At 41.6% G+C, this 57,671-nt stretch carries 51 protein-coding genes and 2 pseudogenes (1 of these 53 running past the window's edge); 21 read left to right on the forward strand and 32 right to left on the reverse strand.

Annotation, left to right across the window (positions count from 1 at the left end):
- Nucleotides 1-276: 276 nt before the first annotated feature.
- Entirely contained in the window at nt 277-843 is a 567-nt protein-coding gene (gene gmhB, locus HGO23_RS16515; protein ID WP_209027281.1) for a D-glycero-beta-D-manno-heptose 1,7-bisphosphate 7-phosphatase, read from the reverse strand.
- 184 nt (nt 844-1,027) lie between these two features.
- Between gmhB and metN the strand changes: the two genes are divergently transcribed.
- From metN to proS, 6 genes are all read left to right on the forward strand, one after another.
- Nucleotides 1,028-2,059 carry a methionine ABC transporter ATP-binding protein MetN gene (gene metN, locus HGO23_RS16520; protein WP_209027282.1) on the forward strand — a complete coding sequence of 344 codons (1,032 nt, stop codon included), beginning with the start codon at nt 1,028-1,030 and terminating at the stop codon, nt 2,057-2,059.
- On the forward strand, nt 2,052-2,705 hold the full coding sequence (locus tag HGO23_RS16525) for a methionine ABC transporter permease MetI (RefSeq protein ID WP_099134999.1): 654 nt from the start codon (nt 2,052-2,054) through the stop codon (nt 2,703-2,705). Before metN ends, HGO23_RS16525 begins: the two co-directional genes overlap by 8 nt.
- Nucleotides 2,706-2,884: 179 nt before the next feature.
- Nucleotides 2,885-3,700: a MetQ/NlpA family lipoprotein gene (locus HGO23_RS16530; RefSeq protein WP_099135000.1), complete on the forward strand. Its 816-nt coding sequence runs from the start codon at nt 2,885-2,887 to the stop codon at nt 3,698-3,700.
- A gap of 152 nt (nt 3,701-3,852) precedes the next feature.
- On the forward strand, nt 3,853-4,245 hold the full coding sequence (rcsF, locus tag HGO23_RS16535) for an Rcs stress response system protein RcsF (protein ID WP_209027283.1): 393 nt from the start codon (nt 3,853-3,855) through the stop codon (nt 4,243-4,245).
- A gap of 50 nt (nt 4,246-4,295) precedes the next feature.
- The gene (tsaA, locus tag HGO23_RS16540) at nt 4,296-5,012 is read left to right on the forward strand and encodes a tRNA (N6-threonylcarbamoyladenosine(37)-N6)-methyltransferase TrmO (RefSeq protein ID WP_209027284.1); all 717 of its coding nucleotides are present in this window, start codon (nt 4,296-4,298) and stop codon (nt 5,010-5,012) included.
- A gap of 164 nt (nt 5,013-5,176) precedes the next feature.
- Nucleotides 5,177-6,898 (forward strand): proline--tRNA ligase, encoded by a 1,722-nt coding sequence (gene proS, locus HGO23_RS16545; protein ID WP_209027285.1) that lies wholly within the window; start codon nt 5,177-5,179, stop codon nt 6,896-6,898.
- 101 nt (nt 6,899-6,999) lie between these two features.
- Here the strand turns inward: proS and nlpE are convergent, their stop codons facing one another.
- A complete protein-coding gene (nlpE, locus tag HGO23_RS16550; protein ID WP_209027286.1) occupies nt 7,000-7,698 on the reverse strand; it encodes an envelope stress response activation lipoprotein NlpE in 699 nt (232 codons plus the stop codon).
- A 325-nt stretch (nt 7,699-8,023) separates the two neighbouring features.
- Here nlpE and rof point away from each other — a divergent pair, with 325 nt between their 5' ends.
- Nucleotides 8,024-8,290, forward strand: a complete 267-nt coding sequence (gene rof / locus HGO23_RS16555) for a Rho-binding antiterminator (protein WP_209027287.1) — start codon at nt 8,024-8,026, stop codon at nt 8,288-8,290.
- A 218-nt stretch (nt 8,291-8,508) separates the two neighbouring features.
- On the opposite strand, the gene HGO23_RS16560 is transcribed toward rof, so the two are convergent.
- The 6 genes from HGO23_RS16560 to HGO23_RS16585 form a co-directional block, all read right to left on the reverse strand.
- A complete protein-coding gene (locus HGO23_RS16560; protein WP_209027288.1) occupies nt 8,509-8,970 on the reverse strand; it encodes a VapA/VapB family virulence-associated protein in 462 nt (153 codons plus the stop codon).
- Nucleotides 8,971-9,388: 418 nt separating this feature from the next.
- Nucleotides 9,389-10,774, reverse strand: coding sequence for a tRNA lysidine(34) synthetase TilS (tilS, locus tag HGO23_RS16565; RefSeq protein ID WP_209027289.1), 1,386 nt, complete (start codon nt 10,772-10,774; stop codon nt 9,389-9,391).
- Between the two features lie 32 nt (nt 10,775-10,806).
- Entirely contained in the window at nt 10,807-11,721 is a 915-nt protein-coding gene (locus HGO23_RS16570) for a DMT family transporter (RefSeq protein WP_209027290.1), read from the reverse strand.
- A gap of 622 nt (nt 11,722-12,343) precedes the next feature.
- Complete coding sequence (locus tag HGO23_RS16575; protein WP_209027291.1) at nt 12,344-12,889, reverse strand: biotin transporter BioY; 546 nt, start codon at nt 12,887-12,889, stop codon at nt 12,344-12,346.
- Between the two features lie 49 nt (nt 12,890-12,938).
- Nucleotides 12,939-13,538: an energy-coupling factor transporter transmembrane component T family protein gene (locus HGO23_RS16580; protein ID WP_209027292.1), complete on the reverse strand. Its 600-nt coding sequence runs from the start codon at nt 13,536-13,538 to the stop codon at nt 12,939-12,941.
- Nucleotides 13,535-14,209 (reverse strand): energy-coupling factor ABC transporter ATP-binding protein, encoded by a 675-nt coding sequence (locus tag HGO23_RS16585; protein WP_209027293.1) that lies wholly within the window; start codon nt 14,207-14,209, stop codon nt 13,535-13,537. Before HGO23_RS16585 ends, HGO23_RS16580 begins: the two co-directional genes overlap by 4 nt.
- 376 nt (nt 14,210-14,585) lie before the next feature.
- On the opposite strand from HGO23_RS16585, the gene HGO23_RS16590 reads away from it, so the two are divergent.
- Both HGO23_RS16590 and HGO23_RS16595 read left to right on the forward strand, forming a co-directional pair.
- Nucleotides 14,586-15,359, forward strand: a complete 774-nt coding sequence (locus HGO23_RS16590) for a 2OG-Fe(II)-dependent halogenase WelO5 family protein (RefSeq protein WP_209027294.1) — start codon at nt 14,586-14,588, stop codon at nt 15,357-15,359.
- 12 nt (nt 15,360-15,371) lie between these two features.
- On the forward strand, nt 15,372-16,274 hold the full coding sequence (locus HGO23_RS16595; protein WP_209027295.1) for a DMT family transporter: 903 nt from the start codon (nt 15,372-15,374) through the stop codon (nt 16,272-16,274).
- Between the two features lie 350 nt (nt 16,275-16,624).
- Here HGO23_RS16595 and accA read toward each other — a convergent pair whose 3' ends face one another.
- The 17 genes from accA to rpsB form a co-directional block, all read right to left on the reverse strand.
- Nucleotides 16,625-17,584, reverse strand: a complete 960-nt coding sequence (gene accA / locus HGO23_RS16600; RefSeq protein ID WP_099135011.1) for an acetyl-CoA carboxylase carboxyl transferase subunit alpha — start codon at nt 17,582-17,584, stop codon at nt 16,625-16,627.
- A gap of 12 nt (nt 17,585-17,596) precedes the next feature.
- Entirely contained in the window at nt 17,597-21,079 is a 3,483-nt protein-coding gene (gene dnaE, locus HGO23_RS16605) for a DNA polymerase III subunit alpha (protein WP_099135012.1), read from the reverse strand.
- Between the two features lie 28 nt (nt 21,080-21,107).
- Nucleotides 21,108-21,698, reverse strand: coding sequence for a ribonuclease HII (rnhB, locus tag HGO23_RS16610; RefSeq protein ID WP_209027296.1), 591 nt, complete (start codon nt 21,696-21,698; stop codon nt 21,108-21,110).
- Nucleotides 21,698-22,882, reverse strand: coding sequence for a lipid-A-disaccharide synthase (gene lpxB, locus HGO23_RS16615; protein WP_099135014.1), 1,185 nt, complete (start codon nt 22,880-22,882; stop codon nt 21,698-21,700). Before lpxB ends, rnhB begins: the two co-directional genes overlap by 1 nt.
- Nucleotides 22,883-22,886: 4 nt before the next feature.
- Complete coding sequence (gene lpxA, locus HGO23_RS16620; RefSeq protein ID WP_209027297.1) at nt 22,887-23,684, reverse strand: acyl-ACP--UDP-N-acetylglucosamine O-acyltransferase; 798 nt, start codon at nt 23,682-23,684, stop codon at nt 22,887-22,889.
- A gap of 3 nt (nt 23,685-23,687) precedes the next feature.
- A complete protein-coding gene (gene fabZ, locus HGO23_RS16625) occupies nt 23,688-24,140 on the reverse strand; it encodes a 3-hydroxyacyl-ACP dehydratase FabZ (RefSeq protein WP_099135016.1) in 453 nt (150 codons plus the stop codon).
- Between the two features lie 162 nt (nt 24,141-24,302).
- Nucleotides 24,303-25,331, reverse strand: coding sequence for a UDP-3-O-(3-hydroxymyristoyl)glucosamine N-acyltransferase (gene lpxD, locus HGO23_RS16630; protein ID WP_099135017.1), 1,029 nt, complete (start codon nt 25,329-25,331; stop codon nt 24,303-24,305).
- Nucleotides 25,332-25,335: 4 nt separating this feature from the next.
- Nucleotides 25,336-25,833 (reverse strand): molecular chaperone Skp, encoded by a 498-nt coding sequence (skp, locus tag HGO23_RS16635; RefSeq protein WP_209027298.1) that lies wholly within the window; start codon nt 25,831-25,833, stop codon nt 25,336-25,338.
- A 96-nt stretch (nt 25,834-25,929) separates the two neighbouring features.
- Nucleotides 25,930-28,395: an outer membrane protein assembly factor BamA gene (bamA, locus tag HGO23_RS16640; RefSeq protein ID WP_209027299.1), complete on the reverse strand. Its 2,466-nt coding sequence runs from the start codon at nt 28,393-28,395 to the stop codon at nt 25,930-25,932.
- 34 nt (nt 28,396-28,429) lie between these two features.
- Nucleotides 28,430-29,782 (reverse strand): sigma E protease regulator RseP, encoded by a 1,353-nt coding sequence (rseP, locus tag HGO23_RS16645; protein WP_099135019.1) that lies wholly within the window; start codon nt 29,780-29,782, stop codon nt 28,430-28,432.
- A gap of 10 nt (nt 29,783-29,792) precedes the next feature.
- Nucleotides 29,793-30,656, reverse strand: a complete 864-nt coding sequence (cdsA, locus tag HGO23_RS16650; RefSeq protein WP_209027300.1) for a phosphatidate cytidylyltransferase — start codon at nt 30,654-30,656, stop codon at nt 29,793-29,795.
- 9 nt (nt 30,657-30,665) lie between these two features.
- Nucleotides 30,666-31,385: a (2E,6E)-farnesyl-diphosphate-specific ditrans,polycis-undecaprenyl-diphosphate synthase gene (gene ispU / locus HGO23_RS16655; RefSeq protein WP_209028811.1), complete on the reverse strand. Its 720-nt coding sequence runs from the start codon at nt 31,383-31,385 to the stop codon at nt 30,666-30,668.
- Between the two features lie 349 nt (nt 31,386-31,734).
- The gene (ispC, locus tag HGO23_RS16660; protein WP_209027301.1) at nt 31,735-32,931 is read right to left on the reverse strand and encodes a 1-deoxy-D-xylulose-5-phosphate reductoisomerase; all 1,197 of its coding nucleotides are present in this window, start codon (nt 32,929-32,931) and stop codon (nt 31,735-31,737) included.
- 167 nt (nt 32,932-33,098) lie between these two features.
- Entirely contained in the window at nt 33,099-33,656 is a 558-nt protein-coding gene (gene frr, locus HGO23_RS16665) for a ribosome recycling factor (RefSeq protein WP_047679441.1), read from the reverse strand.
- A 146-nt stretch (nt 33,657-33,802) separates the two neighbouring features.
- Nucleotides 33,803-34,531, reverse strand: coding sequence for a UMP kinase (gene pyrH, locus HGO23_RS16670; protein WP_099135023.1), 729 nt, complete (start codon nt 34,529-34,531; stop codon nt 33,803-33,805).
- Between the two features lie 140 nt (nt 34,532-34,671).
- Nucleotides 34,672-35,529, reverse strand: coding sequence for a translation elongation factor Ts (gene tsf, locus HGO23_RS16675; RefSeq protein ID WP_099135024.1), 858 nt, complete (start codon nt 35,527-35,529; stop codon nt 34,672-34,674).
- Nucleotides 35,530-35,691: 162 nt separating this feature from the next.
- The gene (rpsB, locus tag HGO23_RS16680) at nt 35,692-36,417 is read right to left on the reverse strand and encodes a 30S ribosomal protein S2 (protein ID WP_099135025.1); all 726 of its coding nucleotides are present in this window, start codon (nt 36,415-36,417) and stop codon (nt 35,692-35,694) included.
- A gap of 398 nt (nt 36,418-36,815) precedes the next feature.
- Between rpsB and map the strand changes: the two genes are divergently transcribed.
- From map to dapD, 4 genes and pseudogenes are all read left to right on the forward strand, one after another.
- A complete protein-coding gene (gene map / locus HGO23_RS16685) occupies nt 36,816-37,619 on the forward strand; it encodes a type I methionyl aminopeptidase (protein ID WP_209027302.1) in 804 nt (267 codons plus the stop codon).
- 208 nt (nt 37,620-37,827) lie between these two features.
- Nucleotides 37,828-38,330 (forward strand): annotated as a pseudogene (locus tag HGO23_RS16690) (IS1 family transposase); the annotation flags it as partial.
- 178 nt (nt 38,331-38,508) lie between these two features.
- A complete protein-coding gene (glnD, locus tag HGO23_RS16695; RefSeq protein ID WP_209027303.1) occupies nt 38,509-41,163 on the forward strand; it encodes a bifunctional uridylyltransferase/uridylyl-removing protein GlnD in 2,655 nt (884 codons plus the stop codon).
- A 45-nt stretch (nt 41,164-41,208) separates the two neighbouring features.
- Nucleotides 41,209-42,051, forward strand: coding sequence for a 2,3,4,5-tetrahydropyridine-2,6-dicarboxylate N-succinyltransferase (gene dapD / locus HGO23_RS16700; RefSeq protein WP_099135028.1), 843 nt, complete (start codon nt 41,209-41,211; stop codon nt 42,049-42,051).
- Nucleotides 42,052-42,172: 121 nt separating this feature from the next.
- Here the strand turns inward: dapD and HGO23_RS16705 are convergent.
- A pseudogene (locus tag HGO23_RS16705) lies at nt 42,173-42,808 on the reverse strand (hypothetical protein).
- 236 nt (nt 42,809-43,044) lie between these two features.
- On the opposite strand from HGO23_RS16705, the gene HGO23_RS16710 reads away from it, so the two are divergent.
- A complete protein-coding gene (locus tag HGO23_RS16710; protein ID WP_099135029.1) occupies nt 43,045-43,431 on the forward strand; it encodes a DUF3461 family protein in 387 nt (128 codons plus the stop codon).
- A gap of 86 nt (nt 43,432-43,517) precedes the next feature.
- On the opposite strand, the gene HGO23_RS16715 is transcribed toward HGO23_RS16710, so the two are convergent.
- The 4 genes from HGO23_RS16715 to syd form a co-directional block, all read right to left on the reverse strand.
- Nucleotides 43,518-43,964 (reverse strand): flavodoxin, encoded by a 447-nt coding sequence (locus tag HGO23_RS16715; protein ID WP_099135030.1) that lies wholly within the window; start codon nt 43,962-43,964, stop codon nt 43,518-43,520.
- 81 nt (nt 43,965-44,045) lie between these two features.
- Nucleotides 44,046-44,807: a tRNA pseudouridine(65) synthase TruC gene (gene truC, locus HGO23_RS16720; RefSeq protein WP_209027304.1), complete on the reverse strand. Its 762-nt coding sequence runs from the start codon at nt 44,805-44,807 to the stop codon at nt 44,046-44,048.
- A 5-nt stretch (nt 44,808-44,812) separates the two neighbouring features.
- Nucleotides 44,813-45,163 carry a YqcC family protein gene (locus HGO23_RS16725; RefSeq protein ID WP_209027305.1) on the reverse strand — a complete coding sequence of 117 codons (351 nt, stop codon included), beginning with the start codon at nt 45,161-45,163 and terminating at the stop codon, nt 44,813-44,815.
- A 571-nt stretch (nt 45,164-45,734) separates the two neighbouring features.
- A complete protein-coding gene (gene syd, locus HGO23_RS16730) occupies nt 45,735-46,286 on the reverse strand; it encodes a SecY-interacting protein (protein WP_099135033.1) in 552 nt (183 codons plus the stop codon).
- 343 nt (nt 46,287-46,629) lie between these two features.
- Between syd and HGO23_RS16735 the strand changes: the two genes are divergently transcribed.
- The 7 genes from HGO23_RS16735 to xni all read left to right on the forward strand — a co-directional run bounded on the left by HGO23_RS16735 (nt 46,630) and on the right by xni (nt 56,132).
- A complete protein-coding gene (locus HGO23_RS16735; protein ID WP_209027306.1) occupies nt 46,630-48,324 on the forward strand; it encodes a cholesterol oxidase substrate-binding domain-containing protein in 1,695 nt (564 codons plus the stop codon).
- A gap of 565 nt (nt 48,325-48,889) precedes the next feature.
- Complete coding sequence (locus tag HGO23_RS16740) at nt 48,890-49,615, forward strand: phosphatidylserine decarboxylase (protein WP_099135035.1); 726 nt, start codon at nt 48,890-48,892, stop codon at nt 49,613-49,615.
- A 48-nt stretch (nt 49,616-49,663) separates the two neighbouring features.
- The gene (locus tag HGO23_RS16745; protein WP_099135036.1) at nt 49,664-50,590 is read left to right on the forward strand and encodes a dimethylarginine dimethylaminohydrolase family protein; all 927 of its coding nucleotides are present in this window, start codon (nt 49,664-49,666) and stop codon (nt 50,588-50,590) included.
- A gap of 322 nt (nt 50,591-50,912) precedes the next feature.
- Entirely contained in the window at nt 50,913-52,610 is a 1,698-nt protein-coding gene (locus tag HGO23_RS16750; protein ID WP_209027307.1) for an ABC transporter ATP-binding protein, read from the forward strand.
- Nucleotides 52,611-52,962: 352 nt separating this feature from the next.
- Nucleotides 52,963-53,808, forward strand: a complete 846-nt coding sequence (gene queF / locus HGO23_RS16755) for an NADPH-dependent 7-cyano-7-deazaguanine reductase QueF (protein ID WP_209027308.1) — start codon at nt 52,963-52,965, stop codon at nt 53,806-53,808.
- Between the two features lie 139 nt (nt 53,809-53,947).
- A complete protein-coding gene (gene ppnN, locus HGO23_RS16760) occupies nt 53,948-55,315 on the forward strand; it encodes a nucleotide 5'-monophosphate nucleosidase PpnN (protein WP_099135039.1) in 1,368 nt (455 codons plus the stop codon).
- Between the two features lie 61 nt (nt 55,316-55,376).
- Entirely contained in the window at nt 55,377-56,132 is a 756-nt protein-coding gene (gene xni / locus HGO23_RS16765) for a flap endonuclease Xni (RefSeq protein WP_099135040.1), read from the forward strand.
- A gap of 34 nt (nt 56,133-56,166) precedes the next feature.
- On the opposite strand, the gene HGO23_RS16770 is transcribed toward xni, so the two are convergent.
- On the reverse strand, nt 56,167-57,552 hold the full coding sequence (locus HGO23_RS16770; protein WP_099135041.1) for a TolC family outer membrane protein: 1,386 nt from the start codon (nt 57,550-57,552) through the stop codon (nt 56,167-56,169).
- A gap of 23 nt (nt 57,553-57,575) precedes the next feature.
- A protein-coding gene (locus tag HGO23_RS16775) for an HlyD family type I secretion periplasmic adaptor subunit (protein WP_099135042.1) crosses the window boundary here: on the reverse strand, nt 57,576-57,671 show its 3' end. 1,257 nt of this gene lie beyond the right edge of the window; 96 of the gene's 1,353 nt are visible here — the last part of the coding sequence; the start codon falls outside the window, past its right edge — the gene reads right to left on this strand; the stop codon is at nt 57,576-57,578.

A 57,671-nucleotide genomic window follows, 5' to 3' on the forward strand; every position in this document is an offset into this window, starting at 1 on the left:
GCTTTTCGATAGTGTCCTGCGAGTGCCCACACAGATTGTCTGATTAACTTGTTAAAGAGCGGTGCAACCGAACGTTCGTTCCGGGTTGCGAGGCTGCGTATCTTACGCTTTCCTCTCAGAGTGTCAAGCCTTTATTTTCGCGGCTTTTAACTCCTGTCATCCCGACCTGTTTGTGTGTTTGTCGTGACAACGGATGCGCATTATAGGGAGCCTTCGAATTTACGCAAGTGTTTTTTGTAATTCCTTTTTCAACCGGATAAAATTTAAGCAAAAAGGTTATTTTTGCCTATTTTTCATCACATTTGGCAGTTCTGCAAGGCTATTAATGACCAAATCAGCAGCCTGTTCTGCTTCTTGTGTTACAGGTTTCCCTGTACGTACGAGCACCTTAATCCCGACATTAGCGGCATTGGCTGCCAGCATATCTTCTATTTTGTCTCCCACCATATAAGAAGCCGCCATATTAATATGCAGTGCTTTTTGTGCATCAAGTAACATGCCTGGTTGTGGTTTACGACAATCACAGTTCTTTTTATAGTGTTCATCACTTGCTTCTGGATGATGTGGACAATAATAAATACCTTCAAGATCAACGCCCCGATCTGCAAGTGACCAATCCATCCATTCTGTTAATTGTAAGAACTGCTCCTCTGTGAACATTTCCCGGGCGATTCCCGATTGATTTGTTACTAATACCAATGCATAGCCCATTTTTTTCAATTCAAGCATGGCTTCAATTGTGCCATCAATAAATTGAAAATTATCTATTTCATGGACGTACCCATGATCAATGTTGATCGTGCCGTCACGATCTAAAAATACGGCGGGAATACCCTGAGTCACCTGATTGCTCCAAGAATGTACTGAACAGACAGTATCGCATGATTTGTTAATGAATGAGAATGCAGCATTTAATTTATTCCTAGTTGACTTAGACGTCTAGACGCCTTAACATCCACTTTAATTCATGACTTGTTGCAAATGCTTTCAAGTTACTCACTTTTATATCTCTAAGAAAAACATAAAAATGATAAAACTGACTCAGATAAATAAAGTATTTCAACAAGGAACGCGCAGTATAAAAGCACTTTCTGATATCAATCTGCATGTCCCGCAAGGGCAAATTTATGGTGTGATTGGTTCCTCTGGAGCCGGAAAGAGTACTTTGATTCGCTGTGTGAATATGCTTGAACGCCCCACTTCCGGTCAGGTACTCGTTAATGGGCAGGATTTAACTTCTCTTTCAGAACGTGAACTGACTCGTGCCCGTCGTCATATTGGAATGATTTTCCAGCATTTTAATCTGCTGTCATCCAGAACGGTATTTGACAATGTGGCACTACCTTTAGAATTGAACAACACCTCAAAAGCAGAAATAAAAACAAAAGTTGATGAATTACTGGAGTTAGTTGGTCTTTCTGAGAAACATGATGCTTACCCTGCCAACCTATCTGGTGGTCAGAAGCAACGTGTCGCCATTGCCCGTGCTCTGGCAAACTCTCCAAAAGTACTTTTATGTGATGAGGCTACCAGTGCGCTGGATCCAGCAACAACGCGCTCTATTCTGGAGTTATTGAAAGATATTAATCGTCGTTTAGGGTTAACCATTTTGTTGATTACCCATGAAATGGATGTTGTTAAACGTATTTGCGACCAAGTTGCAGTAATTAGCGGTGGGCAGTTGATTGAACAGGATGTGGTTAGCGAAATATTTTCTCATCCTAAAACGCCTGTTGCTCAAGAGTTTATTAAGTCCACACTACATTTGGATATTCCTGAGGACTATCAGCAAAGATTACAATCTGAATCAACTCCGGATAGCTGCCCATTATTGAAACTGGAATTTACGGGCAAATCCGTTGATGCTCCGCTAATTTCCATGGCAGTACGTCGTTTTAATATCGATATCAGTATATTGAGTTCTCAAATGGATTATGCCGGTGGTGTTAAATTTGGCGTTATGCTGGCTGAATTGGACGGCGAAAATAGCAGTATTGAATTAACAATTGCGTTCTTAAAAGAGCATCATGTGAAAGTAGAGGTTCTCGGTTATGTCTGAAGGAATGATTTTATTATTGGCTAAAGGAGTCTGGGAAACTCTGGTGATGACTTTTGTTTCCGGCTTTTTTGGCTTTGTGATTGGTTTACCTGCCGGAGTACTTTTGTATGTTACTCGCCCTGGGCAGATTATAGAAAACGGTACGCTATACCGCATACTTTCTGCCCTAGTAAACATAACTCGTTCAGTTCCATTCATTATTTTGCTGGTGTGGATGATCCCTTTCACGCGGCTGATTGTGGGAACTTCAATCGGGTTACAGGCAGCGATTGTTCCTTTAACTGTTGGTGCAGCACCTTTTATTGCTCGCATGGTAGAAAATGCGTTATTAGAAATTCCATCCGGGTTGATCGAAGCAGCGCGAGCAATGGGCGCAACGCCATTCCAGATTGTCAAAAAGATTCTGCTACCTGAAGCATTACCTGGTTTGATCAACGCAGCCACAATTACCTTAATTACATTGGTTGGGTACTCTGCTATGGGTGGTGCTGTTGGTGCCGGAGGCTTGGGTCAGATTGGTTATCAATATGGTTATATTGGCTACAATGCAACCGTGATGAATATCGTATTAGCATTATTAGTTGTCTTAGTATTCTTAATTCAATTAGGTGGCGACCATTTAGTTAAGGCCGTAAATCGTAAATAATTCAACAAGTGTGCCGATTAACGGCACCTATACCGATAGTTTTCAGGCGGCAGTAAACAAAGCTGCAACTTAAAATCTAAAAGGTATATTACCGGGCTTACATCCAAAAGCCTCATTATAGTAGTACGCAATAACTTGATAAGACAGGTTATAAATCAGTATTCAATAGGGGTAAAAATATGTCAGTGAAATTGAAATCCATTGCTGTAATTGGGGCATTATTGGGAACACTCGCACTTGCAGGCTGCGGTCAAGAACAGAGAGACCCAAACCACATTAAAGTGGGTGTCATTGCAGGGCCTGAATTACAAGTTGCTGAAGTTGCAAAACAAGTAGCGAAAGAGAAATACGGCCTTGATGTTGAACTGACAACATTCAATGACTATGTTCTACCGAATGAATCATTGAGCAAGGGGGATATAGACGTCAATGTTTTCCAGCACAAACCTTACTTAGATCAGCAAACAAAAGAGCGTAACTATAAACTGGCAATTGTTGGTAATTCTTTTATCTATCCAATGGCAGCTTACTCTAAGAAGATCAAATCACTGGACGAACTACAAGATGGTTCTCAGATTGCTATACCAAACGATCCAACCAACCAGGGACGTGCTCTGCTGTTATTGCAAAAACAAGGTTTAATCAAATTGAAAGATGGTGTCGGCTTGCTGCCAACAATTCTGGACATTACCAGCAATCCTAAGCAGTTGGATATTGTGCAACTGGAAGCACCACAATTACCACGTTCACTGGATGATCAGAAGATCGCTTTAGCACTTATCAATAATACCTATGCAGGACAGATTGGTTTAACACCAGAGCAAGACGGGATCTTTATTGAAGATAAAAATTCACCTTATGTAAATATCATCGTCAGTCGTGAAGACAATAAAGATGCTGAAAACGTTCAAAAATTTGTGAAAGCCTATCAATCACCTGAAGTCGATCAGGAAGCTCAGAAAGTTTTCAAAGGTGGCGCAATAAAAGGTTGGTAACCTTTCATATTTAGGCAATCAAGATTAAAATTCTGGGGCGGATATTTTTATCCGCCCATTTTTATTGGAGAAGGGAATGCTTTTTATCATCGTTTCACCAATACTCAATCATCCCACACACACTGATTCAATCAGAATAAGGATTCATTTCAATGCGTATGTTACCTGTCTGTTTCATAGCGCTTTTTATGGTTGGGTGTACTTCCCTGCCAACTCAGGTTGATAAAACTGATAGGCTGGATTCAGAGACAGAAAACTATTCAGCCAGAAAAAACCAAAGTGCAACTTATGTTCGGGTATATACAAAACCAGACGAACTATTAGGCTCGCCATTTAAAGATCTCGGTATCGTTGCAGGGGAATCCTGCCGCAATACACTACAAGATCCTCCGGCAAGTATTGCGGTTGCACGACAGAAGATGCTGGCAAAAGCCTCTGGCTTGAATTCCAATGCCGTTCTACTGCATCAATGTGCAATCCTGTCTGGTCAGGGGTGCTATCAGATTGCTATCTGTGAAGGCACAGCGGTGAGAACCACTCATTAGTCATTATCAAGTTATTTATTAATAAAAGTATTCGGTACTGAAAAAGGCTTATGACAGATTTTCATTTTACTCAAATAGGAACGATTCATTCTCCTTACAAAGAGAAGTTTGCCATTCCTCGTCAGCCAGGTTTGGTGGAAGATGGCATCGGTCAACTCGAATTACTCGCCCCTTATAATCAGGCAGATGCTGTGCGTGGATTGGAACAATTCAGCTATCTCTGGATTGTTTTCGTTTTTCATCAGACGATGAACGGTGGCTGGAATCCGTTAGTTCGTCCTCCCCGCTTAGGTGGCAATGCTAAAATGGGCGTATTTGCTACCCGCTCAACCTTCCGCCCCAATCCGATCGGCATGTCTTTAGTTGAGTTGAAAGGCATTGATTGTCAAAACAATCGTGTACTACTGCAACTGGGTAGTCTGGATTTAGTGGATGGAACACCAGTGCTCGATATCAAACCCTATCTACCTTTTGTTGAATCGCGCCCTGAAGCTAAAGCAGGATTTGCTCAAGATGCGCCAGATGCAGATATGGATGTTTGTTTTTCGCCAACCGCAGAACATCAACTTTTATGTCATCAGGTAAATTATTCTCAGTTACGGCGTTTTATCCGCCAGGTTTTAGCTCAAGACCCGCGTCCTGCCTACCGTCAGAAAGAGCAGGAAAAGCGAATATATGCAGCTCATATACTGGATTTCAACATACGCTGGCTGGTTAACGACACCATAACGGAAGTAGTTTCTATCGAACCACGCTATCCCCAATAGATTTCGAGTTGCATCGCGGCAGTACTTGAAAGATGAAAGGGATAAAACTCCTTTTGACATCGCAAACTCACTGGTAGACTAGCGGCTTACTTTATTTTCTGGGCTGGGTGGCCCTATCTTATTTCGCCATCCAGAAGCAGCTTGCTATCCAATGGAAACTTACTATGCGTACTAGCCAATATCTGCTCTCTACTTTAAAAGAGACGCCTGCTGATGCAGAAGTAGTCAGTCATAAACTGATGCTTCGTGCCGGAATGATCCGTAAACTCGCTTCTGGTCTTTACAACTGGATGCCGACTGGTGTCCGCGTGTTGAGAAAAGTTGAAAACATTGTTCGTGAAGAAATGAATAATGCTGGAGCGGTTGAGGTTTCCATGCCGGTAGTTCAGCCAGCGGATTTGTGGCAGGAAAGTGGCCGTTGGGTACAATATGGCCCGGAATTACTGCGCTTGGAAGATCGCGGTGCCCGTCCTTTTGTTCTGGGGCCAACCCATGAAGAAGTCATTACTGATCTGATCCGCAACGAAGTGACTTCCTATAAGCAACTTCCATTAAATTTGTTCCAGATCCAGACCAAATTCCGCGATGAAGTTCGTCCACGCTTTGGCGTAATGCGTTCACGGGAATTCATCATGAAAGATGCTTACTCTTTCCACACCAATCAAGCATCTCTGCAAGAAACTTACGACAAAATGTACGATGCCTACAGCAAGATCTTTACCCGCATCGGGCTGGATTTCCGCGCAGTTCAAGCAGACACGGGGTCTATCGGTGGTAATGCTTCCCATGAGTTTCAGGTTCTGGCCGCCAGCGGTGAAGACGATATCGTTTTCTCTACAGAATCTAACTATGCAGCAAATATCGAACTTGCTGAAGCGGTCATGCCATTTCAGGAACGTTCAGCACCAACAGAAGATATGCGTCTGGTGGATACACCAAATGCAAAAACCATCGCTGAATTAGTAGAACAATTCAATCTGCCGATTGAGAAGACGGTCAAAACACTGATCGTCCATGCCACAGAAGGAAGCGGGCACAAACTGGTGGCATTACTGGTTCGTGGTGACCATGAATTGAATGAGATCAAGGCTGAAAAACTGTCATTGGTGGCCAGCCCACTAGCGTTCGCTAGCGAAGAAGAAATTCGTGCTATTGTCAAAGCTGGCCCTGGCTCTTTAGGCCCGGTGAATCTGCCTATACCTGTTATCATTGACCGTAGTGTATCCGTTATGAGCGACTTCGGTGCAGGTGCCAACATTGATGATAAACACTATTTTGGCATTAACTGGGAGCGTGACCTGCCTCTGCCAGAAATCGCAGATATTCGTAACGTGGTTGACGGTGATGCCAGCCCAGACGGTCAAGGTATATTACAAATTAAACGTGGTATTGAAGTCGGTCATATCTTCCAACTCGGCACAAAATACTCGGCTGCCCTGAAAGCAACTGTACAGAACGAAGATGGTCATAACCAAGTTGTTACAATGGGATGTTACGGTATTGGCGTGACCCGCATTGTCGCGGCTGCCATTGAGCAGAATCACGATGATCGCGGTATTATTTGGCCGGATGCGATTGCGCCATTCCAGGTAGCAATTTTGCCAATGAACATGCACAAATCCTATCGTGTCAAAGAGGTTGCCGAAAAACTGTATGCTGACTTACGTGCCAGCGGTATTGATGTAATTTTCGATGACCGTAAAGAGCGTCCGGGCGTGATGTTTGCAGATATGGAATTGATTGGTGTACCACATGCTCTGGTTATTGGTGATCGCAATCTCGATAATGGCGAAATCGAATATAAATGCCGCCGTAATGGTGACAAACAGATGCTGAAACTGGAAAACGTAGTTAACTACCTCAAAAGTAACATTAAACAATCTTAATTCTGATTAAGCATCCAGCCTGCCGTCAGGCAGAAACAGTAACAAAAAAACCTGCGTACGCAATACGCAGGTTTTTTATATGTGGCAGAAGAGATCACTTCTTACTTTTTAGTCTGGCAAGAAGACGATTTATCAAAACGGATTTTACCTGCCTGAATCAGTGCATTATCAAACAATCCATCTTCCATTGAGGGGCGAAGAGTATAATATCCCTCCACTTCTACATAAACAGGCTCTCCGCCTTCCGCACCCATTGCGCTATAACCTCGTTCCAGCTCGATATTTTCCGATGCATCATAGAATTTTCTGCTGTGGCATTCGGTAAAAATAGCACTGTCAGCAAAATAACGATATTCACCTGCCAGTTTCTTGGGTGTCACCTTTGCCAACTTATAATTTAATTCCGACTGGATCGGTTCGCCTTTGATATCCAGCATAACCAGATCCTCTCCTGTCATCTGGTAATAGGCTTTTTCACCTTCATCACTGGTTAAAGTTATCTTTTTACCATTGACGACCCAATGCCCTGTTTCAAAAAAGGGTTTTTCTTGTCCGGATTTCAAATAAGTTTGTCCCAGAATATATGCGCCATCATTTGAAAGCTGTAAGGTAGTCTCAATACCGGCGCAATCGGCACAAGGTATCACACCGTTAAACACCTTCTCATCAATTCGGAACTGATTTTGAGGTGTCAAATCATTCTGATCGACAGCTCCATTCTGATGAGCAGGATTATTCTGACACCCAACCGCTGTCAGCACTCCTGACGCTACAAGAGCAAGTAATATGTTTTTATTCATCACAATTCTCATTCAATAAACCCAGCAGATATACCATCTTTATAACATCAGTCTTGTATAAGATATGAAGTTTTCTTAATCAGGCTGACATTACTTTACCGTATCTCAAAATACACAGTGAAAAACCAAGTAATAATGGCGTAATTTTGTTGCGTAATGGTAAAGTAAGGATTTAACCTACTGACTTTTTCAATGTAACTCAACAGACTTATCCAGTAATCTGAGGAAAAGTTACTGTGCTATAGTCGTAGGTAGCATTTTTGCATTTGAGTTTGGTCAATCACGGGCGGCACGATAACCGCCACTAACATAGTGGTGAGCAAATATGTCTATAGATACTGAATATCAACCAATTAACTGTGATGATTACGATAGCCTTGAACTAGCTTGCCAAAACCAGCTTCACTTACATATCCAGTTGCGGGGTGGTGAAATATTTGAGGGAAAAGCTAATAAATTGATTTTGAGAAAAAAAGTCGAATATATTCTCATAGAATCAAATGAAGAAACCCGTGAATTAAGATTAGATCACATTATCAGTTTCAGTAATCCAGAAATTGGAACAGTTGTTATTGAGCATTCTTCATTGTAAATAACACGTAAAACACGTTTACTACATAACAAAAGCTTACTACATAACAAAAAGTCCTCACTCAATGCGAGGACTTTTATCGTTGAAAAAATAAATTTACCCATGCAAATCAAACATAAAAAACATTCCTCTTGCCACGTTTTCATGGTACACGCAAGCTTCAACATAACCTAACGTGCCGCAACACAACTTGAAATCCATTGGGTATATAAAACGAGTTACTCAATAGCATCCCAGGCACCTTCTCCGGCACATCCAGATACAACGCTTGATACTCCACTGCCAATGAAAGAGCCTAATAATGAGTTATGCTCATCAAAAAATAATATGCCTGCAGTTGCAACAAATGTGTTGGCCCAATAATTAGTTGTATATCTCAAGAGTTTTCCATAATCACTGGTGTAACATGTCCCCCAATATTTCCCCTTCCCAGGTGTACCTAACGCATCACCCTTTCCGTTAAATGTCCGATCAGTGCTACTTAAATAGACAGTAATGTATGTTTTAAATATAAGACTAGAAATCTTAAAAGATGCTTTATAAAAACTGCCTGATTCAATTAGAACAAACGCTTTACATATTTCATCAATCTTATTTTGATCCAGTTTATCTTTCATTGCTGTAGAAAATGCCTGTACAATTTGAAGTTTAATTTCACTCTCATTAATTTCAGCACTCATAACAATAACCTTATTCAAAATGAAACACTAAATAAATTACAGTATTATTTTCATGACAGAGTTATATTTAAAATATTTTCCCAAAAAACTGTGACATCATCTGATTACCAGATGTTATTTATTATTCACTCATTTTAGAGTGAATTGGGTTAAATTTATAATCCAATTTATTTTTATAATAAATAACTCCACAAGATCAAACTTATTTGAATTTATAAGCGGATTTACCTCTAAAAAATCATCCTATATTTTAAAATTTAGTACACATTCGTATAATTTCAATAATAAATTATTTCTATTTTTCATTTTTTAACTTATAGTGTTAACAACTAAAAATTAATTCATTAAATAACAAGAGATTACATTAGGAGTAATGTAATCTCCTAAAACCGCAATCCAGGCTTCTACCGATGAGAAACTAAGTATGAGGTGAAATAGTACAAGGTAAAATTTTTTGCCACTGAACTGAAAAACCCATGTCTTCAGCCAAAAGTTGCCCCTCTTTCGTCACAAAAACCCCCAATGCTGCAATGAGTTTATCATCATAGTAGAGCAATGGCGTTCTTTCCCTGAGCCAAGGAGCCACTCCAAGTTCCTGCCATAACTTTTTACTATGGCGGGAATGCCGCCGTCCTACAATGCTGATATTTCCCTGAATTCCAAAGCGGATTGTAACCCGCTCATTATTCTTAGGTGCTCTGATGTTAACCGTACCTCCTTTACCCTCCCCACTTTCGGAAAGGAAAAGTGTTCCCAGACCATCTGGTAATAGCAATTCCTGCTCTGTATTCCATTCGATAACCATATCAACAAGTGAATGATATTGAAAAACTAACCATAACTGTTGTCGATAACGGCGAATATCAAACTGTCCTAACCTGAAACAAGGTTCTGCATCCTGTCGGGAAAGTGCGACTTCTAACCAAATCCGTTGAAGTTGTTCACGAGCGGGCATTTTCACTCCATGCCGATTGAGCCACCGGCGCAGTAATGCGTTGCGTTTAGCCTCAGAGTATGTTTCCAAAGGAGGAATTACTATCGCTCCCTCTGGAGTTATCAGCGAATTCAATAAATCATCAAGCAATTCATCCAATAATTGCTCTTGCTCGCCACACAAACTGGCACTACGGGAAACCGCTTGTGGAAAGTGTGGCCAACGCTGGTTGAGCAGTGGCATGATATTCAAACGCAGGAAATTGCGATCATACCGATCGTCCTGATTACTATTATCTTCAACCCATTTCAGCCCTTGTTCTTGCGCATAATTCTCTAATTCTGCACGGTTGACATTCAGTAATGGACGAATGAGCGTTGTCTCAGCAAATGACATAGAAGATGGCATGGAAGATAAGCCAGCCGGGCCACTTCCCCTTTTTAATGCCAACAAAAATGTTTCAGCTTGATCATCAAGATGTTGTGCCGTTACCAGAATCTCATCCTGTTGCAATTCATGCCGAAAAACCTGATAGCGAGCATCACGAGCCGCAGCTTCAATACCTTTCTTCCGGCTATCCAGGTTCACTCTTTCGGCATGGAAATCAACCTGCCAGTCAGCACAAATCTGGCAACAATGAGCAACCCACTCATCCGCTTTTACGTTTAGGCCATGATGAATGTGGACTGCCCTTAATGTGATTGGATTCTGTTTATCACAGTCCGCTTGTGAAGATTGTTGGCGCAGACGAACCAGTAAATGCAGCAACACGGTAGAATCCAGTCCACCACTAAATCCGACTAAAATTTTTTTATGTGTCCCTATCTGATCAGTCAATGTAATCATCAAAGGCTCATGTGCACTATTCATTGTGGTTAATACTCTTTTTTTAATTCGGAATATCAATCTTCAATCAAATCATCCGACAATTTATTTTTCGTCGAAGTTTCATTCTTTGCACTGATACAAAGTAACCCGGATATGATAACAAGTCCTAATCCCACCACATAGGCCGGAACGAATTCATCACCAAAGAACAAAATCAGCCACATCATCGACAATATTGGTGATAAAAATAAGATCGAGGCAATTTTCGGTGAGTCAGGGCTGCTCATGGCCTTGAACCAGATAATATAAGATATCCCATTCAATATGATGCCATTTAGCAGTGTTGGCATTAGAGAATTTCCCACAGGCCACTGGAATCTGCTGAACGCTAATAAAAATACGAGAGATACTATAGTTGAGTTAGTGAAAACCCAAAACGTACTGATATAAGGATCAATAGCAAAGTGTTTTGATAAAACAGACAATAAAGCAAAACAGAATGCTCCGCTAAACACCAGTAATAGAGCCTGTGGGTGTTGTACAGAAATTTGGGTGATATTACCTTGGGTAAAGGTGATAACAACTGCAATAAAGCCAATTGTCATACCTATCATCTGCTTGATAGATAATTTCTCTTTGAACAAGAGAAATGACAGTCCGATTATCATCAACGGCCAACTATATTGAATAGCCAAAACAGCAACACCATTTTCGATAGAATAACCATAGTAGAGCAGTAAATAAAAGAAACAGTCCAAAGCCCCTAATATGAGGACCTTAATCATTACAGGAAAAGGAATAAATAAAAGTTGCTTCCAGTTTCTCCCCATCATGACCGCAACCAGAAAGACAGCCAAAACAGACAGTACATTTGACCAGAATAAAAATTGGAAATGATCCATCTCTTTCTGACCAAAACGCGATATAGACGGAATGAAACTCCAAATGAATACACAGGAAAACGCATAAATAATATATTTATTGAGCATAGAATAAATCCATTATTAAGGAATGTTGACATTCTGTAAGGAATTTTAGAGAACATGATAGCTTGAGATCATTATTTCCACCACAAAAATCACAATGCCGACATATCATGCCGAAAGCAATACGACCAAGATCCCTAGGGACGTAAACGACTCATACAACTAAGTAGCTTCATTTATCACAAAAAGAACATAACCTGACTGCCGAAAATGTCTGTTATACAAATATGGAAAAAGTACTATATCTTTTTTCTGTGTAAAATCATTGCCTGAACTTGAAACTAAATTAATCAATAAACTAAAAGATGGAATAATTACTGTAGAATACCAGATAGATTATTCAAAATATCAAGGAAAATCGTAAATTTAGATATATCCTTCGTCTTTCAAGTTGCAGCTTTATTGGCTGCGCTACTCTTTTTTACAACTAACCCCGGTCACCATTTTTATAAACATACAGTTTTTATGCTCCCGGGGATTAGTACCCTTGCCGCCGCTCTGTATCTTAAAATCCATTGGGTATAGCAATAATAAATATTCATTTTATTACATTTAATAACAGAATAAAATTAAACAATATCAGTACAATGAAGAACATAATCTCTATCATTTAACAAATAATATTCTAATTTTTAATATCAATGCTAGGATAAGCACGGCGAATAAGTCTAGTCACAAATATCACCAATATTACCTTCACAATATCTCCAGGAAGGAAAAAAAGAGTACCTACAGCAGCTTGATATAAACTCAGTTCAGCAAAAACAGCTACCCACGGAATGCCAATAGCATAAACAAGAACAATTCCCCCAAGTACGATAAAACAAGCTTCTTTAATAATTGTCAAAGACCTTAAATTTTTCTCATACAAATAACCAATCAAACCTGCGGCTAATGGCCAAGCAAGAATAAAGCCACCACTTGGGCTAAGCATCACCCCCAAGCCTCCTTTTCCTCCAGCTAAAACAGGAAAGCCTATTACAATTAATAAAATGTAAATACAAAGAGCAATTGAACCTCTCTTCGCTCCAATAATACTACCTGCTAGCATGCACCCCATTGATTGAGCCGTCAACGGCACACCTATTGGTAACGTTAGTGGTGGAAATAAACCCAAAGCTGTCGTTAATGCAGAAAATAACGCAATATAAACAATATCTTTACTATTCATATAATCTTTCTCTTATTGATATTTAAGAATTATTCTTATACCATTATTTCTATGGATTATAAGAACGTGCTTCAATCGCAGCTGCAATATCATCTGCCATTTTCAATATTTTTACTATCAAAGGAATAGCAATAGCTATAATACTACTTTCCAAACCTCTCGCACGCTGTGCTTCTTTTATTTCTGATGTAATCGCAGCAATTACAGGAATAAAACGCAGGGAAAGAGAAATAGCAAAGCTTACCTTTGCTGGATTAATACCAACATAGCGTAACCCGCTCAACGCTTTTTCCAATACATCAAGTATGTCAGAACTGCGTGTTGTTAACATCACTAGTGCAGCCATTAATAGTAATATAACCAAACGCATAATAACCAACACAGCAGATTGCCAAGAACTAAAAAAAAGCTGAGCGATGAATATTACACAAAGTACTAAGATAAACGGTTTCAGTTGTTTCCAGATTAAATTAATAGATATATGTGTTAAAATATATAAGCATAATAGACAAAATAACATTAATCCATATGCAATAAAAGAAGAGAAAACCAACAATAGTATACTAATAAAAACCAACATGAGTAATTTATATTTCGGAAGGATCCGATGAATAAAAGAATTTCCGGGTATATATTCTGTAAAATTCATGACATCATCCTTACATATTCATTCAACGCAATTGAAGGTAAATCATCTACAACGACTTCTCCATTATCAAATACTAAAACTCGATCAAATTCTTTAAGGAAATCCAAATCATGAGAAACAACTATCACAGTCTGTTCTAATTCGTAAATAGCCTCTACAATTCGACGTTTATTCCGTAAATCAAGCAAAGTTGTTGGTTCATCAAAAATAATATAATCAGGCTCCATGACTAATACACCTGATATTGCCAATAGTTGCTTTTGCCCTCCGCTTAATAAATGTGCTGGATGATCACGTAACGATAACATATCATAACGAGCTAATATGTCTTCAGTTCGCTGATTTATTAATTCTTTTGAAAACCCAAGATTTTTCATTCCAAAAGCAAGATCTTCATTCACAATAGGAAAAACAATTTGATTATCGGGATTTTGAAAAACAAACCCCACTTTACGCCTTATAGATTTACCTTCCGTTTTGGTATTTAAACCATCAACTAATACATCTCCATTTTGAGGTATCAATAATCCATTTAATAAACGTGCAAAAGTACTTTTTCCACAACCATTACTTCCAACAACAGCAATCCGTTTTTCAGTCAGTTTCAAATTCAGTTCTCTTAGTACAACACGATCCCCATAAGTATGAGTAACATTTTTAAGCTCTAACATAATATTTTTCTTTCAATTATGAATTATATAGCGCAAATTATTCCGCCCCAAAGTGAATGAAAGGTTTCCATAGCACTTCACAATTCTCTGAGCATCCAACCTAGATCCGGTAAAAAATATCGGCACACCGATAATATATAATATCACTACAATTCGGATACAAATGATATCTTCCCTAATTTTTTAAGGTTATCACATATCATGCGAACTATAAAAGAGGATGAAAAATTAAAAATTGAGCCGGCTTTAATGAAAAGCCAGAATAATATTGTGATATTATCGGCAGAAAAAAGAATCTCTCATTGCAAGAGGAAAGGAAAAAAAACACTTTACCTGCTAATTTATTTATCAAAATTACTAATAAAAGGAAAATACGGTGTTATTTTGGAAATCTACATCTACCAATATACTTAACTCTAGAAATCTCAAAGCTGTTATTGATAACCAGATTCCTGCTCTCATAATAGCAGATTTTGCAACCCGCCAAGAATCTTTTAATTTTTCTCAAACCGTTCTAAAAAAGAAAACAATAGCATACGAATTTGGTCGGCCCGGTTCTTATTTAGGCGTATCGTTAGCACATTACAGAAATAGTTCAAAAGAAAAATATTTTACAAAAGTCAAAGAAGCTGAAGAACAGCGTTTAGAAATTATTAAACAATCCTTTGACCCTGTTGCTCGTTTTTTCCAATATATTAACCAACAAACTGATTACTCTATTTCAGTAGCCAATGAATCAACGTTTGGTTCATATTTTGCAGGTATTATTCGTGTCATATCACACGGAACTGATCCTCACGTAGATTATGCACCGACTTTTACAAAAGGAGAATTGATAGTCGGAGAGATAAGCACCCAACTCGCTTGGAATTTTTATGCTTCATCACCCGAAGAAGGAGGAGAAACTGTTGTGTATAATCAACCCTATACTTTTTCCGGTATTAATAAAACTTATGAGGCTTACGATACCCAATTGTTAGAAGAATGTGAATCTTATACGTTTAAGCCCACTGTTGGTTCTGTCGTGATTTTTAACACGATGAATCCACATATCGTCCTTCCTGCTACACAGAAAGCCAAAATCCCTCGTATAGCGACAGGATCATTTTTAGGGCTCTTACGGCCTAATCAGATTATTGCTTGGTCATAACATTGTGAGAAAATGATGAAAACCAATTTTAATACAATAAGTTGCTATATTCTCACGATTCTTACTGGTGGAACTTCTTGGTATGCCACAACATTGCAACTTACCGATGTTTCTCCAGTTATATCTCTAATCTACCGTTTTACTATCGCAGCATTAATACTTTTGTTATTGAGTCAATTAAACGGTAGTTTACAGTGTTATACATGGAGACAACATGGATTACTGGCACTGATGGGATTCTTATGCTTCTCGCTGGCATTTTTACTTATTTATCAATCAGCTGAACTCATTACCAGCAGTTTTATTGCACTTATATATTCCACCGTGATTTTTTTTAATACCTTAAATGCCGCTCTATTTTTTAAGCAACGCCTTTTATTTTCAGTGATTACAGCAGCAGTGATAGATTCAATAGGTATTTTTTTAGTATTTCTACCAGAGTTATTTACTGGAAACTGGAATTGGCTCGGTTTTATTTATGCTCTAGGCGCTACAATCGCTTTCTCTTTTTCTAATGTATGCGCCAATCATTTACAATCTCAAGGAATAAATGTATTACCTATGACTGGTTATTCTATGTGTTGGGGAGTACTATTTCTACTTGGATATGCTGTGATTACTGGAGTTCCTTTCATCTTCGATAGTTCTCTCTCATATGTATTGTCACTAGGTTGGCTTATTTTATTTCCATCTGTTATTGGATATACCACTTATTTCTTTATTGTCGCTCGTTTAGGTATGCAACATGCCGCATATACATTACTCATTGTGCCTATAATGGCGTTGTTAATCTCAACATTTACTGAAGATTATAATCTATCAATATGGACACTGGCAGGAACTTTTCTTATCTTAGTCGGTAACTATATAATCATAGACAATCAAGCCAATAACACTCAGAAAAACTCTAAATAGTTTTTATTTTATTAATATACAATGCAATATTTTTTATCAATGGAATTAATTTGGATCATAGTTTTATAAGGAGCGTAGTTAGGATGCGTTAATAGATTCACTGATGGATTGAATTTTCAAATCATCCAGTAGTAACTATGGTTATATATTGTAAGAGAACTTTTTTTAACTCTAAAAAAGGATGGCTCAAATTACAAACCATCCAAATGTTATGAAATAACGATATTTCTTAAGTCAGGCTTATAGAGCTAATCTAAAGAAATTGGGGATATAAACGGCAATAACCCCTATATTCAGCTAATCGGTCAGAAACATTTTTTAAAATAGCTTAATGAAATAACAACCAAATGTTAGCAATAGCCGTACTGCATTAAACGTTCATAACGACGGTTCACTAATTCTTCACTGCTGAGCTCACTCAATTCAGTAAGATCAGCCAGTAACTGTGCTTTCAGCGTATCTGCTATTACTTCGTAATTACGATGTGCACCACCTAATGGTTCCGGAACCACTGAATCAATCAATTTCAACTCTTTCAGGCGAGGTGCTGTATTGCCCATCGCTTCTGCTGCCAAAGGTGCTTTGTCAGCACTTTTCCATAAAATGGAAGCACAACCTTCCGGCGAAATGGTAGAAAACGTGCTGTATTGCAACATATTCACTTTATCACCAACGCTCAGTGCCAATGCACCACCGGAGCCACCTTCACCGATAACCGTACAGATAACAGGCACAGACAAACGGGACATTTCACGTAGGTTACGAGCGATAGCTTCTGACTGCCCACGCTCTTCTGCTCCAACCCCCGGATATGCGCCTGGAGTATCAATAAAAGTGATGATTGGCAGTTTGAAACGCTCTGCCATTTCCATCAATCGCAGAGCCTTACGATACCCTTCTGGAGATGGCATACCAAAGTTACGACGGATCTTTTCTTTTGTCTCACGACCCTTTTGATGCCCAATCACCATCACCGGACGACCATTAATACGTGCCAATCCACCGACTATCGCTTTGTCATCCGCATAAGCACGATCACCAGCCAATTCTTCAAAATCAGTAAAAATGCGCTGAATATAATCCAGTGTATAGGGACGAAGGGGATGACGTGACAGTTGAGAAATCTGCCATGCCCCCAGATCAGAGAAAATTTTGCGAGTCAGCTCTACGCTTTTTTCCCGCAGACGCTGGACTTCTTCATCCAGATTGATATCTAGCTTTTCATCTTGACGGCTAACTGCGGTGAGCGAATCGATTTTCGCTTCCAGCTCGGCAATCGGCTGTTCAAAATCCAGAAAATTCAGACTCATAACGTTCCTATTTTAGTCAAATTCTAATTCTACCTGCTCGCTACCCAGCAGAGTTCGTAGATCTGTCAAAAGGGTATCCGTTGGAGTTACCCGCCATGTTGCCCCGAATCGTAAACGGGCACGGGCATCCACCCGCTGGTAATAAAGATGAACCGGTATCGTACCTGAACGATGTGGTTCCAATGTGCCACGAAGACGGTTCAATAATTGTTCATCAATTTGCCTGTCTGACAACGAGATAGCAAGCCCACGCGCAAATTTTTCACGGGCCTCACTGATATCCATTAATTCCCGGGCAGTCATTTTAAGCCCACCACTGAAGTCATCAAAGCTGACTTGTCCGGTTGCGATTAAAATTTTGTCCTTCTCCAACAAATGCTGATATCTTTCCAGGGCATCAGAGAACAACATGGCTTCCAGCCGCCCTGAGCGATCATCCAATGTGCAGATACCAATCCGATTACCCCGTTTGGTCGTTACAATTTTGGATGTCAGCACCAAACCTACCACAGTTGTAACTTGCCCACGAGGTGTTGGATTCACGTCTTTTAGACGTAATCCATTCGTATATCGTTCAATCTCTTTTAAATAACCGGTGATCGGATGACCGGTCAAATATAGCCCCAGAGTCTCCCGCTCACCATCCAATACCACCTGATCCGGCCATTTTGGCGTACTGGCATATGAATTCTCAACTTGTTCAGGCTTTTCTGCTAGCACGCCAAACATATCCGTTTGACCAATGGCCTCGGCCTTGGCATGTTGATCCGCTGCTTTCAGAGCATCTTCCAGTGAGGACATTAAGGCTGCACGGTGTGGCCCCAGCCTGTCGAATGCGCCTGACATAATCAGTTTTTCCATCACTCGGCGGTTCAGTTTTTTGATATCAACGCGGGCACACAGCTCAAACAGCTCTTTAAAGTGCCCACCTTTCTGACGAGCTTCAATAATGGCTTCAATCGGCCCTTCACCAACACCTTTGATCGCGCCAATGCCATAAACAATTTCGCCTTCATCATTGACGTGAAAATGGTACAAGCCACTATTGATATCAGGAGGCAAAACTTTCAGCCCCATACGCCAGCACTCATCCACCAAACCAACGACTTTCTCTGTATTATCCATATCAGCCGTCATTACGGCAGCCATAAATTCTGCCGGGTAATGGGCTTTTAGCCATAATGTCTGATAAGAAACCAACGCATAGGCAGCAGAATGAGATTTGTTGAAGCCATAACCTGCGAATTTCTCCACTAAATCGAAGATTTTCATTGCAAGTTCGCCATTTATCCCCTGTTCTACCGCGCCGTCTTCAAATACTGAGCGCTGTTTAGCCATCTCCTCTGGTTTTTTCTTACCCATCGCACGGCGCAACATATCTGCACCACCGAGGGTATAACCCGCCAATACCTGTGCAATCTGCATCACCTGTTCCTGATACAAGATAATGCCATAGGTTGGCTCTAATACAGGCTTTAAGGACTCATGTTGCCATTCGACATCTGGATAAGAAATTTCTTCCCGCCCATGTTTACGGTCGATAAAGTTATCCACCATGCCTGATTGCAGCGGCCCCGGACGGAACAGTGCTACCAGAGCGATCATGTCTTCAAAACAGTCAGGGCGCAGACGCTTGATCAAATCTTTCATGCCACGGGATTCAAGCTGGAACACAGCAGTCGTTTCAGAACGTTGCAGCATGTCGAAACTTTTCTGGTCATCCAGTGGAATTGCCGCAATATCAATCGGCTCCAGATTTTTCTTAGTACGACGTGCATTCACCATCTCAAGTGCCCAGTTTATGATGGTTAATGTTCTCAGCCCGAGGAAGTCAAACTTCACTAATCCAGCATATTCCACGTCATTTTTGTCAAACTGGGTGACCGGGTTCTGACCTTCTGGATCGCAGTAAATAGGAGCAAAATCGGTGATTTTGGTCGGTGCAATAACTACCCCACCCGCATGTTTACCTGCGTTACGAGTCACCCCTTCCAGTTTACGCGCCATGTCAATCAGCGCCTTAACTTCTTCATCCGCTTCGTAAATTTCAGGTAACTGAGGCTCTGCTGCAAATGCCTTTTCCAGCGTCATTCCCGGATCAAGGGGAACCAACTTTGATATCCGATCAACGAAGCCATAGGGATGACCAAGTACTCGCCCAACATCACGAATTACCGCTTTTGCCGCCATCGTACCAAAAGTGATGATCTGTGATACTGCATCTCGCCCGTACATATCAGCAACGTGTTCAATAACCTGATCGCGTTTTTCCATACAAAAATCAACGTCAAAGTCAGGCATGGAAATACGTTCTGGGTTAAGGAAACGTTCGAACAGTAAATCGAATTCAAGTGGATCGAGGTCAGTAATTTTCAGGGCATAAGCGACAAGAGAACCTGCACCAGAACCACGTCCCGGCCCTACTGGTACACCGTTATCTTTCGACCACTGGATAAATTCCATCACGATCAGGAAGTAGCCCGGAAATCCCATCTGGTTGATCACTTTCAACTCAACATCCAGACGCTCATCATATTCTGTTCGCTTTTCTGCCCTGATTGCCGGATCAGGATAAAGGAATGTTAAGCGCTGCTCTAAACCCTGTTTTGATTTTTCAATCAGATAGTCTTCAGTGCTCATACCCCCTGTCGGGAATTTTGGCAAGAAATATTCATCAAGACGGATCGTAACATTACAACGTTTCGCAATTTCTACGCTATTTTCTAATGCTTCAGGGATGTCAGAAAAAAGCCCACACATCTCCTGTTCACTGCGCAGATATTGCTGAGGACTGTATTTTTTCGGACGCTTAGGATCAGAGAGTGTATAGCCGTCATGGATGGCAACTCGAATTTCATGAGCCTCAAAATCTTCACTTTCCAGAAAACAGACATCATTGGTTGCTACAATTGGAAGATTTTTTTCTGCTGCTAATTCAACAGCAGCATGAAGATAAGTCTCTTCATCCTGACGTCCGGTGCGGATGAGTTCCAAATAGTAGCAATCTGGAAAGTGTTCCTGATAAAAATCGAGGCATTGCTCAACTAACACATGGTTGCCACGCAACAAAAACTTGCCGACATCACCCATACGTCCGCCAGACAGCAATATTAGCCCCGCTTTATGTTTTACCAGCCACTCTTGTTTGATAGTTGGGCCAATTGCCCCATAGCCTTTCTGATAGGCTTCGGAAATCAGTAAGGTCAGATTCTGATAACCTTCATTATTGCGGGCCAGAATGGTCAGATGGGCGTATTCATCACCCAACTGATCGCTTTCCATGTAGAAATCGGCCCCAATTATGGGCTTAATACCCGCACTATGGGCACTACCATAGAATTTCACCAAGCCACACAGGTTAGTAAAATCCGTGATTGCAAATGCAGGCATACCAAGTTTGACCACTTTTTTTACCAGTGGGCCTGTTTTGGCTAAGCCATCAATCATTGAATAATCACTGTGAACACGTAAGTGCACAAAACGTGGTTCTGTCATAGTCTGCCCAGATACTTATTCCAGATTTTTATCCAAGAGCCAGCGCACGTTTGACTGGCGCAAAACTTCTACGATGGTGTTCCGTAGCCCCCAACAGAGACAGTTTTTCCAAATGCAGGGCGGTGGGATAACCTTTGTGTTTCGCAAAACCGTACTCAGGGAACTGTTTATCCAGTTCAGTCATTTCCCTGTCTCGTATTACTTTTGCCAGAATAGAAGCGGCACTGATCTCCGCTACCAAACTATCTCCTTTTACTACCGGCTGTGCTGGCATCGATAATACAGGGCAACGATTTCCATCAATCAAAACATAATCAGGTTGAATAGCCAGACCTGCAATAGCCCGCTGCATAGCAAGCATTGTGGCATGGAGGATATTGAGCTGGTCAATTTCTTCTGACTCAGCGCGCCCAAGGCTCCAACACAACGCTTTTTCTTTGATTTCCAGATAAAGCGCTTCACGACGTTTTTCTGTCAGTTTTTTCGAATCCATCAAGCCTGCAATGGGGTTGGCAGGATCAAGAATAACTGCCGCAGTAACCACTGCACCTACCAGCGGGCCACGCCCAACTTCATCAACACCGGCAATCAAATTCGCCTGAGGATAAACAAAATTCATTATCTTCTCACTAACTCCAGTACCGCCTGTGCCGCCTGCTCATCGGCATCACAACGAATACTTTCATGCAAATGCAGGAAGGTCTGCTTCAACGCTTCCACCTCAGCACCACCACGCAAGAGCGGCAGCAATGCCTCTGACAGTGCTTCTGGCTGGCATTCATCCTGTAGTAACTCTTTGACTAACGCTTTACCTGCCAACAAATTAGGCAGGGAGACATAAGGTGTTTTCACCAAACGCTTTGCCAACCAGAAGGTAAAAGGTTTCATTCTATAGCCCACTACCATTGGGCATTTAGCCAGCATGCATTCCAGTGCTGCTGTACCGGATGCCAGTAAAGTTGCATCGCTGGCAATCATGGCTTCACGAGCTTTACCATCTAATAAATGAATAGATAATTCCGGTGCGATCTCATCTTTTATATGCTGGAATTGCTCACGCCGTTTGGCATTTACCAATGGAACCAATACATGCAAATCAGGCAAATGCTTCCTTAGCAATTGTACAGTTCTGAGAAAATCGGTACTCAGCATTTCTACTTCGGCATGGCGGCTACCTGGCAAAAGCGCTAGACAATGAGCATCTAATGGAATATTTAACGTTTGCCTGGCGGCAGTTTTATCAGTTTGCAGCGGCATTGCATCTGCCATTGTATGACCAATAAACCGGCACGGAACATTAAATCGATCATAGAACGCTTTTTCAAACGGCAAAAATGCCAGTACCAGATCTGTCGCACGACCGATTTTGAACACCCGTTTCTGACGCCATGCCCATACCGATGGGCTGACGTAATGGATAGTTCTGATCCCCTGTTGTTTCAACCGACCTTCCAAGGTGATATTGAAATCAGGAGCATCAATGCCAATAAAGACATCTGGTTTCAACTCAGTAAAACGCGTCGTTAAATCTTTACGAATATTCAACAGGCGGGACAAACGCCCTAAAACCTCAACGATCCCCATGACCGCCAGTTCTTCCATCTCATACCAGACTTCACAACCTTCAGCTTGCATAAGAGGACCTGCGACACCCACAAAACGGGCATCAGGGATTTTAGCTTTCAATGCACGGATCAGCCCCGCACCAAGGATATCACCGGATGTTTCTCCGGCGACTAAGCCAATTATCAGTGAACGCTGATTATTAACAGAAGAAAAGGTAGTCAAAGGAGTATCCTTCATCTACTTAACGAATGATGCCACGACTGGATTTTGCTGAACTCGCCAGAAAATCACTGAATACTTTCACATGTGGGTTGTTTGTAGCCTGAATTTCAATCTCTTTTCTGGCTTCTTCCAAGGTTTTTCCACTGCGATAAAGTTCCTTATACACATTACGAATAGCGTGCAGCGATTCTTTATCAAATCCACGACGTTTCAGACCTTCAATATTCAAACCGAAAGGCGTGGCATGGTTACCCTGTGCAATAACATAAGGAGGCACGTCCTGAGCAACGCCGGAACAACCACCCACCATAACATGGGAACCAATCTGGCAAAATTGATGAACTGCCGTCATTCCACCGATAATCACATAATCACCAAGAATAACATGCCCCCCCAATGTACCGTTATTAGCAATGATACAACGATCACCGACAATACAATCATGGGCAATATGGGCATTAATCATCAGCAAATTATCACTGCCAACTTTGGTTACACCGCCGCCCTGGACAGTGCCACGGTGAATCGACACGCTTTCGCGGATACGGTTACGATCACCGATTTCAACACGAGTGGGTTCACCCTGATATTTGAGATCCTGGTTGACTTCACCAATTGACGAAAATTGATAAATCTGGTTATCACGACCAATCCTAGTTATCCCATTGATCACAACGTGAGATTTCAGTTCAGTCCCTTCACCAATTTCTACTTGCGGACCGATATAACAAAATGGGCCAATGCGAACACTGGCACCAATAACAGCTCCCTCTTCAATAATAGAAGAGGGATGGATAGTAGCAGTCAGATCTATCATACATTAAGCCTCACGGCGGCGGGCACACATCATTTCAGCTTCGCAAGCCACTTCTCCATCGACTTTTGCTACACCTCTGAAACGTGCAACACCACGGCGTTCTTTAATAAATTCTACTTCTAAAATCATCTGGTCACCCGGTAAAACCGGACGTTTAAAACGCGCACCATCAATAGCTGCAAAGTAATACAATTCTCCTGACTTCAGTTTTCCAACACTTTTGAATGCCAGAATTCCAGTTGCCTGGGCCATTGCTTCAAGGATCAATACGCCAGGAAAAATCGGCTTACCCGGGAAATGCCCCTGAAAAAATGGCTCATTAAACGTTACATTTTTAACTGCTCGTAGAAACTTGCCTTCCTCAAAATCCAAGACACGGTCTACCAGCAAAAAAGGGTAGCGGTGAGGTAGTAAATCCAAAATTTCTTCAAATTGCAGAGTATGATTATCACTCATCTAAATACTCTTCCTGTCTATATTTCAATCGTAGTATCAAAAAATGTGTTATTAAACAATATTGTCAAAACATACAGCATTAACGACACGGCCTGCGTCAACTCCCGGAAGAGTTATCAGACAGGCCGCAAAAATAAAAGCTCAACCAAAACGTTTGTATGATTACTTGCTGTCACCTTCAAGCTGGCGTTCCACAGATTTAAGCCGCTTATTCATTTCGTTAATATTCATTACCAAAGCAGCAGTCTTACGCCAAACTCTATTCTGCTGTGCTGGCATACCAGATGAATATACACCCGGCTCAGTAATAGGGCGTATCACCATGCTCATACCAGTCACGCTTACTTTATCACAGATTTCCATATGTCCGCTTATGACACTGGCTCCACCAATCATACAATAACGACCAATTTTCAGGCTCCCCGCCAAAATGACACCACCCGCTATTGCAGTGTTATCACCAATTGTGACGTTGTGAGCAATTTGGCATTGGTTGTCAATGATAACACCATTACCGATGATAGTGTTATCCAGAGCACCACGATCTATAGTAGTACAGGAACCTATTTCAACACGATCACCAATCATTACCGTGCCTAACTGAGGGATTTTAATCCAATTACCGCGATCATTGGCATAACCAAAACCATCAGAGCCTATAACAGCCCCTGACTGAATGAGGCATTGTTCACCGATTTCAACATTATGGTACACAGAAACATTGGCCCAAAAGCGAGTTCCTGTACCAATGCACACATTTTTGCCAATAAAACAACCTGCACCAATGATAACGTTATCACCAAGCACAACACCTGATTCGATAACTGCATTTGCCCCAATTGCAACATTTCTGCCCAATGTTGCTTCTGGAGAAATCACTGCTGATGGATGGATATCCTGCGCAGGTCGTGGTGTTGTATCCATGATTTGCGCCATGCGTGCATAGGCAAGATAAGGATTATCAACCACCAGCGCTGCAACCTTACAATGAGGTAAATAGGCTTCGCGCAGCACAACAGCCGCTGCCTGACACTCTGCAAGTTTCTCGGTATAATGGCTATCCGATAAAAATGTAACTTGTTCGCTATTTGCTGAATACATAGGGGCAATACCAGTGATGACGATATTGCCATCACCATGTAATTGCGCATTCAACTGCTGAGCAAGGTCAGCCAATCGAATTGAAACCATTTATTTATTTAACCTGCTTCAATACTTCTGAGGTAATATCTTTACCAGATGCAGCATATACTGCGGTATTTGCATCAAGAACAAGGTCATAACCTTCTTTACCTGCAACCACTTTAACTGCATCCTGAATTCGACCCAAGAGCTTGTTACGTTCTTCCATTTGACGACGACGGTTATCATTTTCAAAAGCCTGTGCTTTTTGTGCAAATTCATTACGTTTAGTCAGCACTTCCTTTTCTAATTTTTCGCGCTCACTCGCCTTCATGGTTGAGCCATCACGCTGCAATTTTTGGAGCTGAGACTGCAAGTCGGATTCCATACGCTGTAAATCGGATGCGCGGCCTTTAAACTCGTTTTCCAACTGTTTTGTAACAGCTTCATGAGCAGGCAGTTGCTGGAATATTTCACCAACATTCACGATAGCGATCTTTTCTGCCGCCTGGACACCAGCAGAAAAAGCTAATGCGATACCAAGGCTTGCTGCACACAGTACTTTCTTCACTATAAACTCCTTTGACTTACGCTAGTTACATGTTGGGACATTTATAATCGCCTTATTTAATAATAAGACGACTTTCCACCAAGAACGATTGATTTTTTACCAGGTCCCACCAATATTAAACTGGAATTGCTCTGTTCTATCCCCTTTATAATCTTTAATTGGCTGAGCATAAGAGAATGTTAGAGGTCCCAATGGTGATAACCATTGCAACGCAATACCAGTAGAAACACGGATATTATTCGGCTTACTGTAATCAGGTAAACCAGCGTAAACATTGCTCCAGTTGGTATCCCATACTGTTCCTGCATCTACAAACAGAGACGTCCGCACAGAGTTAGAATATTTTGCATCCAGGAACGGCGTTGGCGTAATCAGCTCGAAGCTGACAACTGCTGTTGCATTACCACCTACTGCATCCTGGGATACTCCCCTGCTACCAGCTTCAGGCAGACCATATTTCCATTTCTTGAGATATGTTGCATTACCATCCTGGGATACTGCCTTGCTATCAACTTCAGGCAGACCATCTTTCCCTTTTTTGAGATAAACTGCTTTTGGGCCAATATTATTGGGGCGGAAACCTCGAACACTAGTGGAACCACCTGCATAGAAGTTTTCATAGAATGGCATTTCCTTGCCACCGAAACCGCCACCATAGCCCAAACGCGCACGTCCCATTATGACCCATGAATGATCGTCATCAATAGGGTAATAACCCGCAGAGTTCAGAGTAACTTTATAGAACTGGTTATCTGAGCCAGGCACAGTGATTCTCGTATCCAGCCCTGCTTTAATCCCGTAAGTCGGGAAGAAACCACGGTCAAGGCTATTGTAATTCCAGCCAACTGTCAGCATAAAGTCATTGGCATCAAACTTGACCTTATCCGTAAACCCCGGCTCTTTACCCATTTTCTTCATATAACGCCACATCGCTAACTGAGGACGTATATTAGATAATGAGTTATGAACATAGCCTAATCTGAAGTATAACGAGTTATTTTCATTCAACGGAATACCAAAAGAACCATCTGTACCGTATGATTTGTTGGTATAGTTGGAAAGAGAGGCGTCATCAGCACGGAAATCATTATAAAACAGCCGCCCCCCCAGACTCACACCGTTAACAGTGAAGTAAGGGTTCGTAAAGGACAAATCCGCAGACGTTGAGTAATCATTTTTGCTGGCATTGATACCCACGGCATTACCTGTTCCCAGCCAGTTATCCTGCTGAACTCCGACCTGAAAACTCATACCACTTTCAGTACCAAAACCAACCCCAAAGTTCATGGAGCCCGTATTACGCTCTTTAACTTTATAAACTACATCAACCTGGTCAGGGCTGCCCGGTACACGTTCGGTTGCAACATCAACCGTTTCAAAATAGCCCAAACGATTGAGGCGTTCTTTTCCATACTCAACCAGATCATTACCTAGCCATGCCCCTTCCATCTGACGCATTTCACGGCGTAATACTGAGTCTTTACTGGTGTCATTACCAGTGAAACGTATGCTACGGACATAGAAACGGTTACCTGCATCTACGTTGACATGGAGTTTCACAGTTTTGTCTACATCATTGATTTCAGGTTGTGTCATGACCCGAGGGTAGGCGTAACCATAGCGGCCAAGAAAATATTTGATCGCCATTTCCATATGGGTCACTCCTGTTCCATTATACAATGAACCAGGTTTAATATTAGTCAGTTTCGTTATTTCAGATTGGTATCCTGCTAAATTACCATTTACATCAACACCTGAGATTTTATATTGATCACCTTCCGTGATGTTAATGGTGATATAAATCCCTTTTTTATCAGGTGTCAGATTAACTTGAGTCGAATCAATGTTGAAACGGGCATAACCCCTATCAAGATAGAAACTACGCAGTTTTTCAAGATCACCGTCTAACTCCTGTTTTTGATATTTCTGATTAGCTGTCAGGTTCCACCACGGAACATCGTCCCTGAGTTGGAAATTATCGAGCAATTCATTGGTAGCAAAGGTTTTATTACCAACAATATTAATCTGCTGAATTTTAGCAGAAATACCTTCGGAAAAGACAAGTTTCAGGTCAACACGGTTGCGGGGAAGTGGTGTGACAACGGCTTTTACTGTGGCATTGTATTTACCAACACTATAGTAGAAATCTTCCAGCCCCTTTTCGATATTCGACAGCATAGTGCGGTCAAGGGCTTCACCAACACGAATACGGGAGGCCTCAAGGTTTTTCTTGAGCATGTCATCTTTCACCGCCTTGTTACCGGAGAAAGTAATGCTGGCGATGGTTGGCCGTTCTTTTACCTGAACAACCAGTGAATTGCCATCACGCAAGACACGAACATCTTCAAAGTTTCCAGTCGCGAACAGGGCATGTATCGTGCGACTGATATCTTCATCGCTGACTGTATCACCGACGCGAACAGGCATATTCAATAATGCTGCACCAACGGTGACACGTTGAAGACCCTCAAAATGAATGTCCCGAACTACGAATCCGTCTGAACCGTATGCAGTGGCGCTGCCGAGCAGCAGCGACGCTATGAGCAACTTTTTCATCGCCATCGTTGTTATGCGTTTTCCTAACTGGTCTCCCACCTTAAAAGCGGGAGAAATCATTGAAAAGTGCAAGCCCCATTAATAACACCAGCAATATAGCACCAATGCGATAACTGAAGTCTTGTACACGCTCGGAAACCGGCCCTCCCTTGATCTTCTCGATAACAAGGAAAAGCAAGTGTCCACCATCTAGTACAGGTAATGGGAACAAGTTAATGATCCCAAGATTGACACTGATTAGCGCCAAAAACATCAAATAATACACCAAGCCAGAATCAGCCGATACACCGGCTCCCTTGGCTATGGAAATAGGGCCGCTGAGGTTATTGAGTTTTACATCCCCAACAATCAATTTGCCAATCATATTGACGGTCAGCTTCATCAATTGCCAGGTTTTATCCCCAGCCTCATAAAAAGCATAGAATGGCCCATATTGTTGAACTGTTTTGTATTCATCCGCCAGTGGGATGATTTTAAATTCGATACCAGCAAAACCTATTTCACGCCCATCGGAAAGCTTTTTAGCAGCTGGGGTCAATGATAAAGTGATCATACTGCCAGCTCTCGCAACGTCCAATTTTAGAGGAATATTCGGATTCTTCCTGACATAAGATGCAAAACTGTGCCAGACATCTATATCCTGACCATTGACTTTAACGATCCTGTCCCCACTTTGTAAACCCGCTTTTTCGGCTGCCGAACCAAGATGGATTTTATCCACCTGAGAACTGGGGTGCGGAATAACAGGCATAATTCCTAAAGATAGCAAGATATCCTGTTTGGATGGATCAAATGCCCAATGTCGCAAATCCAGTGTCTTTTGAATGGCATCGGAAGAGTCCATTAGTGCTACATTCACCTCAACGGAGGATTCACCAACTTTACTCACTAACGCCAGCCTTGCTGAGTTCCAATCAAGAGTTTCGATACCGTCAACAGCTTTTAGTTCCATCCCGGGCAAAATATTTGCCTGCGCTGCTATAGAATCGGGTTTGATATCCAAAACCACCGGGCGTACCGAAGGCACACCGATCACAAAAACTAACCAATAAGCGACAACAGCCAGAATAAAGTTTGCGATTGGACCAGCGCTGACAACTGCCGCACGCTGACCAATGGTTTTGTTGTTGAATGCCATATGACGACGTTCAGGAGCAACAGTTTCAACCCTTTCATCAAGCATTTTGACGTATCCGCCCAAGGGAATAAGGGCAATAACGTATTCAGTTCCCTGTTTATCTGTATGACGCCAAAGTGCTTTACCAAACCCGATGGAAAAACGCTCAACGTAAATACCACATCGTCTGGCCACCCAAAAGTGACCAAACTCATGCACTGTGATAAGCACACCCAATGCAACAATAAATGCAGCCAGATTCCAGAGAATATCCATTAATGTACCTTCAAAGACCAAATCCAGAAGAAATTAACATTACCAGCCCTGCAAAAACAGGAACCGCCGCAGTCAAACTGTCTACCCTGTCCAGCACACCGCCATGCCCTGGGATCAACTGACTGCTGTCTTTAATTCCTGATTCCCGCTTGAACATACTCTCGGTCAGGTCGCCGAAAACAGATGCAATAACAACGATGGCGGAAATCAACAATAAGTTCTCAGGCATAACAGGCACTGGGGCAAATTTACTGAACAACCATGATATAAGCGCAGCAGTTAACAATCCACCAGCCAGTCCTTCAAGCGTTTTGCCCGGAGACACTTTAGGTGCCATTTTGTGTTTACCTAATGTGCGACCAAAAATGTAAGCCCCCGAATCAGCAGCCCACACCAGCAACATCACATACAACAACCACCACGCACCGTGATAAGTATTATTTTCATATCCTTGGGTACGTAGCACCATCATTCCACAATAAAATGGCACAATCGTCAGAAAACCAAATAACACGCGCAATGTAACGGAGGATTTCCAAATAGAAGCTGAAGCAGGATACGCAATAACTAATAAAATAGCCGCAGCCCACCAGAGCATTCCTGCCCACAATAGATATACAATTTGTGGTTTTTCAGCAAGGTGAGTAAGATCTGCCAAAGAGTATTGCAAGACCAGCAACCCCACAGTACACAACACTGCCAGAGTAACACGTTTAGCCTGTGTCAATAATCCGGCAAATTGCCCCCATTCCCATGCAGCAAGTGCTGAAACTGCAATGACAACCAACCCAAATCCTGAGGGGGGAAGTAAAAACAGAGCTGCAACAACAAGTGGAATTAATATTAACGTAGTTAAAAGACGGTACTTCAGCAAGTTCTCCTCCTATGATCCCACTTCGGCATCGTCTGGTGTTCCGCCAAATCGGCGTTCTCGTTTGGCAAAGGCATGAATAGCACCTTCAAAAGCTGTTTCATCAAAATCAGGCCAAAGTATATCGGTAAAATACAATTCTGCATAAGCGATCTGCCATAACAGGAAATTACTGATACGATGTTCGCCTCCTGTTCTGATCACTAAATCAACATCAGACTGCTGACTCAAATTCATGAAACTACTTACTGTTGCTTCGGTAATTTCCTCAGGATTAAGCTGATCTGCTCTGGCTTTCTCAACAATTTGCTTGACACTCTGAACCAAATCCCAACGGCCTCCATAATTGGCGGCGATATTAAGCTGCAATCCGGTATTGTCCGCCGTCAATTCAACTGAACGACGGATACGTTCCTGTAACCGTGGGCTAAACCGACTGATATCACCAATAACAGACAATTTCACATTGTGCTTATGTAAGTTCTTCACTTCATTATCAAGGGCAAAAACAAACAGTTCCATCAATGAACTGACTTCTTGTTGTGGACGATTCCAGTTTTCACTACTGAAAGCATATAATGTCAGTGATTCGATGTTATTCTTAACCGAAAAGCTCACAGCACTTCGTACAGATTTAATTCCAGCACGATGACCAAAAACTCTTAATTTCCCACGCTTTTTTGCCCAGCGGCCATTACCATCCATAATGATAGCAACGTGTCTGGGTAACATTAGCGATGAGCCACAATCACTAGGCGATATCACTCAAACTAATCCTTAAATAACATAAGCTGGCTTCTTACTGGTTCAAGACTTTCACACATGAAAAAGCCGTGTTAACGATTACCACGGCTATTTCTGGAATAAACCCGAATGAAAGCCTTTACCTCTGATATACCCTTGATCTCTTAAGCTGCTTCTTTCGTTGTTGGCTGTGCGACAACTCAGAATCTATCGGGTATATACGCCCGCAAAAACGTGTGCCAAATATCGAAATGGCTCTTATAACAACTATAATTTACCTGCGAACTATATCATTTGCCCAAACGCAAACAAACATATACTTATTTAGCGAAATTCGCTAATTAGCAAAGGCTTTGATTGCCTCTTTCGCTAAAGTTCTCGCGATGTTATCGATTTCTAAGACCTCCTCAATGCTTTGAGGTTCAGATAAACTTAATTTTTCAACTACCTGCAGATTCACCATGGCGATATCAGTAAAACGAATTCTATTCTGTAAAAAAGCACTGACGGTTTCTTCATTAGCTGCATTCAATGCTGTTGTTGCAGCCTGACCTTCATGACATGCATCAATCGCCAATTTAAGGCAGGGATAGCGGTGATAGTCCAACGCTTCAAAAGTGAGTGTACTAAGTTCAGTAAAATCCAGTGGTTTCGCACCGGATACAATGCGACTAGGATAAGCCATACCATAAGCTATCGGAGTACACATATCCTGTGTTCCCAATTGCGCAATGATACTACCATCATGGTAACGAACCATTGAGTGGATCACTGATTGCGGATGTAACAGCACTTCCATTTCATCAGCAGAAGCATTGAACAGATTACGGGCTTCAATATATTCCAACCCTTTATTCATCATTGTTGCAGAGTCAACGGAAATTTTACGCCCCATTGACCAGATTGGGTGAGCACAGGCCTCATCAGGTGTAACATGAGGTAATATTTCCAAGGGTGTTTTGCGGAATGGTCCACCGGAGCCTGTCAAAATAATACTGGAGATACCATGATCTTTTAAACTCGCAGTACCGAGGTTATGTTGCACTGATTCAGGCAGACTTTGGAAAATAGCATTATGTTCGCTATCAATCGGCAGTAATTGCGCTTTATATTGGCTAACCGCCTCCATAAACAGGCGGCCACTAGTAATAAGAGATTCTTTATTAGCCAGCAGAACTTGCTTACCCTTGCGAATCGCCGCCAGTGTTGGCAGTAACCCAGCGATACCAACAATGGCAGACATGACTTGATCGACATCTCCCAGCGCCGCTAAATCACAAATGGCATCTTTTCCAGACAGGACTTCGATCTGGCTGCCTTGTTCCTGCAATAAATTCCGCAATTCTGTTGCTGAATATTCATCTGCCATTGCAGCATACTGAGGCTGAAACTCCAAACATTGTTGTGCCATAAGTTCGCTATTTTTCCCGGCGACAAGTGCCACAACTCGGAATTTATCTGGGTTATTTCTGACAACTGAGAGCGTACTTTTCCCGACGGACCCCGTTGAACCGAGGATAGTTAAGCGTTTCATTTTTATACTCTAAGTATTCTACTGACATAAAATCGCAATAGTTTGATCTGTCCTGATCGTTATGTCCATTGCTTGAGAAAGAAATGTGATACGAAATGGAATATTAGTAATATCAAATAATAAGAACAACGCCGCAAGGCTGCGGCGTTGATTCGAGAAATGGCAACTTAGAAATCCATCAATTCTGCTTCTTTATTCGCCAGTGCTTCATCAATCTTTTTGATGAAACTATCAGTCAGTTTCTGAATATCGTCCTGTGAACGACGTTCTTCATCTTCACTGATTTCTTTATCTTTCAGCAGTGCTTTAACCTTATCGTTAGCATCACGGCGGATATTACGAATGGACACACGACCTTGTTCTGCATCACCACGAACGACCTTAATCAGATCTTTACGACGTTCTTCAGTCAGTGGTGGCAGAGGAACGCGAATGATGGTTCCAGCGGAAGATGGGTTTAAACCCAGATCAGAAGCCATAATCGCTTTTTCAACAGCTGCGGTCATAGAACGATCAAATACCGTGATCGCTAAAGTACGCGCATCTTCGGCAACAACGTTCGCGATCTGACGCAATGGCGTTGCAGCGCCGTAATATTCAACGCTGATGCCATCCAACAGGCTAGGAGAAGCACGGCCAGTACGCACCTTGCTGATTTGGTTTTTCAGTGCTTCGACGCTTTTTTCCATGCGGTCTTGTGCGTCTTTTTTGATTTCATTAATCACGTTATAAACCCTTGGGAGCTGGTTATGTTCTAGACCATAAATATTAACATGATATTTTATGGCCCTGTGTCATTAAACTCGGCGTATCAGAACGCTGATAATACCGTCAAATTTCACCGATGTCTCTGAGTACGGGAAGTGATAAATCAGCCGTGAGAAATCAATGTACCTTCACTTTCCCCCATGACAACACGACGAAGTGCACCTGGTTTGTTCATATTGAAAACACGAATTGGCAGGTTATGGTCACGGGCCAGTGTAAAGGCTGCGAGATCCATGACTTTCAATTCACGCTCCAATACTTCCTGATAAGTAAGCTTATTATAGAGAACGGCTTCAGGATTTTTTGTAGGATCAGCAGAATAGACCCCGTCAACTTTGGTTGCTTTTAACACAACATCCGCTTCAATTTCAATGCCACGCAAGCAAGCTGCGGAATCTGTCGTAAAGAACGGGTTGCCAGTACCTGCCGAGAAAATAACAACACGACCGTGACGCAGTAAGCTGATAGCTTCAGCCCAACTATAGTTGTCACATACGCCATTCAGCGGGATAGCGGACATCAAACGGGCGTTCACATAGGCGCGGTGTAAGGCGTCACGCATTGCCAGACCGTTCATCACGGTCGCCAACATGCCCATGTGGTCGCCGACTACACGGTTCATTCCTGCTTCAGCCAACCCGGCTCCACGAAACAGGTTACCTCCGCCAATAACGACACCGACCTCAATACCCAGCTCAACCAGTTCTTTGATTTCCTGAGCCATACGGTCTAAAACGCTGGCATCGATACCAAAACCTTCTGCGCCTTGCAGGGCTTCTCCACTGAGCTTAAGCAGGATTCTCTGATATACGGGTTTTGCATTGGTTGCCATGGTGTTCAGTCCTAAGCAGATAAGGATTATTGGGGATTACTACGATTTATTCAATTACTACACATCCATGCTATGCAGCCAGATGTAAAATTCATCTTGAAATAAAACAGAACCGCCAATCGGCGGCTCCGTTTAAACAATTAAGATTGTTTGCTCATTGCAGCAACTTCTGCTGCGAAATCAGCTTCAACTTTCTCAATGCCTTCGCCCACTTCGAAGCGAATAAAGTCGATAACTTTAGCATTGTTTTCTTTCAACAGAGCACCAACAGTTTTGCTTGGATCCATCACGAAATTCTGACCAGTCAGAGAGATTTCGCCGGTGAATTTGTTCATACGGCCAGAAACCATTTTCTCTGCGATTTCACGTGGTTTACCAGACTGCATAGCGATGTCCAGCTGGATCTGATGCTCACGCTCAACAACGTCAGCAGGAACGTCAGTTGGGTTTACATATTCTGGCTTGCTTGCAGCAACGTGCATTGCGATGTGTTTGATCAGCTCTTCATTTGCGCCTTCAGCAGCAACCAGAACACCGATACGAGCACCGTGCAGGTAAGAACCTACCGCTTCACCTTCCAGAATAGCAACGCGACGGATGTTGATATTTTCACCGATTTTCGCTACCAGAGCAGTGCGCTGTTCTTCGAACTTAGCTTTCAGTGCATCGATGTCAGCGTTTTTGTCAGCCATAACGGAAGCAATAACTTCTTTACCGAATGCCAGGAAACCTGAATCTTTAGCAACGAAGTCAGTTTCACAGTTCAGTTCAACAATACCTGCGAATTTAGCATCAGCTGAAACTTCAACCAGGATAACGCCTTCAGCCGCAACACGGCCTGCTTTTTTAGCTGCTTTTGCCTGACCTGATTTACGCATGTTATCGATCGCCAGCTCGATATCACCATTTGCTTCAACCAGTGCTTTTTTACATTCCATCATGCCTGCGCCAGTACGCTCACGCAGTTCTTTTACCAGAGCAGCGGTAATGTCAGCCATTTGTTTCATTCCTCGATGTGTCTCGCGGGAAGATAATATTCCGCGTGGAAAGTTATCAGATAGTAGTTCTATATCAGATAAGTAAAGGGGGCCATAACAGGCCCCCTAACCAATATATTTCAATACCTGGTCAATAAGGGGCTCAAGAACGAGCATGCCTTATTATTCAGCGTCTACAAGACCTTCTTCGGCCTGAACAACCAGATCTTGTGAACGGCCTTCACGAACAGCAGTCGCCGCAGCGTTCAGGTACAGTTTTACTGCACGGATTGCATCGTCGTTACCAGGGATGATGAAATCAACACCATCTGGATCAGAATTAGTATCAACAACAGAGAATACTGGGATACCCAGGTTGTTTGCTTCTTTGATAGCAATATGTTCGTGTTCAGCATCGATAACAAACAGAGCATCAGGCAGGCCGCCCATGTCTTTGATACCGCCCAGGCTGTTTTCCAGCTTGCCAAGTTCACGAGAACGCATCAGCGCTTCTTTCTTGGTCAGCTTGTCAAAAGTACCGTCCTGAGACTGAACTTCCAGATCTTTCAGACGTTTAATTGACTGACGAACAGTTTTCCAGTTGGTCAGCATACCACCCAACCAACGGTGGTTAACAAAGTATTGGTCACAGCTCAGTGCTGCTTCTTTTACTGCTTCGCTTGCAGCACGTTTGGTGCCAACAAACAGAATTTTGCCTTTACGGGAAGCAATTTTGTTCAGTTCTGCCAAAGCATCATTGAACATTGGAACAGTTTTTTCCAGATTGATGATATGAACTTTGTTACGAGCGCCAAAGATGAAAGGTTTCATTTTTGGGTTCCAGTAACGAGTCTGGTGACCGAAGTGAACGCCCGCTTGTAGCATATCGCGCATGGAAACAGTTGCCATTTTAGACCTCATAAAGTTAATTGGGGTTATGCCTCCACAGATCCCATGACACCGACTCTTTAACTGTGTGCTATTCATACCATATGAAGGATATTCATACGAATTAGCCACATGAGAGCACCCCGGTGTATGTGCCGATCCGTGTGTGTTATTTACACAAATGAGTTTATTCAGCATTTCTGTAATACTGCTTCTACAGGAAACAATTACACAGAATACCGGCGCGGTTTATACCATAAACCGCGCCCATACACCAACATTTGTTACAGCTTTCTGCTAGTCTTGGCGATCAACAGTTATTGTTAGATATACAGTGGGCTGATACCATTACCATCATCATTTTTTTCTTAATTAATATCAAAGAATCGGTAACTCCCCGATTCTGATGGACTGATTTCATGGCTATTACTATCAAAACAGACGAAGAAATTCAGAAAATGCGCGTTGCCGGGCGTCTGGCAGCAGAGGTTCTGGAGATGATCGAACCGCACGTTAAGGCGAGCGTAACCACTGGTGAACTTGATCGCATTTGCCACGAATACATCACGAATAAACAACAGGCCATTTCTGCTTGTCTGGGTTACCACGGTTTCCCCAAATCCGTCTGTATCTCTGTTAATGACGTGGTTTGCCACGGTATTCCAAGTGATGACAAGGTACTGAAAGAAGGCGACATCGTTAACATTGATGTAACTGTGATTAAAGATGAATTTCACGGTGATACTTCCAAAATGTTTATTGTCGGTACACCAACTATTCAGGGCGAACGCCTGTGCCGTATCACTCAGGAGAGCCTGTACTTTGCCCTGAAAATGGTTAAACCGGGTATCCGTCTGCGCAGCCTCGGCAAAGCAATTCAGCAATACGTGGAAAATCACGATTACTCTGTAGTTCGCGAATATTGTGGTCACGGTATCGGCAGGGGTTTCCATGAAGAACCTCACGTGCTTCATTACGATGCTGATGACGGTGGCGTTATTCTACAAAAAGGCATGGCCTTCACTATTGAACCTATGGTCAACACCGGCGATTTCCGTATCCGTACCATGAAAGATGGCTGGACAGTCAAAACTAAAGATCGCAGCTGGTCTGCGCAATATGAACATACCCTTGTTGTTACTGACAATGGTTGCGAAATCATGACATGGCGTAAAGAAGAAGAACCACATATTTCAGCCGTATTAGTTAATATACAACCATAAAAATAGGCAAAGCCAGACCTTAAAAGCCCAATACCGAGTTGGGCTTAAATAATTCATCTATTCAAAACATCAATCTGTATTAAATATAATATGCCCGCTTTCTCTTCATAGAAATATCAAAGAGCATAACCTATATGTCTAAATGGTCACGAATTCAACGCGTTGTTCTTTAGATATAATAGCCATTTTTTGATGAGGGAGAATTTTTGTGGCAACGGTTGACGTGAAGTGTCGCTTTTGCGATCAGACAAAAGATGTCAAAAAGCATGGTACGGGTAGAGGTGGTCATCAACGTTATCGTTGTTTGTCTTGTAATCGCACTTTCCAACTTGACTATTCCTATCGTGCCTGCGAAGCCGGAATTAAAGAAAAAGTTGTTGATCTCGCGATGAATAATGCAGGTATTCGTGATACCCGCACGGGCATTACATATCAGCATTAATGCGGTTGTTCACACTTTAAAAAACTCTGCCCGCGATGTGTAACAACACGCCCTCTGGATAATGTGGAAATTCATCTTATTTTTTGCGAAGTTGACGAATGTGGTCTTTTGTTGGAAATAAAAAGCAACAACGTTGGCTATGGTATGCTTGGGAACCTCGACTAAAGCGTATCATTGCACATACTTTCGGCAAACGAAGCAAACAAACACTCAAGAAACGCTTGAAAAAGCTCTCTCGATTCAATGTCGCCTTCTGGTGTACAGACAATTCGGAACTTTTATCGAAAGAGAATATTATATTTAGAGCCAATCAATACGTTGAATGCATGACCCTGAATAGGATATTGATAAATACAGTTCTTGTACATAAACTGTCCCCATCAGGGCTTCATCATCGACCACTAACGCCTGTTCATCTCACGGTTTTCTTATCATAGGTTTCTGAATATGCCAGTTGATATTGCTTTTGCGCATGCTCCTATTCCTCCTCTGTCTCCAGTGGAATTTTCCCACAATGACCTTCAGTGTCCCGCACTGAAACAGCATATCGATGAGTTTCAATTGTGGCTTGAGCAAGCATTCAAAGCTGGCATTTCTCCGACAGCATTGATTTATACCCGCAGTGATTATATTGACAGGCTTCTGACACGATTATGGCAGCAACAAGGGTTTGATCAGATAGATTCACTTTCCCTGATTGCGGTCGGTGGTTATGGCCGACGCGAGTTGCACCCTCTTTCTGATATTGACCTGCTAATACTGAGTGAGTCTCCTCTGACTGAAGAGCAATCAACCCGCATAGGGCAATTCATTACGCTGCTCTGGGATATTCGTCTGGAAGTCGGTCACAGTGTCAGAACATACGAAGAGTGCCTTGAGAAAGGGCTTGCTGATCTGACAATCGCCACAAACCTTATTGAATCCCGTTTAATTTGTGGTGACTTACCCCTGTTCCTCCGCTTACAGAAGCAAATTTTCAGTGATGATTTCTGGCCATCAGCCCAATTCTTTGCCGCCAAATTAACCGAACAGAAAAAACGCCATCAACGCTATCACAGCACCAGCTATAATCTGGAACCCGATATCAAAAGCAGCCCAGGGGGATTACGTGATATTCATACTTTACTTTGGGTTGCTCACCGCCATTTCGGGGCAACATCTTTAGATGAAATGGTTGATTTTGGCTTTCTGACCTTTGAGGAGCGTAATGAATTAAACGAATGCCAGAATTTTCTCTGGCGTATCCGTTTTGCCCTCCATCTGGCCGTTACCCGTTATGACAACCGACTGCTGTTTGAACGCCAGTTCAGTGTAGCTCGGCTTCTCGGGTATGAAGGAGAACGCAATCAACCTGTTGAGCGGATGATGAAGGATTTCTACCGCATGATGCGCCGTGTCAGTGAGCTGAACAACATGCTGCTGCAACTTTTTGATGAAGCAATTCTGACACTACAGCCTGACGAAAAGCCACGCGCTCTGAATGATACATTTCAGTTGCGGGGAGATCTTATTGATGTGATTGATGACACACTGTTTAGCCGTGATCCTGCCGCAATTCTGAAAATGTTTTATCATATGGCAGTCCATCAGGAGATTACAGGGATCTACTCCACTACATTGCGCCAACTTCGCTATGCCCGCAGAAATCTCAGACAGCCTTTGTGTGAACTGCCTGAGGCCCGAAAAATTTTCATGAAAATCCTGCGCCATCCTCATGCGGTCAAAAGCGCTTTGCTCCCAATGCATCGCCATAGTGTTCTAAGTGCCTATACGCCACTTTGGAGTAATATTGTCGGTCAAATGCAGTTTGACTTGTTCCATGTTTATACCGTTGATGAACATACTATTCGGGTATTGCAGAAGCTGGAAAGCTTTGCTGATGAAAATAACCGCATGCTCCACCCTGTATGTGTCGAACTCTATCCTCGTATTCCACAACCTGAATTGTTGCGACTGGCTGCTTTTTTCCATGATATCGCCAAAGGGCGTAACGGCGATCATTCCGAGCTGGGTGCCAAAGATGCGTTCACCTTTGCCATACAACATGGGCTGACAACTCGTGAAGCAGAGTTAGTAGAATGGCTCGTTCGATATCATTTGCTTATATCAATCACTGCACAGCGACGGGATATCCAAGATCCCGAAGTCATTCAGCAATTTGCCTGTCAGGTCAAAAATCAAAATCGCCTGAATTACCTACTCTGCCTTACTGTCGCAGATATCTGCGCCACAAACGCCAAACTATGGAACAATTGGAAACAGAGCCTGTTGCACGAACTCTATTTCACTACCGAAACCCAGTTACTCAAGGGAATACAGAATACACCTGATTTACGTGAGCGTATCCGCCATCACCGCCTACAAGCTCTGGCTCTGCTACGTCAGGAAGCTATTGACGAAGAAAGATTACATAACATCTGGAGCCGCTGTCATGCAGATTATTTTTTGCGTCATACACCGGATCAGTTAGCCTGGCACGCCAGCCATCTGGTTAACCATCAATCACCGGAACCAATGGTATTAATCAGTGCCTCATTTTCTCATGGAGGAACGGAAATTTTCATCTGGTGTCAGGATCGGCCTTCTCTTTTCGCTGCCGTTGTTGGAGAGTTAGATCGACGTAACTTAAGCGTCCATAATGCCCAGATCTTTACCAATCGGGATGAAATGGCGATGGATACCTTTGTCATACTGGATCCGAACGATCACTCACTGGCACCAGATCGTCATGAACCCATTCGCCGGGCTTTACTCAAAGCCATTAATACTCCTCATCCCAAAGCCCCTAAAATACGTAACTTACCAGCGAAATTACGTCATTTTGATGTTCCGCCTAACGTGAATTTTTTACCGACACAAAATCCCCGCCGTACTTATATGGAACTGGTTGCGCTGGATCAACCGGGGCTGTTGGCACGGGTTGGCAGTATTTTTGCTGAATTAGGAGTTTCCCTGCATGGTGCCCGCATTACAACTATCGGTGAACGCGTGGAAGATTTTTTTGTGCTGGCTAACAAAGATCTCCTGGCACTAGATAAAAAAATCAGAGAGGAATTATCAGAAAGGTTGACAGAAGCCCTTAACACCAAGGATAAAGTATAACTTTAACTAACCAATATTCGACTAAATATGAGGGATCCCATACCAATGCAGCAATTACAATCCATTACCGAATTAATGGCCATTATTGAAAATGCATTTGAAAACCGCGCCGACATCACACCTGTGACCGTTGACAAGGCAACTCGTAACGCCGTCAACCAAGTCATTCAAATGCTGGACAGTGGTAAACTGCGTGTCGCTGAAAAAATCGCAGATGAATGGGTCACATATCAATGGCTGAAAAAAGCAGTATTGCTCTCTTTCCGTATTAATAACAACCAAGTTATGGAAGGGGCTGAAAGCCGCTATTTCGACAAAGTGCCTATGAAGTTTGCTGATTATGATCAGGCTCGTTTCGAAAAAGAAGGTTTCCGTGTCGTGCCTCCCGCGGCAGTCCGTCAGGGAGCATATATTGCACGTAATACAGTGTTAATGCCATCTTACGTCAACCTCGGTGCCTATGTAGATGAAGGTACAATGGTAGACACTTGGGCAACTGTCGGCTCCTGTGCCCAAATCGGTAAAAACGTTCATTTGTCTGGTGGCGTTGGCATTGGCGGTGTGCTGGAGCCATTGCAAGCCAATCCAACTATTATTGAAGACAATTGCTTTATTGGTGCCCGTTCTGAAATCGTAGAAGGGGTTATCGTGGAAGAAGGTTCCGTGATCTCAATGGGTGTTTACATCGGTCAAAGCACCAAAATCTATGATCGTGAAACAGGCGAAATCCACTACGGCCGTGTACCAGCGGGATCTGTCGTCGTATCCGGCAACTTGCCTTCCAAAGATGGCAGTTACAGTCTGTATTGCGCTGTTATTGTGAAGAAAGTGGATGCTAAAACTCGCGGCAAGGTTGGCATTAATGAATTGCTGAGAAATATTGATTAAATATTAAAAATAGCAAAAACCATCTAATTAATTGATTCAACCTGCTAACAGATATAAACCTCGTTAAAAATAACGGGGTTTTTTCTTGAACGATATAAAATTCCACCTTGCCGAAACCACTTTATTTAACTGATAATTCGTCTTTAGAAATGATTGCTAACCTATTCTGATGATGTTCCGGGTCTCCCCATAACCACATTTCTTGGCGGCTAACATCATCTTCAGCCAGGATCCTGCGTAACTCACAAGTAATCATATCATAGGCATAAACATACATGCTGTATGCCAATGCGTCATACATCCGATCCTGCCAAAAAGCCATACCATCAGTAGCCGGATTCATATCTGATACAATGACATTATATCGTTCAATGAGATAATCAAAAACACCTTGCCTGCTAAGTCACGTAATACTGCTCTATGCTGAGGAGTCCTGATACGCCAAACAAGAATTTGTGTTACAGGCCGACAATTCAATACAACATCTGACTGTATAACCACTCGGTTATAATAAGCAACCTCCTTAGAGGCATCATTAACCAAAGCTAATTCGAAATGAGACTGACTAATCCAATCACTCAATCGTCTATCAACACGAACCATACGATAGCCGGGAGGAAGCATTAACCCTTTTATCTGATTTGTGATCTCTGCTCCGCTCATTAATGAAGTTATAGAAGGCATGATTATCTGAACTTTCATTTAGGTGAGCGAAAACCTCATTGATCTTCTGAGGATCTATCAATCTCTTAGGCAGATCTTCCCCCCTTCTTCTCACTTAAAATAAATAACGCAGTTATCAAATTGATAAATATTTCTTCATTGGATATTAGTTGGATTGAACCCTAAGTTCAATAAGCGAACTTGTTACTTTTTGTTCGATTTTTTCCTAACGATTAACCAATTGACTTTTAACAATGACGAAATGGATAATAAATCTACCATTTTTGCCTTTTCCATTTCATTTTTATTTAGGTGACTAGGTAACGCGCTATGTACGATAACTTGAAGAGTTTGGGGATCACACATCCTGAAGATATTGATCGCTATAGCATCCGTCAGGAAGCGAATAACGACATTCTTAAGATTTATTTCCGTAAAGATAAAGGTGAATTTTTTGCCAAAAGCGTTAAATTCAAATATCCACGCCAACTGAAAACGGTATCTGACGATAACTCAGGGCAAGGTTACAAAGAAGTCAAAGAGATCAACACTAATCTGCGTTATGTGCTTGAGGAACTGGATCAAATTTGCAAACGTGAGCAAGCAGAGGTAGATTTAAAACACAAAATTCTGGACGACTTACGTCATCTTGAGCATGTTGTTGCCAATAAGATTGCAGAAATCGAAGCAGATTTGGAAAAACTGACTCGTAAGTAATTAAGTCAGACGTGTTATACACCGCTTATTCCTCTTCGTAAATTGACCTGACCAAAATGAAGGGTATAAGCGGTGTGACAGAAATCCTATAGCAAGGTTCCCCAATCCTCAACCCAATCCTGGGCAAAGACTTCCGGCTCAACCACTTCAGCGGCATCAATCAACAAAAGCTCTCCGAACCGTTTAGCGCCCTGTTCTTGTAACAGTTCATCAAAGGTATGACCGCCTCCGCAAAATGTGTCATAACTACTGTCACCCAATGCAATTAGGCCATAACGTAAATCAGGTTGATAGCCCAATTGATCACTCAACTCGGTATAAAGCGGTTGAATATTATCAGGCAGATCACCTTGTCCGGTTGTGGATGTCACCACCAGAACAACCTGTTGCAAATACACTTGCCATTGTTCCAGAGTCGCATCTTCAAAGACCTCGACCTCATGTCCTTGCTGCTCAAGAACTTGCTGCGCTTCTTCCGCAACCGCCAGCGCATTACCATAAACTGTACCAACGAAAATACCAATCTTTGCCATAGATATTGATCTCTTTAATGTTTGATACTGCTTTTATTCGTGAGTGGTTGGCCCCTTTATTTTTCAAGCTGCTATTTTTGGCTACAACTCGAAAGTTATCGGGCGTGGACATTCCAGCTCTGGCACAACACCTTGCCAGCCAAATTGTTCAAGCAAATACTGCCACGGTGAATCCCATCGGGCAGTCAACAGAAGGTTTTCTCCTGTCACCGGATGCTGAAGCTGAAGATGGCTTGCATGCAGCATTAATCTTCCCGTTTGATAATATTTAGCAACTCCTCGATTTTGTCGCAAATCCCCGTGTGTAGTATCCCCGATGATGGGATGACGGATATGCGCCATATGCCGCCGCAACTGATGCCTACGGCCAGTTTTGGGCTTCAGTTCCAACAAACTAAAACGTGATGTCGGATAGCGCCCAATTTCAACCGGACACTCAATTTTCGCCAATGCACGGTAATGAGTAATTGCTGATTGTGCTTCCCTATCCGTATCCGCGAACTTATCCGCAATTTTATCCAACTCTTCCATTAATGCGTAGTCAATAATATCTTCTCCGTCGACATAACCACGCACAACCGCATGATAGGTTTTTTGCATCTGCTGGTATTCTAATTGTTGAGAAAGTATTCTTGCCACTTCGCTTGACAGTCCCATCAACAAAACGCCCGATGTTGGTCTATCCAACCGATGAACAGGGAAAACATGCTGCCCAAGTTGATCGCGCAGTGTCTGCATGACAAACACGGTTTCATGACGAGCCAGCCAGCTACGATGAACCAACCAGCCCGCAGGTTTATTCACAGCAACAATGTGTTCATCCTGATAAATAATCTCCAACATATCAACTATTCCGTGTCACTATTCTGTGTAAAATCCCCCGGTACAAACAGACTGTCCAATTCGCGCAGATGCTCAAGCAACGGCAAATAACGTTCTGTTTCTTCCTTATATACTTCTTCAAAATATGGTGCGATGACAAACTCCGTCGGTAGACAAGCTTTCTGTTCAATCAGAGCACACATTCTCGGAATGAGCACCCACTGGAGCCACTCTTCAGCAGCCATAGTATCAATCGAAAAAGGTTCTGTGCTTTCAAACACTTCTGGTTTAGGAGAATAGCTCTGCCATAAACCAACTGTTTTCATAGTGGCTTCAATAAGCTGTAATTTGTGTAGAATTTGTGTCTCGATACTCATGGTTATTTATCTTATCTCAGTTGTGCTGATGACTGATGTTCTGATGACAGAAGTTGCCATCACGTCATTAGACCGTAAGAGTACCATTGTTCGATTTCAGCGGAAAATTTGTGGCAAGATAAAGTGTCACAAAATAAGAGGGGAGACAAAATCTCCCCTCTTATTTGATTGTCATAGCAGTCCTGCTAAATTGGTCGCTTCCTGCTCATTCCCTGATAAAATACATCCCTGTCAGTTACTCCTTAAAAGATCATTATACTGATAGTATCCGGCAAACCTGCCTATACCTTTTCGTCCCTGAGCCACCTTCCTGATGGTTCGATTCCTTAATGATTTTTTTGCTATGATTCCTAATGGAATAACAAAAGGATCTATTATTCGGTGGGTTGAAACAAGCTATCTGAATCAGCAGAAGAAGTACGCTATAAGAAAGATATCATGATAATAATTTGCATATTATTGATATAAAATAAAAATAATATTCATCAAAGATATTCATTATATGATTATGAGAGATATCTTACATATTATGTAAGATATCTCTCACAAAAAATTAAACCGATATCTGCATCTACAAAACTGTCACAGGACTGATAGTGGAAAGAAAGGTCGTTAAATCAGCAGATAAGATGGTTCGTTCATGGCTGCCAAACTGTTCAAGTATCACCTGTCCTGTCAGATTACATACAGAAACCAGTTGCATCTCTGTATCCGTTGTTCCGATAAATGCCGTAGGTGGAAGTTTCAGCCGTTTCTGCGTCACAAGATGGCCTATCAGATTTTCCTGCAATCGGATGAAATCATCTTCACTCCATACCTGAATCAAATTGAGAGCTTGCTCCTCAAAATTGACAGTCATATCACCAGCAAACTGCGTGACATAGTAATCATGGATTGAGTCCTGCAAACAAATCTCCAGCGCATTTTCTACCTTACTGAGTTTTTCCCGGACAGAAAATGGTTTGGGAAGCCAGTGCACTACACCGTTCCCCGTCCGTTCGATACAAGGTGAAGGTATACCATACAGCTCGCTGCTGGCGGGTGGTAACCCCGTTTCTTCCTGCCACAGTTCAACATAGCGTTTGGTAAAGTCAGAAAGTGCCTCTGTCACATTGAAAGTCATATGATTATTTCTTCCATTTTTCAGTCCAATACTGTTGTTCTACCCATTCCTATACGTTTTTCAACGAAATAACAACTATACCTAATAGATTTCGGGCGGCATCACTGTCAAAAGTAATAGTATGAAAAATGATACTATTTACAGTTACAAAAAGAATTAACTCCCTTCAAGTAACATACCTTTTGCATTCGATTCAGATTTATTGGGTATAGTCAATAAAAAACGTCTGCAAGCAATAAATTAAACATGATATTAATATAAAAAATAACATCACTGTATATTCATATTAAAAACATGAAGTTAGAATGGTGATTTTATTTACCTAAAATAGATCAATAACAATATGAATACAGAAAATAAAAATAAAAAAAACCATGAACTACATAAAGAATATACTGACATTAAGAAAAAACACAGTTTAATTAACTTCCCTGAAAATGTAAAACTAACATATCGCCGCTTTACCAATTGGTCAGAAGAAATTCATGCAGAGAATATTCCATACTGTATACCTAATTCTGACAAAGATGTTATTTCTGTCGTCAATTGGGCCTGGAAACAAAATTATAAATTGAGAGTTGTGGGTGAATCACATAACTGGTCTCCTCTGATCATTCCACCGAAAGGTCAGAATAGTAACCGCATTATACTTATCGATCTCACACAACATTTTACACAAATAAGTATTAAGCACCTTCCTCAATATTCAATTGTTACCGCGCAAACTGGCGTATTGATGGAAACACTTACGACAAAAATGGAAGAACAAGAAATAGGCTTTACAGCTACCCCAGCACCGGGTGATTTAACACTGGGGGGAGTACTGGCAATAGGTGGTCATGGGACAGGTATAAAAGCGCTGCATGAAAAACCTCAGTCAGGTCACAGTTATGGTTCACTCAGCAACTCTATACTGTCTTTGTCTGCTGTAGTGTGGGATGAGAAAAATGCACAATATGTCATTAAGCGCTTTAAACGAAATGATCCGAATTGTGCGCCTCTTCTTGTTCATTTAGGGTGTTCTCTGATTTTAAATGTCGAGCTTCAGGCAGGAAAAAACCAACGTCTTCGGTGTGAAAGTATTATTAATATCCCGGCAGCAGAATTATTTGCTCCTGTACAAGATGAAAAAAATAAAAAAACTTTCAGCCATTTCCTTGATAAAAGTGGTCGTGTTGAAGCCATTTTATTTCCATTTACAATTCATCCTTGGTTAAAGGTATGGAGTATCTCACCTGAAAAGCCCCTTTCCAGCGTCCAGGTTACACAGCCGTACAATTATCCATTTTCCGATAATATTCCCATTCAGCTATCTGATTTAATCAAAAAGCTAACCCATAACCTCCCAAATATCACGCCGGCATTTGGGGCAGGCCAATATTTTATCATGGCAAGTTATTTTTTAACTGGGGGAGCCGACCTCTGGGGCTGGAGTAAAAACTTATTACTCTATGTCAAGCCGACTACATTACGTGTTACTGCAAATGGTTACGCAATATTAACCCGTCGAGATAATATTCAGAAAGTCCTCAATCTTTTTTACTCACAATGGAAGACGTTGATAAAAGAATATGAGAGAAATGGAAAATATCCTGTCAACGGGCCAATCGAGATCCGTGTTTCAGGGCTGGATACACCTTCTGAAGTAGTACAAAAAGATGCTGTTGTGCCAAGTTTATCTGCGATCCGCCCACGCCCGGATCATCCAGAATGGGATGTTGCTATTTGGCTTGATGTTTTAACCCTGCCAGGAGCGAAATATGCCGCTGATTTCTATAACAGACTTGAACAATGGTTATTTAAGGAGTTTGACGGTTCTTACGCATCTATTCGTGTCGAATGGAGTAAAGGTTGGGCATACAGTAAAAACGCAGCATGGGATGACGAAGATATATTAACCAAGAAAATTCCTGCTTCGTTTACTGATGGATTACCCACTGATACTAACTGGTATTCAGCCGTTAACGCATTAAAGAAATTTGATCCATATGGCTTATTCAGATCACCATTGTTAGAAAAGCTACTTTCCGGTAAATAAAAAATTACATTCAGTCAAGTAACATTAAATGTCATAGCTATATCCTTTCGTTGTTCAAGTTGCGGATTTTATTCTGCAACTTGAGTGATTCAGGGAATTGTTCTAGCTAAATAAGATTGAACTTCGAAAGTAATCATTTATAAAGTAACTATATAAAATTATCGTCAGTGTAAGCAATAGTTAATTATATGTATAAAGATGTTAATTAAGTTGTTTTAATTATCGGGGATCAGGGATAAAAAATAAATTTGTTCCTATTACAAACAGATTATTTAAACTTTTTTCTGCATTTGTGATAAATGTCACTGACAGATATATATAATAAACTACCTTAACGGTCATAATTTATATTATCAATATAATTACATTTAGTTAGCAATCTATCGTTCCAGATAACTTAGGTGAAATTGTGTTTACTGACCAACAAAAAATAATGATATCCCCAAATAAAATAAAATTGAATCATTAATAATAGGCTGTATTATATCTCGCTGTAAATGTTTACATCATGTTGTTTTTTTCTGTTTCCTGTTCCAATTGATAGACATTTTTTTAGAAGGTAATAATGAATAACAAAATGACAGAAGCCATTAAATCGATATTTAATGGGCTACCTGATATCCCACATGAAACCTATTTTCAAGAAGGTTTTTTCAGGGATCCGGTGAGAACAATTAATACAGATGACAGGTATTTTTTATCCCCTGCTGATGGGTTCGTTATTTATAGCGGAATAATAAACCCGGATGAGGCGATTACCGAAGTAAAAGGGAAAAAATACAGCATTCAGGATATCATTAGAGATAAAAATTATGATAAGCGTTCACTTGTCATTGGTATCTTTATGACATGCTATGACGTACATATTAATAGAGTTCCCTATGATGGCATCCTTAGTTACTCGGAACATGAACCTCTAGAAACAAACAATCTACCAATGATCGATGTAGAGAATAATATTTTTTATAAAGAGAATATCGAGTTAGTTTATGACGATTATTTATCTCTGAATCAGCGAGTCGTCAATAAAGTCTATTCCCCTGGTATTAATAGAGAATACTATATAGTTCAGGTTGGTGATTATGATGTTGATACAATCACACCATTCCATATACAGCAGCATAAGCCAGTATATCAGGGTGATAGATTCTCAATGATTCGGTATGGTTCACAAGTAGACTTAGTGATCCCTGTTACTGATGATGATGAATTAACCTCATTAGTGACTGAAAAAGAACATGTCACGGGTGGCATGACTAAGTTAGTTAGAATCAATGACAGCTCTCTATAAATAAACTCTCTATAAACAAATAAAATAAACTAGATTTGAGGTCTTAAGATGTTAAAGAATTCTCCCAATATCATTTCTGATTTAAAAATGCCAGCCTTTTTATTGGCACCTCCATTTTCATTAAATACCAACGTAAGAAATAATATTTGGATGGAGGAACTTGATGAATCCGCTATTACTGTTAACAGCAATGTCTCATTAAGACAGTTTTATAAGCTGTACAGCTTTATGTCATCACAATCATTGGTCTATTTGCTGCCATCTGACACTCATCAAGAGCTGCAAGATCAAGTGTATGTTGCCAACTTGGGAATTATTGTTGGTGACGAAGATCCAACAGCAATAGTTGCCAATTTTGCATCAGAAATCAGAAGATCAGAAACACCTATTGGGGTGCGTTTCTTTGAATCATTAGGCTATAAAACTGAAGTTGCACCTTACTTTTTTGAGGGTGAAGCTGAGTTAAAATATCTGCATGACAATGTATTGGTCGGCGGTTATGGAATCAGAAGTGACATCAGAACTTTCGACTGGATGGAAGAGAAATTCGATCTTAAAATCGTGAAAGTGGAAGAAAGAGATCCTTATCTTTACCATCTGGATTGCAGTATCTTCTCTCTGGATAAAGAAAATACTCTCGTATATACCGATGGGTTCAGCAGTGACGAACTGAAAGAACTGGAAAAAGTTACCAACATTATCAGCATAAGCAAAGATATTGCTTACAGTGGGATCTGTAACTCTGTCAGAGTTAATAAGTATGTTCTCTGTTCATCTAATATCAACGACCTGAAAGCAGGTACGGAGGGTTATATCTATGAAATGAACAAAAACCATGAATTGGAAAAAATTTGTTCCAAACTGGCATTAACGCCAAAACTATTCAACTTATCTGAATATATGAAGAGCGGCGCGCTACTTTCCTGCATGGTTATGCATTTAAATAGATATTCTCACAAAATACAGGTAATATAATATTGTGATAAACAAAGCGATAATATTGACCACATCGTTTTCACTCATAGTTATTGAGTTAATTACAATATAAATAGTATCTTTGGTTTATATTATTCTCGTGCTTATTGGGTTTTTAATCCATTATATATAGCACCATGATGACTTTTAAAACCACCTGTATTTTAGTGAAATAGGACATATATACCCTATGGATTTCAAACTGCAACTTGAAAGACAATAGGTATATTCCAGGGATGGAGTCGGCTGCATTTTTATAGGATGGTAAGTTTTAACATGTTGCCTATACTAGTTAAATTGATAACTTAACAGTGATCAGTATATGAAATATATTACATTCCTTTACTCTTTTATACGGAAACAAAAAACAGCCTTAGTGCTGGCTATTGCTTTTACTATAGTGGCAGCTTTAGCTGAGGTAGTATTTCCATTTCTTGTACAGGAATTAGTTAACACCTTGTTGAAGGACAAGTTGATTCTTTCCTTCTCATTTAACCAATTAATTGCTTCTCTAATTGGAGTATCATTATTAATTGTTATTAGTCACGCTATTATTATCTGGATGCAGACAATTAATGCGTCAGAACTAAGTTACAATATGAGGAAATCGCTGGTCGATTCTTTCCTCTCTTTTCCCTACCATATAACCAGAAAATTTCACTCAGCTAATCTGGCATTCAGAATAAAAAACGATACTTATCTCGTATCGGATAGAGTCAGAGATTTATATAGCGAATTTCTCTATGATACGCTATCTATTATTGGCCCGTTCATTGCCATGGCTCTGATTGATATTAAATTAGCTATTTTGGCATTTATGATGGTTTGTCTGACCACCTTGATCAGCAAACCGATCACTAATCGAGTCGCAATTTATGAAAGAATTCTACAAATCTATAACTCACGATTAACCGGAGTGATACAAGAGTCTCTTTCCTGGATCAAATCTGTCAAAATTTTTAATTCTGAAGAGTCAGAAAAAAAGAGAATTAATGATGCCAATACTAAAGTAAAAAACGTCGAGAGGATCACAGGGTTATTTATGTCCTTATCTGTTCCGCTTGGCTTTTTTGCACAGTTAGCATCAACAATTGCCGTACTTTGGTATGGTGGCTTGTTATTGATGGATGGAACGATCAATCCCGGTAACTTTGTTGCTGCTTTTACCTACGAGCAATTAATGTCTGATTCGATTAAGAGATACAGCAATCACTTAAATAAATTTGCTTCACTCAAATCGCTGTTAGACAGGGTTTTCGAATTGTTAGGTTCTTATAAGCCAATTCCCAAAAAACACAATAAATCAACAGGCAATTACAATCCTGATACTATTGATATCAACATCAATACGTTTTCCTATAATGACAGAGATACTTTGTTCAGAGATATGAACATCTCTATACAAAAAGGTGAACGTATCCTTATTGTTGGTGATAACGGTCAGGGTAAAAGTACGATATTTGATATTGTGACTGGTTTAACCCCATTAACTGACGGTTATGTTTCAATTTTTGGTGAAGTTCTGGATAACCCCGATCATCAGCGTTGGTTGCAAAAATTTGGCGTGATGTCACAACAGACTCAGATCATAAAAGGCACGTTATACGATAATCTGCACATCGCCAATACAGAATCAACCAGAGAAGATATGGTTTCTGCGTTAATTAAAGCGGGTGGCAGTGAACTATTAGGTAAACTGAAAGATGGTCTGGATTCACACATTGATGAAAAAGGCTCTTCTTTGTCAGGCGGTGAAAGGCAGGTCGTTGGTTTAGCACGTCTGTACCTTAAGACGCCGGAAATATTGCTCTTTGATGAACCGACCACTTATCTGGACAATAGTAAGATAAATAACTTTGCAGAAGCACTGAATAATATCGTTCATGGTAAAACAGTGCTCATGATAAGCCATGATCCACGAGTCTTTAGACTTGCAGAGCGGGTTATCAAAGTCGACAAAGGGAGAATTGCCTTTGATGGTTCTCTCCAGGAATATATGGAACAACCAAGAACAAACTGATTTTTGATATTTGATGAATGACATAACTCAGTCCGCTTAATGATTTGGTGATGAATCAGATCACAAGAGTCGGACTGAGTCTCCTTCAAGTGACCGACTATTTCAATTGACCTACGATTATAAAAGGTTATGTAACTTCCTCCCTCGTATAAAACCAACATGAAAGCGCTGAAAGAAGACTCAGCTTCACACAGGCCGAATGACACTGACTTGATAAATACGGTAAGTAATGATTAATGCACAATAAAAATACGAATCATCAAAATTCCTTGATACACTACAAGCTATTTGAACAACAATAATCTCTACCCGATAGCTCTTACATGCAGGGTAATTAGCTTTAAGGAATCTTATGTCTTTGTATCAAAATAATCAGACCCTCACCGAACTTACTCTCGGCAAACCGACTTCCTATTGCGATACTTATGGGCCATCATTATTACAAGCCGTTCCTCGTAGTATGAACCGTGAGCCGCTTGGATTGTCTCCCGATAACCTCCCATTTCACGGGGCTGATATCTGGACAATGTATGAGCTATCCTGGCTCAATTCACGGGGTGTTCCTCAAGTCGCTATTGGTCACGTTAGCCTGAATGCAACCAGCGAAAATCTTATCGAATCCAAAAGCTTTAAACTTTATCTGAATAGTTTTAACCAAACCCGCTTTACTGATTGGGAAACAGTGCAAAAAACCCTGCAACAGGATTTATCCGCTTGCGCTAAAGGCGATATTGAAGTTGTTTTATATCCTCTGCATGACGTCAATCAACAGCCAATTACCGATTTTGAGGGTAAATGTATTGATAATCAGGATATTGAAATTGATGATTATGAGTTCAATCGTGATTATCTTAACAATGCAGCAACCGGGCCTGTCGTTGAAGAAATTCTGGTTAGCCATTTGCTGAAATCAAATTGTCTGATCACAAACCAACCTGATTGGGGCTCAGTACAAATTCGCTATAAAGGTCCCAAAATCGATCAGGAAAAATTATTACGTTATCTGGTTTCATTCCGTCACCACAATGAGTTTCATGAACAATGTGTTGAGCGTATTTTCAACGACTTAATCGAATTGTGTGGCCCGGAAAAACTCACTGTTTATGCACGTTATACTCGTCGTGGTGGATTGGATATTAACCCATGGCGTAGTAACGACACATTTGTACCAACAACCGGAAGATTAGCCCGTCAGTAATTGAATTAGCACAGATGGCATTCATCCTAATGCCATTTAATCACCAAACGGGCTGATTTTAATGTTCAATTAGCACCCAACATATTTCAGGGTAAAATCATTATTCAGGAAACCCCATTTGGGTATAAAGGAGCTATTCTTGATTACACATGTCAGCCCGTTAGGGTCAATGGATTCACTCTCTCAGCTTGAAGTTGATACATTGAAACGCACCGCAAGCAGCGATCTATACCGTCTTTTCCGTAATTGCTCACTGGCCGTGCTCAACTCCGGCAGTCAGACTGACAATGGTAAAGAATTACTGTCAAAATATAAAAATTTTGACATTAACGTTCTGCGCAGAGAGCGAGGAGTCAAACTGGAGCTGGTTAATCCGCCAGAAGAAGCATTTGTTGATGGTAAGATCATTCGATCCTTACGAGCAAATTTATTTGCAGTATTGCGGGATATTCTGTTTGTTCACGCTCAACTTGTTGATGCACAAAAAGCAGACTCTCTGAATCTGAAAAATGGTATGCACATTACCAATACCGTTTTCTCCATTCTGCGCAACGCCAAAGCTCTGCCTCTTGCAGAAGATCCCAATATGATCGTTTGTTGGGGTGGGCATTCCATTAGTGAAAAAGAATACTTGTATGCCCGCCAAGTAGGCAACGAACTAGGTTTACGCGAGCTGAATGTTTGTACTGGTTGTGGGGCGGGTGCAATGGAAGCACCGATGAAAGGGGCTGCTGTCGGACATGCACAACAGCGCTATAAAAACAGCCGTTTCATCGGTATTACAGAGCATTCCATTATCGCAGCCGAGCCCCCCAATCCACTGGTCAATGAACTGATTATCATGCCGGATATCGAAAAACGGCTGGAAGCTTTCGTTCGTATCGCTCACGGCATTATCATCTTTCCGGGAGGCGTTGGAACAGTAGAAGAACTACTTTATCTACTGGGGATTTTGATGCATCCTGAAAATCAGAATCAGGTATTGCCTCTGGTATTAACAGGGCCAAAAGAGAGCGCTGATTATTTTCATGTTCTGGATGAGTTTATCGTCAAAACGTTGGGTGAACAGGCCCGTAATCACTATCGCATTATTATGGAGAACCCATCAGAAGTTGCCAAAGTGATGAAAACAGCTATGCCACAGGTTAAAGAAAACCGTCGTTCAACCGGAGATGCCTATAGCTTTAACTGGGCAATGAAAATCTCTCATGATTTGCAATCTCCATTTGAACCCACGCATGAAAATATGGCGAATCAGGATTTACATCCGAATCAATCAACTGAAAAACTGGTGGCTGCTCTGCGACGTGTATTTTCCGGCATTGTCGCAGGCAATGTGAAAGAGGTCGGAATTCAATCCATTGAAAAACATGGGGTGTTCAAAATTCACGGTGATGCAGAAATTATGCGCCAAATGGATAATCTATTGGAAAATTTTGTGAAACAAGATCGAATGAAACTTCCGGGTGGCACAGCTTATGACCCATGTTATAAGATTATCAGATAAACAATCCACTGAGGCAGTCGCCACGGAATAACACCACGGATGGAGTATATAGCTAGAGACCATGATACACCTTTTGATTGTAGATGCCCTGAATTTGATTCGACGTATCCATGCTGTGCAGGGAAGCTCTTGCATTGCCGCTTGTGAACATGCGTTGAAGCAATTAATCTCTCATTCTTCTCCAACCCATGCTGTTGCCGTATTTGATGAAGATGGTAGACACCATAGCTGGCGCCATCAGCTACTTCCTAATTACAAGGCCGGGCGTTCTGCTATGCCAGAAGATTTACAGCAAGAAATGCCACTGATTAAGCAAGCATTTGATACTCAAGGTGTCGCTTGCTGGCATGCTGAAGGACATGAAGCGGACGATTTAGCGGCAACACTGGCAACCAAGGTTGCCGCTACAGGGCATCAGGTGACCATTGTTTCCACAGATAAAGGTTATTGTCAGCTACTATCACCCAATATCCAAATTCGTGACTACTTCCAAAAACGTTGGCTGGATTTGCCTTTTGTACAACAGGAATTTGGCGTCTCTCCTATCCAGCTTCCCGATTATTGGGGACTGGTGGGTGTCAGTAGCAGCAAGATCCCAGGTGTTCAGGGGATCGGCCCAAAAACAGCCGTTGCTCTGTTGCAACAAGCTGGCTCATTAGACAATTTATTCCAACATCTGGAAACTCAGCCAGAGAAATGGCGCAACAAATTAGCCTCTGACAAAGAAATGGCTTATATCTGCCGTGAAGTTGCTTCGCTAAAAACTAATTTATCCCTGAACGGTAATTTGCAACAACTTAGGCTGACCCGCAGTTAAGCTACATCATCTGAGTCAGAGATGACCAAATCACTCAGCCAAAATAATGCGAAATTAACTTAATGTGTTCACTATTTAACTGGCCGGACTCACTCAACAAACCAATCCAGGATTTCATATAGTCGTATTTTGCCTGGGAAAGCTCACGACGGGCAGTATAAAGTTGCTGCTCCGCATTCAATATGTCCACGTTTACCCGCTGCCCCAATAAAACGCTTTTTTGCGTGGCTTGAACCTGTAATTCTGCCGCTTCCACCGCCACTTCATAAGCACGTATCCGCTTCTGTCCATTGACGCACCCATTATAATGGCGTCGCAGTGCATTCAGTATTTCCCCGGCTTGTGCATCCATTTCGAATTTGCTCTTGTTATAATTAGCCGCCGACTGACGCACCAATGCTGATGTCGCATTGCCGTTATAAAGATTCATGGAAACACGCACCCCGACAGAATCTGTCCGGTATTTCTGATTAACGCTGTTATCGTTGCTGGATTTATTCTCACTATGAGAAGCGTATAACTCTAGTTTCGGCAGGAAACCAGATCGACTGCGTTCAATATCATGATACGCCACCTCAATTTTCTGGCGGGCAACCGCTAATTGGGGATTCCGGCGTAATGCTATCTGCTCCCAATCGGCATAATGTTCAAATTCCAGCTTTATTGCTTTGAAGTGTTCAACATCAGATAAACGTGTGACAGGTACGTCCGTCGGCAACGGAGTACCTACTAATAACTGTAAATCACGGATCGCGGCATCCAACTCATCCTGCACAGTTAACACATCAGCCTGTACCTGACTGTAACGGGCCTGAGTTTCCGCTACATCTGTGCGGGTGCCTTCACCAGAAACGAACAACTTCTGGTTAAGCTCCAGTTGCTTTTCATAAGCCATCTGCTGCTGAGCAACCTGTGTCAGTTTGTCCTGCGCATAAGCGACAGCCACATAACTGTTCACCACCCTCACAACCAGTTGCTGGCTGTCAGCCCGAAAACGGGCATCACTCATCAACGCATAAGCTTTACGGGTCTGATAACGTGCCCATGCTTCGACATCGAATAATGGTTGGGTCAGAACCAGTGCACCACTGTAGCTGTCGTACTGCCGATCATAACGCTCTTTAACCGCATTACCCCGCCGCTCTGAGACATTGTTTTCCATCTTCTGCCAATTCTTCGGGGCATTTTGGTAGCTAATTGACAACTTGGGTAACAATTCTGCCCGACCAAGCGTTTTTTCTTCCTGCCCTGCTTCCAGTTCTTTGATCGCGGCCTGAAATGTTGGGTCATGTTGCAGTGCCAGCGCATAAACCTCGGTCAAAGAAAGTGCTTTAACTGGGCCAGAACGCAATATTGTCAGCACAATGATCAAAAACAAGGTCACCAACAAGGAGAATCGTGCATAATATTTCCCTATCATTCGATGATTCCTGAACATGCCTATTACTCCTCAATCAGCGATGTAGATGCTCTGTCCACCAATGGCTTGAATAAATAACTCAACAATGAACGTGACCCTGTTTTAACAAAAACCTCAAC

This window comes from Xenorhabdus budapestensis (genome assembly GCF_017743015.1).
In the GTDB taxonomy this organism is placed as follows: domain Bacteria; phylum Pseudomonadota; class Gammaproteobacteria; order Enterobacterales; family Enterobacteriaceae; genus Xenorhabdus; species Xenorhabdus budapestensis.

Coding starts and splice junctions, on each gene's coding strand:
- HGO23_RS16530 (WP_099135000.1), top strand. CDS start 2,885: ATGTCAGTGAAATTGAAATCCATTGCTGTAATTGGGGCATTATTGGGA.
- ispC (WP_209027301.1), bottom strand. CDS start 32,931: ATGAAACGCTTAACTATCCTCGGTTCAACGGGGTCCGTCGGGAAAAGT.
- HGO23_RS16725 (WP_209027305.1), bottom strand. CDS start 45,163: ATGAGTATCGAGACACAAATTCTACACAAATTACAGCTTATTGAAGCC.
- lpxA (WP_209027297.1), bottom strand. CDS start 23,684: ATGATAGATCTGACTGCTACTATCCATCCCTCTTCTATTATTGAAGAG.
- HGO23_RS16570 (WP_209027290.1), bottom strand. CDS start 11,721: ATGCTCAATAAATATATTATTTATGCGTTTTCCTGTGTATTCATTTGG.
- rpsB (WP_099135025.1), bottom strand. CDS start 36,417: ATGGCAACTGTTTCCATGCGCGATATGCTACAAGCGGGCGTTCACTTC.
- dapD (WP_099135028.1), top strand. CDS start 41,209: ATGCAGCAATTACAATCCATTACCGAATTAATGGCCATTATTGAAAAT.
- glnD (WP_209027303.1), top strand. CDS start 38,509: ATGCCAGTTGATATTGCTTTTGCGCATGCTCCTATTCCTCCTCTGTCT.
- HGO23_RS16735 (WP_209027306.1), top strand. CDS start 46,630: ATGAATACAGAAAATAAAAATAAAAAAAACCATGAACTACATAAAGAA.
- HGO23_RS16745 (WP_099135036.1), top strand. CDS start 49,664: ATGTTAAAGAATTCTCCCAATATCATTTCTGATTTAAAAATGCCAGCC.
- rnhB (WP_209027296.1), bottom strand. CDS start 21,698: ATGAATTTTGTTTATCCTCAGGCGAATTTGATTGCCGGTGTTGATGAA.
- rcsF (WP_209027283.1), top strand. CDS start 3,853: ATGCGTATGTTACCTGTCTGTTTCATAGCGCTTTTTATGGTTGGGTGT.
- HGO23_RS16580 (WP_209027292.1), bottom strand. CDS start 13,538: ATGAATTTTACAGAATATATACCCGGAAATTCTTTTATTCATCGGATC.
- truC (WP_209027304.1), bottom strand. CDS start 44,807: ATGTTGGAGATTATTTATCAGGATGAACACATTGTTGCTGTGAATAAA.
- tsf (WP_099135024.1), bottom strand. CDS start 35,529: ATGGCTGACATTACCGCTGCTCTGGTAAAAGAACTGCGTGAGCGTACT.
- proS (WP_209027285.1), top strand. CDS start 5,177: ATGCGTACTAGCCAATATCTGCTCTCTACTTTAAAAGAGACGCCTGCT.
- HGO23_RS16750 (WP_209027307.1), top strand. CDS start 50,913: ATGAAATATATTACATTCCTTTACTCTTTTATACGGAAACAAAAAACA.
- pyrH (WP_099135023.1), bottom strand. CDS start 34,531: ATGGCAACCAATGCAAAACCCGTATATCAGAGAATCCTGCTTAAGCTC.
- ispU (WP_209028811.1), bottom strand. CDS start 31,385: ATGTTACCCAGACACGTTGCTATCATTATGGATGGTAATGGCCGCTGG.
- HGO23_RS16560 (WP_209027288.1), bottom strand. CDS start 8,970: ATGAGTGCTGAAATTAATGAGAGTGAAATTAAACTTCAAATTGTACAG.
- HGO23_RS16710 (WP_099135029.1), top strand. CDS start 43,045: ATGTACGATAACTTGAAGAGTTTGGGGATCACACATCCTGAAGATATT.
- nlpE (WP_209027286.1), bottom strand. CDS start 7,698: ATGAATAAAAACATATTACTTGCTCTTGTAGCGTCAGGAGTGCTGACA.
- accA (WP_099135011.1), bottom strand. CDS start 17,584: ATGAGTCTGAATTTTCTGGATTTTGAACAGCCGATTGCCGAGCTGGAA.
- bamA (WP_209027299.1), bottom strand. CDS start 28,395: ATGGCGATGAAAAAGTTGCTCATAGCGTCGCTGCTGCTCGGCAGCGCC.
- HGO23_RS16770 (WP_099135041.1), bottom strand. CDS start 57,552: ATGATAGGGAAATATTATGCACGATTCTCCTTGTTGGTGACCTTGTTT.
- HGO23_RS16525 (WP_099134999.1), top strand. CDS start 2,052: ATGTCTGAAGGAATGATTTTATTATTGGCTAAAGGAGTCTGGGAAACT.
- HGO23_RS16740 (WP_099135035.1), top strand. CDS start 48,890: ATGAATAACAAAATGACAGAAGCCATTAAATCGATATTTAATGGGCTA.
- lpxB (WP_099135014.1), bottom strand. CDS start 22,882: ATGAAGGATACTCCTTTGACTACCTTTTCTTCTGTTAATAATCAGCGT.
- HGO23_RS16715 (WP_099135030.1), bottom strand. CDS start 43,964: ATGGCAAAGATTGGTATTTTCGTTGGTACAGTTTATGGTAATGCGCTG.
- tilS (WP_209027289.1), bottom strand. CDS start 10,774: ATGAATAGTGCACATGAGCCTTTGATGATTACATTGACTGATCAGATA.
- queF (WP_209027308.1), top strand. CDS start 52,963: ATGTCTTTGTATCAAAATAATCAGACCCTCACCGAACTTACTCTCGGC.
- fabZ (WP_099135016.1), bottom strand. CDS start 24,140: ATGAGTGATAATCATACTCTGCAATTTGAAGAAATTTTGGATTTACTA.
- lpxD (WP_099135017.1), bottom strand. CDS start 25,331: ATGGTTTCAATTCGATTGGCTGACCTTGCTCAGCAGTTGAATGCGCAA.
- syd (WP_099135033.1), bottom strand. CDS start 46,286: ATGACTTTCAATGTGACAGAGGCACTTTCTGACTTTACCAAACGCTAT.
- HGO23_RS16575 (WP_209027291.1), bottom strand. CDS start 12,889: ATGAATAGTAAAGATATTGTTTATATTGCGTTATTTTCTGCATTAACG.
- HGO23_RS16595 (WP_209027295.1), top strand. CDS start 15,372: ATGATGAAAACCAATTTTAATACAATAAGTTGCTATATTCTCACGATT.
- dnaE (WP_099135012.1), bottom strand. CDS start 21,079: ATGACAGAACCACGTTTTGTGCACTTACGTGTTCACAGTGATTATTCA.
- xni (WP_099135040.1), top strand. CDS start 55,377: ATGATACACCTTTTGATTGTAGATGCCCTGAATTTGATTCGACGTATC.
- HGO23_RS16585 (WP_209027293.1), bottom strand. CDS start 14,209: ATGTTAGAGCTTAAAAATGTTACTCATACTTATGGGGATCGTGTTGTA.
- tsaA (WP_209027284.1), top strand. CDS start 4,296: ATGACAGATTTTCATTTTACTCAAATAGGAACGATTCATTCTCCTTAC.
- map (WP_209027302.1), top strand. CDS start 36,816: ATGGCTATTACTATCAAAACAGACGAAGAAATTCAGAAAATGCGCGTT.
- metN (WP_209027282.1), top strand. CDS start 1,028: ATGATAAAACTGACTCAGATAAATAAAGTATTTCAACAAGGAACGCGC.
- rof (WP_209027287.1), top strand. CDS start 8,024: ATGTCTATAGATACTGAATATCAACCAATTAACTGTGATGATTACGAT.
- rseP (WP_099135019.1), bottom strand. CDS start 29,782: ATGGATATTCTCTGGAATCTGGCTGCATTTATTGTTGCATTGGGTGTG.